At 71.3% G+C, this 56092-nt stretch carries 54 protein-coding genes (1 of these 54 cut by a window edge); 30 read left to right on the top strand and 24 right to left on the bottom strand.

Annotation, left to right across the window (positions count from 1 at the left end; genetic code table 11):
* A protein-coding gene (locus HNQ07_RS09345; protein ID WP_184111042.1) for a sensor histidine kinase crosses the window boundary here: on the top strand, nucleotides 1-320 show its 3' end. Its footprint begins 889 nt before the window's first position; 320 of the gene's 1209 nt are visible here — the last part of the coding sequence; the start codon falls outside the window, past its left edge; it ends in the stop codon at nucleotides 318-320.
* Here HNQ07_RS09345 and HNQ07_RS09340 read toward each other — a convergent pair.
* Nucleotides 305-754, bottom strand: coding sequence for a response regulator (locus tag HNQ07_RS09340; RefSeq protein WP_184111039.1), 450 nt, complete (start codon nucleotides 752-754; stop codon nucleotides 305-307). The genes HNQ07_RS09345 and HNQ07_RS09340 overlap by 16 nt on opposite strands.
* A gap of 98 nt (nucleotides 755-852) precedes the next feature.
* The gene (locus tag HNQ07_RS09335) at nucleotides 853-1740 is read right to left on the bottom strand and encodes a VOC family protein (protein WP_184111037.1); all 888 of its coding nucleotides are present in this window, start codon (nucleotides 1738-1740) and stop codon (nucleotides 853-855) included.
* A 140-nt stretch (nucleotides 1741-1880) separates the two neighbouring features.
* On the opposite strand from HNQ07_RS09335, the gene HNQ07_RS09330 reads away from it, so the two are divergent.
* Nucleotides 1881-3737 (top strand): GAF domain-containing protein, encoded by a 1857-nt coding sequence (locus tag HNQ07_RS09330; protein WP_184111035.1) that lies wholly within the window; start codon nucleotides 1881-1883, stop codon nucleotides 3735-3737.
* 14 nt (nucleotides 3738-3751) lie between these two features.
* Here HNQ07_RS09330 and HNQ07_RS09325 read toward each other — a convergent pair whose 3' ends face one another.
* A complete protein-coding gene (locus HNQ07_RS09325; RefSeq protein WP_184111033.1) occupies nucleotides 3752-5269 on the bottom strand; it encodes a tetratricopeptide repeat-containing diguanylate cyclase in 1518 nt (505 codons plus the stop codon).
* A gap of 120 nt (nucleotides 5270-5389) precedes the next feature.
* On the opposite strand from HNQ07_RS09325, the gene HNQ07_RS09320 reads away from it, so the two are divergent.
* Nucleotides 5390-6427 (top strand): aldo/keto reductase, encoded by a 1038-nt coding sequence (locus HNQ07_RS09320; RefSeq protein ID WP_308430872.1) that lies wholly within the window; start codon nucleotides 5390-5392, stop codon nucleotides 6425-6427.
* A 25-nt stretch (nucleotides 6428-6452) separates the two neighbouring features.
* On the opposite strand, the gene HNQ07_RS09315 is transcribed toward HNQ07_RS09320, so the two are convergent.
* A complete protein-coding gene (locus HNQ07_RS09315; protein ID WP_221274904.1) occupies nucleotides 6453-7094 on the bottom strand; it encodes a uridine kinase family protein in 642 nt (213 codons plus the stop codon).
* 220 nt (nucleotides 7095-7314) lie between these two features.
* Between HNQ07_RS09315 and HNQ07_RS09310 the strand changes: the two genes are divergently transcribed.
* The 6 genes from HNQ07_RS09310 to HNQ07_RS09285 all read left to right on the top strand — a co-directional run bounded on the left by HNQ07_RS09310 (nucleotide 7315) and on the right by HNQ07_RS09285 (nucleotide 14210).
* The gene (locus tag HNQ07_RS09310; RefSeq protein WP_184111025.1) at nucleotides 7315-7506 is read left to right on the top strand and encodes a hypothetical protein; all 192 of its coding nucleotides are present in this window, start codon (nucleotides 7315-7317) and stop codon (nucleotides 7504-7506) included.
* Nucleotides 7507-8048: 542 nt separating this feature from the next.
* Nucleotides 8049-8642 carry a TetR/AcrR family transcriptional regulator gene (locus tag HNQ07_RS09305; RefSeq protein WP_229831934.1) on the top strand — a complete coding sequence of 198 codons (594 nt, stop codon included), beginning with the start codon at nucleotides 8049-8051 and terminating at the stop codon, nucleotides 8640-8642.
* On the top strand, nucleotides 8642-9427 hold the full coding sequence (locus HNQ07_RS09300; protein ID WP_184111021.1) for an isocitrate lyase/PEP mutase family protein: 786 nt from the start codon (nucleotides 8642-8644) through the stop codon (nucleotides 9425-9427). The genes HNQ07_RS09305 and HNQ07_RS09300 overlap by 1 nt, the downstream gene beginning before the upstream one ends.
* A 171-nt stretch (nucleotides 9428-9598) precedes the next feature.
* A complete protein-coding gene (gene zwf, locus HNQ07_RS09295; protein WP_221274903.1) occupies nucleotides 9599-11071 on the top strand; it encodes a glucose-6-phosphate dehydrogenase in 1473 nt (490 codons plus the stop codon).
* Nucleotides 11068-11844, top strand: a complete 777-nt coding sequence (locus HNQ07_RS09290) for an ROK family protein (RefSeq protein ID WP_229831935.1) — start codon at nucleotides 11068-11070, stop codon at nucleotides 11842-11844. Before zwf ends, HNQ07_RS09290 begins: the two co-directional genes overlap by 4 nt.
* Nucleotides 11844-14210, top strand: coding sequence for a glycoside hydrolase family 15 protein (locus HNQ07_RS09285; RefSeq protein WP_221274902.1), 2367 nt, complete (start codon nucleotides 11844-11846; stop codon nucleotides 14208-14210). Before HNQ07_RS09290 ends, HNQ07_RS09285 begins: the two co-directional genes overlap by 1 nt.
* A gap of 320 nt (nucleotides 14211-14530) precedes the next feature.
* Here the strand turns inward: HNQ07_RS09285 and HNQ07_RS09280 are convergent, their stop codons facing one another.
* Complete coding sequence (locus HNQ07_RS09280; RefSeq protein ID WP_184111019.1) at nucleotides 14531-14731, bottom strand: hypervirulence associated TUDOR domain-containing protein; 201 nt, start codon at nucleotides 14729-14731, stop codon at nucleotides 14531-14533.
* A 218-nt stretch (nucleotides 14732-14949) separates the two neighbouring features.
* Here HNQ07_RS09280 and HNQ07_RS09275 point away from each other — a divergent pair, with 218 nt between their 5' ends.
* Complete coding sequence (locus HNQ07_RS09275) at nucleotides 14950-15396, top strand: hypothetical protein (RefSeq protein WP_184111017.1); 447 nt, start codon at nucleotides 14950-14952, stop codon at nucleotides 15394-15396.
* A 91-nt stretch (nucleotides 15397-15487) separates the two neighbouring features.
* Here HNQ07_RS09275 and HNQ07_RS09270 read toward each other — a convergent pair whose 3' ends face one another.
* The 10 genes from HNQ07_RS09270 to HNQ07_RS09225 form a co-directional block, all read right to left on the bottom strand.
* Nucleotides 15488-15949, bottom strand: a complete 462-nt coding sequence (locus tag HNQ07_RS09270; RefSeq protein WP_184111015.1) for an arsenate reductase ArsC — start codon at nucleotides 15947-15949, stop codon at nucleotides 15488-15490.
* Nucleotides 15950-16250: 301 nt separating this feature from the next.
* Nucleotides 16251-17219 carry a serine hydrolase domain-containing protein gene (locus tag HNQ07_RS09265; protein ID WP_184111013.1) on the bottom strand — a complete coding sequence of 323 codons (969 nt, stop codon included), beginning with the start codon at nucleotides 17217-17219 and terminating at the stop codon, nucleotides 16251-16253.
* 42 nt (nucleotides 17220-17261) lie between these two features.
* Complete coding sequence (locus HNQ07_RS09260; protein WP_184111011.1) at nucleotides 17262-18167, bottom strand: carbon-nitrogen hydrolase family protein; 906 nt, start codon at nucleotides 18165-18167, stop codon at nucleotides 17262-17264.
* Between the two features lie 3 nt (nucleotides 18168-18170).
* Nucleotides 18171-19439: a histidinol dehydrogenase gene (gene hisD, locus HNQ07_RS09255; protein ID WP_184111009.1), complete on the bottom strand. Its 1269-nt coding sequence runs from the start codon at nucleotides 19437-19439 to the stop codon at nucleotides 18171-18173.
* Nucleotides 19440-19458: 19 nt separating this feature from the next.
* Nucleotides 19459-20481 carry an ester cyclase gene (locus tag HNQ07_RS09250; RefSeq protein WP_229831936.1) on the bottom strand — a complete coding sequence of 341 codons (1023 nt, stop codon included), beginning with the start codon at nucleotides 20479-20481 and terminating at the stop codon, nucleotides 19459-19461.
* Complete coding sequence (locus HNQ07_RS09245) at nucleotides 20444-21556, bottom strand: nuclear transport factor 2 family protein (protein WP_184111005.1); 1113 nt, start codon at nucleotides 21554-21556, stop codon at nucleotides 20444-20446. The genes HNQ07_RS09250 and HNQ07_RS09245 overlap by 38 nt, the downstream gene beginning before the upstream one ends.
* On the bottom strand, nucleotides 21556-22635 hold the full coding sequence (locus HNQ07_RS09240) for a nuclear transport factor 2 family protein (RefSeq protein ID WP_184111003.1): 1080 nt from the start codon (nucleotides 22633-22635) through the stop codon (nucleotides 21556-21558). The genes HNQ07_RS09245 and HNQ07_RS09240 overlap by 1 nt, the downstream gene beginning before the upstream one ends.
* A gap of 76 nt (nucleotides 22636-22711) precedes the next feature.
* Nucleotides 22712-23557 (bottom strand): carbohydrate ABC transporter permease, encoded by an 846-nt coding sequence (locus HNQ07_RS09235; protein ID WP_229831937.1) that lies wholly within the window; start codon nucleotides 23555-23557, stop codon nucleotides 22712-22714.
* A gap of 11 nt (nucleotides 23558-23568) precedes the next feature.
* Nucleotides 23569-24522 carry a carbohydrate ABC transporter permease gene (locus tag HNQ07_RS09230; protein WP_184111001.1) on the bottom strand — a complete coding sequence of 318 codons (954 nt, stop codon included), beginning with the start codon at nucleotides 24520-24522 and terminating at the stop codon, nucleotides 23569-23571.
* A gap of 81 nt (nucleotides 24523-24603) precedes the next feature.
* The gene (locus HNQ07_RS09225) at nucleotides 24604-25968 is read right to left on the bottom strand and encodes an ABC transporter substrate-binding protein (protein WP_184110999.1); all 1365 of its coding nucleotides are present in this window, start codon (nucleotides 25966-25968) and stop codon (nucleotides 24604-24606) included.
* 373 nt (nucleotides 25969-26341) lie between these two features.
* On the opposite strand from HNQ07_RS09225, the gene HNQ07_RS09220 reads away from it, so the two are divergent.
* Genes HNQ07_RS09220 through HNQ07_RS09165 form a run of 12 tightly spaced genes read left to right on the top strand, consistent with a single transcriptional unit; the run spans nucleotide 26342 to nucleotide 37208 of the window.
* Complete coding sequence (locus tag HNQ07_RS09220) at nucleotides 26342-26962, top strand: cupin domain-containing protein (protein WP_184110997.1); 621 nt, start codon at nucleotides 26342-26344, stop codon at nucleotides 26960-26962.
* Nucleotides 26963-26966: 4 nt separating this feature from the next.
* Entirely contained in the window at nucleotides 26967-27620 is a 654-nt protein-coding gene (locus HNQ07_RS09215; protein WP_184110995.1) for an alpha/beta fold hydrolase, read from the top strand.
* Entirely contained in the window at nucleotides 27613-28407 is a 795-nt protein-coding gene (locus tag HNQ07_RS09210) for an HpcH/HpaI aldolase family protein (RefSeq protein ID WP_221274901.1), read from the top strand. Before HNQ07_RS09215 ends, HNQ07_RS09210 begins: the two co-directional genes overlap by 8 nt.
* A 37-nt stretch (nucleotides 28408-28444) precedes the next feature.
* Nucleotides 28445-29740: a histidinol dehydrogenase gene (hisD, locus tag HNQ07_RS09205; RefSeq protein ID WP_184110993.1), complete on the top strand. Its 1296-nt coding sequence runs from the start codon at nucleotides 28445-28447 to the stop codon at nucleotides 29738-29740.
* Nucleotides 29741-29771: 31 nt separating this feature from the next.
* A complete protein-coding gene (locus tag HNQ07_RS09200) occupies nucleotides 29772-30800 on the top strand; it encodes a LacI family DNA-binding transcriptional regulator (RefSeq protein ID WP_184110991.1) in 1029 nt (342 codons plus the stop codon).
* Nucleotides 30797-31552 (top strand): SDR family NAD(P)-dependent oxidoreductase, encoded by a 756-nt coding sequence (locus HNQ07_RS09195; protein WP_184110989.1) that lies wholly within the window; start codon nucleotides 30797-30799, stop codon nucleotides 31550-31552. Before HNQ07_RS09200 ends, HNQ07_RS09195 begins: the two co-directional genes overlap by 4 nt.
* Before the next feature lie 51 nt (nucleotides 31553-31603).
* Nucleotides 31604-32458, top strand: coding sequence for an STAS domain-containing protein (locus tag HNQ07_RS09190; protein WP_184110986.1), 855 nt, complete (start codon nucleotides 31604-31606; stop codon nucleotides 32456-32458).
* 4 nt (nucleotides 32459-32462) lie between these two features.
* Nucleotides 32463-32858, top strand: a complete 396-nt coding sequence (locus HNQ07_RS09185) for an STAS domain-containing protein (RefSeq protein ID WP_184110984.1) — start codon at nucleotides 32463-32465, stop codon at nucleotides 32856-32858.
* Nucleotides 32833-33240: an ATP-binding protein gene (locus HNQ07_RS09180; protein WP_229831938.1), complete on the top strand. Its 408-nt coding sequence runs from the start codon at nucleotides 32833-32835 to the stop codon at nucleotides 33238-33240. The genes HNQ07_RS09185 and HNQ07_RS09180 overlap by 26 nt, the downstream gene beginning before the upstream one ends.
* Before the next feature lie 31 nt (nucleotides 33241-33271).
* Nucleotides 33272-34264, top strand: a complete 993-nt coding sequence (locus HNQ07_RS09175) for an ATP-binding SpoIIE family protein phosphatase (protein ID WP_184110982.1) — start codon at nucleotides 33272-33274, stop codon at nucleotides 34262-34264.
* Complete coding sequence (locus tag HNQ07_RS09170; RefSeq protein WP_184110980.1) at nucleotides 34261-36036, top strand: ATP-binding protein; 1776 nt, start codon at nucleotides 34261-34263, stop codon at nucleotides 36034-36036. Before HNQ07_RS09175 ends, HNQ07_RS09170 begins: the two co-directional genes overlap by 4 nt.
* The gene (locus tag HNQ07_RS09165) at nucleotides 36033-37208 is read left to right on the top strand and encodes a sensor histidine kinase (protein WP_229831939.1); all 1176 of its coding nucleotides are present in this window, start codon (nucleotides 36033-36035) and stop codon (nucleotides 37206-37208) included. The genes HNQ07_RS09170 and HNQ07_RS09165 overlap by 4 nt, the downstream gene beginning before the upstream one ends.
* Nucleotides 37209-37228: 20 nt before the next feature.
* On the opposite strand, the gene HNQ07_RS09160 is transcribed toward HNQ07_RS09165, so the two are convergent.
* A complete protein-coding gene (locus HNQ07_RS09160) occupies nucleotides 37229-37768 on the bottom strand; it encodes a hypothetical protein (protein WP_184110978.1) in 540 nt (179 codons plus the stop codon).
* Nucleotides 37769-38036: 268 nt separating this feature from the next.
* A complete protein-coding gene (locus tag HNQ07_RS09155; RefSeq protein ID WP_184110976.1) occupies nucleotides 38037-38816 on the bottom strand; it encodes a hypothetical protein in 780 nt (259 codons plus the stop codon).
* On the opposite strand from HNQ07_RS09155, the gene HNQ07_RS09150 reads away from it, so the two are divergent.
* The 6 genes from HNQ07_RS09150 (at nucleotide 38815) to HNQ07_RS09125 (ending at nucleotide 47614) form a co-directional block, all read left to right on the top strand.
* Complete coding sequence (locus tag HNQ07_RS09150) at nucleotides 38815-39225, top strand: DUF4142 domain-containing protein (RefSeq protein WP_184110974.1); 411 nt, start codon at nucleotides 38815-38817, stop codon at nucleotides 39223-39225. The two genes, HNQ07_RS09155 and HNQ07_RS09150, sit on opposite strands and share 2 nt — an antisense overlap.
* 292 nt (nucleotides 39226-39517) lie before the next feature.
* Nucleotides 39518-39973: a response regulator gene (locus tag HNQ07_RS09145; RefSeq protein WP_184110972.1), complete on the top strand. Its 456-nt coding sequence runs from the start codon at nucleotides 39518-39520 to the stop codon at nucleotides 39971-39973.
* A gap of 51 nt (nucleotides 39974-40024) precedes the next feature.
* On the top strand, nucleotides 40025-42790 hold the full coding sequence (locus HNQ07_RS09140) for an ATP-binding protein (protein ID WP_184110970.1): 2766 nt from the start codon (nucleotides 40025-40027) through the stop codon (nucleotides 42788-42790).
* Nucleotides 42791-43082: 292 nt separating this feature from the next.
* Entirely contained in the window at nucleotides 43083-45896 is a 2814-nt protein-coding gene (cphA, locus tag HNQ07_RS09135; RefSeq protein ID WP_184110968.1) for a cyanophycin synthetase, read from the top strand.
* On the top strand, nucleotides 45889-46788 hold the full coding sequence (locus HNQ07_RS09130) for an isoaspartyl peptidase/L-asparaginase family protein (RefSeq protein WP_184110966.1): 900 nt from the start codon (nucleotides 45889-45891) through the stop codon (nucleotides 46786-46788). The genes cphA and HNQ07_RS09130 overlap by 8 nt, the downstream gene beginning before the upstream one ends.
* Nucleotides 46769-47614, top strand: a complete 846-nt coding sequence (locus tag HNQ07_RS09125; protein WP_184110964.1) for a cyanophycinase — start codon at nucleotides 46769-46771, stop codon at nucleotides 47612-47614. Before HNQ07_RS09130 ends, HNQ07_RS09125 begins: the two co-directional genes overlap by 20 nt.
* A 57-nt stretch (nucleotides 47615-47671) precedes the next feature.
* Here the strand turns inward: HNQ07_RS09125 and HNQ07_RS09120 are convergent, their stop codons facing one another.
* The 3 genes from HNQ07_RS09120 to treZ are packed head-to-tail and all read right to left on the bottom strand — an operon-like array spanning nucleotide 47672 to nucleotide 50721.
* The gene (locus tag HNQ07_RS09120) at nucleotides 47672-48556 is read right to left on the bottom strand and encodes an FRG domain-containing protein (RefSeq protein ID WP_184110962.1); all 885 of its coding nucleotides are present in this window, start codon (nucleotides 48554-48556) and stop codon (nucleotides 47672-47674) included.
* Nucleotides 48557-48607: 51 nt separating this feature from the next.
* Entirely contained in the window at nucleotides 48608-48856 is a 249-nt protein-coding gene (locus HNQ07_RS09115) for a DUF2171 domain-containing protein (RefSeq protein WP_184110961.1), read from the bottom strand.
* A complete protein-coding gene (treZ, locus tag HNQ07_RS09110; protein ID WP_184110960.1) occupies nucleotides 48853-50721 on the bottom strand; it encodes a malto-oligosyltrehalose trehalohydrolase in 1869 nt (622 codons plus the stop codon). The genes HNQ07_RS09115 and treZ overlap by 4 nt, the downstream gene beginning before the upstream one ends.
* A 364-nt stretch (nucleotides 50722-51085) precedes the next feature.
* Between treZ and HNQ07_RS09105 the strand changes: the two genes are divergently transcribed.
* Nucleotides 51086-51598: a hypothetical protein gene (locus tag HNQ07_RS09105; RefSeq protein ID WP_229831940.1), complete on the top strand. Its 513-nt coding sequence runs from the start codon at nucleotides 51086-51088 to the stop codon at nucleotides 51596-51598.
* A 222-nt stretch (nucleotides 51599-51820) separates the two neighbouring features.
* Here HNQ07_RS09105 and HNQ07_RS09100 read toward each other — a convergent pair whose 3' ends face one another.
* The 4 genes from HNQ07_RS09100 to HNQ07_RS09085 all read right to left on the bottom strand — a co-directional run bounded on the left by HNQ07_RS09100 (nucleotide 51821) and on the right by HNQ07_RS09085 (nucleotide 54671).
* Complete coding sequence (locus tag HNQ07_RS09100; protein WP_184110959.1) at nucleotides 51821-52012, bottom strand: hypothetical protein; 192 nt, start codon at nucleotides 52010-52012, stop codon at nucleotides 51821-51823.
* A gap of 215 nt (nucleotides 52013-52227) precedes the next feature.
* A complete protein-coding gene (locus tag HNQ07_RS09095; RefSeq protein ID WP_184110958.1) occupies nucleotides 52228-52584 on the bottom strand; it encodes a WGxxGxxG family protein in 357 nt (118 codons plus the stop codon).
* Between the two features lie 151 nt (nucleotides 52585-52735).
* Nucleotides 52736-52963, bottom strand: coding sequence for a KGG domain-containing protein (locus HNQ07_RS09090; RefSeq protein WP_184110957.1), 228 nt, complete (start codon nucleotides 52961-52963; stop codon nucleotides 52736-52738).
* A 292-nt stretch (nucleotides 52964-53255) separates the two neighbouring features.
* Nucleotides 53256-54671 (bottom strand): phytoene desaturase family protein, encoded by a 1416-nt coding sequence (locus tag HNQ07_RS09085; protein ID WP_184110956.1) that lies wholly within the window; start codon nucleotides 54669-54671, stop codon nucleotides 53256-53258.
* Between the two features lie 146 nt (nucleotides 54672-54817).
* On the opposite strand from HNQ07_RS09085, the gene HNQ07_RS09080 reads away from it, so the two are divergent.
* Nucleotides 54818-55807: an SDR family NAD(P)-dependent oxidoreductase gene (locus HNQ07_RS09080; protein WP_184110954.1), complete on the top strand. Its 990-nt coding sequence runs from the start codon at nucleotides 54818-54820 to the stop codon at nucleotides 55805-55807.
* The last annotated feature ends 285 nt before the right edge of the window (nucleotides 55808-56092 follow it).

The following is a 56092-nucleotide window of genomic DNA, read 5'->3' as shown; positions in this document are numbered from 1 at the left end:
TGAAGTTCAGCGAGGGCCGCGACCTCGACGTGACCGTCACGGGCCACGCGTCGGCGGGCACGGTGACGGTCGAGGTGGCCGACGCGGGGATCGGGATCGCCGAGGAACACCGCGAGAAGGTCTTCGAGATGTTCCGCCGCCTGCACAACCGCACGCCCACCAGCGGCAACGGCATCGGCCTCGCGGTGTGCCGCAAGATCATCGAGCGGCACGGCGGGCACATCTGGATCACGGACAGCGACCGGGGCGGCACCAGCGTCAAGTTCACGCTGCCCGCCGCGGTCCCGGCCACCGCGACGCCGCGTCACTCCATGAGCTGATCGATGCGCGGCAGCACCACCGCGCCGCGCCAGTAATCGCTGACCCGCTGGATCAGCGCCTTCAGATCGGCGTACGACGCGGGCTTCACGGCGTACCCGCTGGCAAAATTATGGTACGACCGCTGCACGTCCCGGACCCCCGCGGACGTCGAGAGGACCAGCACGGGAATGCTGCGGTACCCGTCGTGCGCCTTGGCCCGCTGCAAGAAATCGTGCCCGTTCATGACGGGCATGTTCAGGTCCAGCACGATCAGCTGCGGCCGCGGCACGGCCGGATCGACCGCGCTGCGCGCCAGGTGGTCGAGCGCTTCCTGGCCGTTCAGGGCACGGGTGATCACCACCTCGGGGAAATCCTCGCGGAAGACCTCTTCGAACAGTTCGGCGTCTGCAACCTCGTCATCGACCAGCAGCAGATGGAAGGGCCGTTGCGGCATCGTCCTCAAGATAGCAGGCCCGTGCCACTCCTCCCATGCTGGATGTGGGCACCATTGCTCGGGACGCCCCGCCGGGTGCGCGGAGCACTCGGCCTTGGCTAGCCCACGGCGGAGCGGGGCGGGGTCAGGAACTCGAAGACGTGGCCGTCCGGGTCACGCACCGCGAGCCGTCCGGGCGCCGTGACCCGGCTCAGCCCCTCGGCGCTCACCCGCCGCTCGACGTCGTCCACGTGGGCGTAGAACTGCACCAGCGCGTGGTCGCCGCCCAGCATGTCGGCCAGACCCACCTGCGGGTCCCACGCGTACAGCCAGCGCACCGGCGTGCCGTTGCCGTCCGCCTGCGCGTGCGGGCCGAGCGTGAACTGGGCGAAGTTCCGGTCGCCCTGCTCCTTGGCCAGCGCGAAGCCGTAGGCCCGCGGCAGCCGCGCCTTCATGTCGTCGTAATCCCCGAAGATCAGCGCGACCTCCCGCAGGCCCAGCACCGGCAGGCTGTGGGGGCCGGGCGTCAGCGGCTGCGTAGGCGGCGGAAACGCGGGCTGGCGCGGATCGGTGGTGTTCACGCCGCGCAGCTCCAGGCCGTGCCCGAAGGGATCGAAGAAGTACGTGGTGACGTCCGGCACCTCCGGGGTGCCCAGGTCGATCTCCTGCCACGGCAGCCCGTGGGCGTCCAGCAGCGACTGGGCACGGCGCATGTCGTCCGGCTGGATCTGAAAGGCCATGTGCAGGTGGCTGGCACCCCGGGCCCGCAGCGGCGCCAGCGCGGGGTCGTTGGCCTGCCGGGTGGTGGGCTGCCACAGCGTGAGCGTCTGCTCAGTGTTCACGCGGAGGGTGGCGACGTGCCGGTCCGGGTCGTGGTGTTGCAGGCTCAGGCCAATCACCTGCGTGTAGAACCGGATGCCGCGGGCCAGGTGGTTGACTTCCAGGGTCACGCCGGCCAGATCGAGGATGGGCGATCCGGCCCCGGCGGGCAGGGAGGGTGTGGTCATGGGCCACTGTACCCGCGTGCGGAGGCTTCCAGCGGCGTGCGTCCTGACCCCGTGTCAAGGTACCTCCGCATGGGCTGACCACAAGCTCAACAGTGGCCTGGCGCGGCTCCAACCCACCTCACCCCCGCTATGCTGCGGGAATGGCTGTCACCTCGTCCAACGATTCGACCGGTGCCGAGACGGACGGGCACCGCGCGGAGTCTCGGGCCGCCGCCTTCGTGCATACCTGGGGACGGGTTACCGACGCGCTGGGCAGCGCCACCACGCCCGAGGGTGTGATCGACGTCGTGGTGCAGGAAGCCATCCGCGAACTCGGCGCCGACGCCGGCTCGGTCTTCCTGCCCGCCGAGGACGGACTCAGCCTGGAGATCCGCGGCAGCACCGGCTACGACGAGCGGCGGCTCGACGGCTGGCAGCGCCTGCCGCTGTCGCGCCACACCCCCACGACCGACGCGTTCCTGCACCGCCGCCCGGTGTTCCTGGAGACGGTCGAGGACGCCGTCCGGGCGTACCCGTGTCTCGGGACGGTGCTGTCGGGCGTGACCGGCAGCCTCGTGTCGTTGCCGCTGACGGTGCGGGACGACATTCTGGGCACGCTGGCGCTGACGTTCTCGCAGGAGCGCACCTTCGACGACCTAGACCGGACGTTCCTGACGTCTCTGGCGGGCGGCTGCGCCCAGGCGCTCCAGCGCAGCGCGGCGCTGGCCGCGTCCGAGCAGCTCAATGACCGCCTGACGTTCCTGGCAGACGTCAGCGGCGTCCTCAGTACGTCGCTGGACCTCGACCGCACGCTTGCGAGCGTCGCGCGCCTGACCGTGCCGCGGCTCGCCGACTGGTGCGTGATCTACCTGCCGGTCGAGGGCGGCCCCCTCGAACCGGTCACGGTCATGCACCAGGACCCGGCCATGGTGGAATTCCTGCTGGACTTCACGCGGCGCTACCCCACCCACACCACGCCGGACTCCGGGATCGGCCGCGTGTACCTGACGGGCGAGCCGGAGCTGGTGCCCACCATTCCCGACGAGGCCTACGACCAGCTGCCCACCGAGAACGGTTACCGCGACGACGTCCGGCGGCTCCAGCTGCGCACCGTCCTGACCGTGCCCATGAAGGCGGCGGGCCACGTCGTGGGCGTGCTGGGCATGGCGCGCTCCAGCCTCGACCGGGCGTACACCGAGGACGACCTGGCCTTCGCGCTGCAGGTGGCCGGCCGGGCCGGCAAGGCCGTCGAGAATGCCCGGCTGCACCGCAGTCTGGACGCCCTGAATGCGCACCTCGAGGAGCGCGTGCAGCAGCGCACCGAGGCCCTGGTGGCCGCCAACCGCGACCTGCAGGCCTTCGCGCACTCCGCGTCGCACGACCTGCGCACCCCGATCCGCCACATCGCGTCCTTCGCGGAACTGCTCGCGCGGCGCCTGCCGGTCGAGGACGAGCGCAGCCGCAGCGCGCTGACTCAGATCGAGACGGCAGCCCGTCGCCTGAGCGATACCGTGGACGGCCTGCTGATGCTCTCCACCAGCGGCCAGCAGCCCCTGAGCGTGGTGGCTGTGGACCTGGACGCCCTGACGCACACGATCACGGCGGAACTGAGCGCGGACCACCCCGGGCGGGTGATCGAGTGGGTGGTGCGGCCGCTGCCGACCGTGCTGGGCGACGCGAGCCTGCTGACCCTGGTGTTGCAGAACCTGCTCGGGAACGCCGTGAAGTACACCCGGGAATGCACGCCGGCCGTGATCACCGTCGAGGCGGCGACGTCGGCGGACGAGGTGGCGGTGACCGTCCGGGACAACGGCGTGGGCTTCGACCCGGACTACGCCCACAAGCTGTTCGTGCCCTTCGCGCGGCTGCATTCGCCGGACTCGTTTGCCGGGACGGGCCTGGGGCTCGCGAACGTGCGGCGGATGGTCGAGCGGCACGGCGGGCGGGTCTGGGCCCACAGCGGAGGCGGCACGGGGGCGCTGTTCGGCTTCACGCTGCCCGTCGTTGCCCAGCGCTGAGCACCGCCCCGGAGTCAGGGGGCCGGGAGGACGACGACGCGGTTGCGGCCCGCCTGTTTGGCCTCGTACATTGCCTCGTCGGCCCGGCGCAGCGAGGTGGACACGTCCGCGTGCGCCATCGCCACGCCCACACTCAGGGTGACCGGGATGCCCGGCAGCCACTCGGCCCACGCCCGCTGCTCGCAGCGCTGCCGGATCACCTCCAGACGGGCGGCGAGGTCGTCGGGCGACCCGGCGACGCTGGCCACCACGAACTCGTCCCCGCCCAGGCGCGCCACCACGCAGCCGTCGTTCTCCAGCGTGTGCAGGAGCGCCGCGACCTCGCGCATCACACGGTCGCCGGCGGCGTGCCCGGCCCGGTCGTTCACCACCTTGAAGTGATCGACGTCCACGAAGGCCAGCGCCAGTGGCAACTGCTCTGCCAGGCGCCGCGCACACCACTGCAGGAAATGCCGGCGATTGCGCAGTCCGGTCAGCTCGTCGGTCAGGCTGAGGTGGTGGAGTTCGTCGTGCAGGCTCCGGAGCACCTCGGTCTGGTCCCGCAGGCGCTGCGCGGAGCGCCGGGCCTCCTCGGTGCGGTGCACGGTCTCCAGCGCCTTGAGCTGCACCTCCCGCTCCAGCCGGTGCCGGGCCTGGACGGTGTCCAGCAGCTCGCGCATGGTGGCGTACGCGGCGGCCAGGTCTCCCAGCGCTGCGTGCGCGTGGGCCCGCACGTCCAGGACGTCGTCCAGCATGTCGCGGCGGGTGATCAGCCAGACGTGCAGGTCGTCCAGGATGGCCAGCGCGCCCGCCGGGTCGCCTGCCATGACCAGCACCTTGGCGTGGAAGAACCGCAGGTACCGGGCGCTCTCCAATGGCAGATCCGGGTGCTGCTCCAGCGCCGCCGTGAAGGACGCCAGGGCCTCGGCAGTCCGGCCGCTCTCGGCCAGCCGCAGCGCCCGCTGGCTGACGATCCCCACCCAGTACGGCCACGCCCGCGCCCGCCGCACGAGGTCCTCGGCGTGGAGCAGCAGCGCCTCGCTCTGCACCGCGTCACCCTGTTCGCGGTACGCCACACTGAGGTTGAAGGCGCTCAGGCCGAGGTGGGCGCCGTGGTCCGGCCCCGCCGCCCGGAAGACGTCGTACGCCGCGCGGTAGCGTTCGGCGGCGCGCTGCGGGTCGTCCCAGACCAGCAGCACGCCGATGTCGTTGTGGGCCAGGCCCTCCATCTCGGGATCGGCCGCCCACTGGGCGAGGTGGAGCTGCTGCTGGAAATACGCCAGGGCCGCGGCCGGCTGGCCGGTGTGCAGCATCACCACGCCCCTGAGGTTCAGCATCCGCGCCAGCCAGCGGGGGTGGAAGGGCACCAGCGTGGCCGCGGCGCGGCCCAGGGCGGCCAGCGCCTCCGCGTACGCACCGTCGCGCCACTCCACGTAGGCCGAGAGCACCGCGACCCGCCCGTCGGTGTCGCTGCCCAGCCGCTCGCGCAGCGCGTGGGGAGTTCGCAGCCGCTCGTGCCACAGCGTCTCGGAATCGCTCTTGCAGCGTGCCACACGCGCAGTGTGCCCGAAAACCGCGACCTGTCAGCTCCGACGGCCCAGAGGTCTGGGCCTGGACCGACGACCGGACCACACGGCTGCGGCCGCAGGGCCCAGAATGGACCGAGCTGGGCCGTGGCGACGACCCGCCGCACCGACATCCACGAGCACGGCCAGGAGGACGGTCACATGGAGTACACGAAGCTCGGCACCACCGGCCTGGACGTCTCGCGGATCTGCCTGGGATGCATGGGCTTCGGGGACCCCGAACGCTGGATTCACAAGTGGGTGCTCGACGAGGAGCGCAGCCGCCCGGTCATCCGCCACGCCCTCGAACTGGGCGTCACCTTCTTCGACACTGCCAACGTGTATTCCCTCGGCCGCAGCGAGGAGATCGTGGGACGCGCGCTGCGCGACTACGCCCGGCGGGACGAGGTCGTGATCGCCACGAAGGTCCACGGCACCATGCGCGACGGTCCCAACGGCGGCGGGCTGTCGCGCAAGGCGATCCTCAGCGAGATCGACCACAGCCTCGCGCGGCTGGGCACCGAGTACGTCGACCTGTACCAGATCCACCGCTGGGACCCGCTCACGCCCATCGAGGAGACCATGGAGGCCCTGCACGATGTGGTGCGGGCCGGGAAGGCGCGGTACATCGGGGCGTCGGCCATGTGGGCGTGGCAGTTTCAGCGGGCGCTGCATGTGGCCGAGCGGCGCGGCTGGACACGGTTCGTGTCGATGCAGGATCACCTGAACCTGCTGTACCGCGAGGAGGAGCGCGAGATGCTGCCGCTGTGCCGTGCGGAGGGCATCGGCGTCATCCCGTACAGCCCGCTGGCGTCCGGCCGACTCACGCGCGAGTGGTCGGCGGACCGCACGCTGCGCTCCGAGACCGACCAGATCGCCCGCAGCAAGTACGACGCGACGGCCGACACCGATCAGCAGGTGGTGGAGCGTGTGGCAGACCTGGCCCGGAGGCGCGACGTGCCGCGGGTGCACATCGCCCTGGCGTGGCTGCTCCAGAAGTCGCCGGTGACCGCGCCGATCATCGGGGCGACGAAGATCAGCCACCTGGACGATGCCGTCGGCGCTCTGTCGGTGACGTTGACAGCGGACGAGGTCGCGTATCTGGAGGAACCGTACGTGCCGCACCCCGTGGTGGGCCACCAGTAACGGCGGACCTGGCGGCTGCCGCGGGTCAGCGCCGGGCGGCCACCACGACCTGCGTGACCGGGTCGTGGTCGAGGTCCGGCATACCCGAGACGATCACGGCCGCCCGGTCCCACGGCCGTTCCCGCGCAACGAAGGGCTGCTCCTCGGCCATCCACTCATCCCAGAAGGCGGCCGCCTCCGCAGTGCCACCGTCCCGCAGCAGGCCGCGCGTTCTGGCCTTCTCGACGTCCGACTGTACCCACACCACGACGTCGATCCACGGCATCAGGTCCCGGCGGGCTGCGCCCACGCCCTCCAGGATGACCAGCGGACATCCGGCCGGCACGACGATGGCGCCCTCGCGGCCACGGTTAGACCACGCGGGCGGGCGGTAGTGCACGGCCTGACCGGCATGGACGGGAACAAGCACGCCGTCGCGGGCCAGGTCAGCCCAGTCGAAGAAGGCGTGGTGCCACGCGAGGTCGTCCGTGTGGACCACGGCGGCGCCGGGAACCGCCCGCCACAGCACGTCTGCCAGGGTTGATTTGCCGCCCGCGCTGCGCCCATCGACCGCGATCACGGCGGGCCGGTCGTCCGGGAACGTCGGCTGCCACGACGCCAGCAGGGCGTCCACGGCCACGGCGGTCCACGGTCCGAAGGCGGGTTCTTCCGGTGGCAGCTTCATCATGGGTGTCCTCTGTGGGCCTCGAGACAGGAAAGCCGGTCAGGAGCCGTGGGTAAAACCGTGTACCTCTCTGAACGCTACTGCACTGGCACCGTTCATACCGCGCCGACAACGTTGACCCGCACTTCATAGGGTGGGCGCGCGTACCGTCGCGCCGCGCGATCCGACGTGTGATGGCCGCACCGCTCCTCCACCTCTCGTGGAGCGCTGCACAGGAGTCGCCATGAAAATCCACAACGTGTTCTACCTTCTCGGCTTCGGTTCCATCCTTCTCAGCGCCAGCCAGTACTTCAAGGGCGACACCTCCGACAACGAGCGCGACGGCCTGTTCGTCGGCCACTGGGCGCCGACCTTCTTCATTCTCGGCAAGATCCTTGAGGACAAGGAGCAGGCCGGGCGCAAGCTCACCGAATAAGGACACGCGGGCGCGCACAGCGTGCCCGGTCTATCACGCGCCCGGCTGCAACGCCGGGCGCGTCGTCATTGTGCGTGAGGTGCGGTAAAAGCCTTTGACGTGGCGGCGACGCTCACCTGCGACGGGACCGGGAGCGGTGTGAGAGGCGCCGGGTGGGGCGGGCGCGGTGCCGGCCCCGAGAAGGACCCGCTACCGGCACGGGCGCCCGGGACGCCACGTGACCCACCACCCGCGCCATCACGGCCGAGATCGCGGCAGGCCACACCCACCACGGCAGCTCTTCCGCCAGCCGGAGGGCGTCCAGTCCAGCCGCATGCAGGGCGTGGTGCCCGGCAGCGACCAGGATTATCTCCAGTCCCTCCATGCCGCGAGTATCGTCGCCGCGACTGACAGGGGCATGACCGGCGAGCTGCATGAACGCGGTCTGGCACGGCGTTCACCGTCTGGACGGTCACACCGCCATTCGCCCGGCAGGACCCGACGACCCTCCACATCAACAGGCCGGTTGACATCTACCTACATGTAGGTAGACAATGCGCGGCGTGACCGGTCACCTCACCACCCGCGACCGCATCCTGGACGTGGCGCAGCACCTCGTCCAGCAGCGCGGCTTCTCCTCCGTCGCGTACCGCGACATCAGCACCGCCCTGGGCATCCGCAACGCCAGCATCCACCACCACTTCCCCAGCAAGACCGACCTGGGCACCGCGCTGGTGCAGCGCTACCGTGCCCGGACCGAGGCCCTGCTCGCCCACCTGAGCGCCGCCGAGCCGTCTCCCTACCAGCGCCTGTTGCAGTACCTCACGGCGTATCAGGACGTCGTCCGCGATGACGGCCGCATCTGCCTGTGCGCCCAGCTCGTCGCGGAGGACTGCGTGCTGCCGTCTGCCGTCCAGCACGAGGTCGGCGCGTTCTTCGCGCTCAGCGAGGACTGGTTGACCCGCACCCTTGACGAGGGGCAGCGGCTCGGGGAAGTGCAGTGCCCGGATTCGCCCGCCGACACCGCCGTGGGCCTCCTCGCCACCATCGAGGGCGCGATGCTTCTGGCCCGCGCCGCCCGCTCTCCCCAGCGCTTCGAGCACCTCACCCAGCGTGCCCTCGCGGCCCTGCGCGCCCCCACCCCCCGGAGTCCGTGATGTCCCACCCCACCGCCGACCGCGCCCGCCAGCTCCTCGACCTTCACACCCAGCCGGAGATCCTGGTGCTGCCCAACGTCTGGGACGTCGTGTCCGCCCAGGTCGTCGCCGCCACCCCCGGCGTGCACGCGCTCGCCACGGCCAGCCACTCCATCGCCTCGACCTTCGGCTACCCCGACGGCGAGCGCATTCCACTGGACCTGCACCTCGACATGGTCCGCCGCATCGTTCAGGCCGTGAGCCTCCCGGTGTCGATGGACATGGAGTCCGGCTACGGCCACCCGGGCGACACCGCGCGCCGCGCCATCGAGATCGGCGTGGTGGGCGGCAACCTGGAAGACGGCATGCGGCCCCTCGGAGAAGCGGTGGCCGCGGTGCAGGCCGTCATGGACGCGGGGCGCGCCGCCGGCGTGGACTTCGTGCTGAACGCCCGCACGGACGCGGCGCTGCGCGCTGATCCACAGGCGCCGCGCTCCAGCGTGATCGAGGAGGTCATCACGCGTGGCCGCGCGTTCCTGGACGCGGGCGCGCCCGTCGTGTTCGTGCCGGGCCTGGTGGCGCGCGACGAGATCCAGGAGGTCAGCGACGCCTTCGGCCCGCGGAAACTGACCCTGATCAGCGTGCCCGGCGCCAGCCTGCCGGCCCGCGAGTTGCAGGCGCTGGGCGTGTCCCGCCTGTCGACCGGCCCGTTCACGCAGCGCGTCGCCCTGACCGCGCTTCAGGACGCGGCCGCTGAGATCGTCGCGGGCGGCACGCTGCCCGCCGGTACCCGTCCCCTGAACTGAACACGGCCACTGTGCCGGCTCCGGCGTGCCCTCCCCCGTTCCAGGTCCGCCTGTGGAACGTGGCGGGAACGCCGGAGCCGCAGTGTCATGGCACGCTCCACCGGCCGCGCTTCAAGGGACGGCTGGAGGCGTTTCACGTGAACGGTGTGGTGCGGGGCCTAGCCTGCGCGCATGGTGACGGCGCCCCGGGCGGACGCGCTGGTGTTCTTCGGAGCAACCGGCGATCTGGCGTACAAGCAGATCTTTCCCGCATTGCAGGGTCTGGTGCGGCGCGGCACGCTGACCGTGCCCGTGATCGGCGTGGCGAAAAGCGGGTGGACGCTGGACGACCTCCGGGCCCGCGCGCGCGACAGCCTCGCCTCGCACGGCGGGGTGGACGAGGCCGCGTTCGCCACCCTGAGCGGCCTGCTGCGCTACATCGACGGCGATTACGCGGACCCAGAGACCTTCACGCGGCTGCGCGCCGAGCTGGGTGCGGCAGAGCACCCCATGCACTACCTGGCGATTCCGCCCAGCCTGTTCGGGACGGTCACGCAGCACCTCGCCGCGAGCGGCTGCGCGCAGGGCGCGCGGATCGTGGTGGAGAAGCCCTTCGGTCACGATCTGGCGAGCGCACGCGCGCTGAACGAGACCATCCACCAGGTGTTCCCGGAGAGCAGTGTGTACCGCATCGACCACTATCTGGGCAAGGAGGCGGTGCAGAACATGCTGTATCTGCGCTTTGCCAACCGGCTGTTCGAACCGCTCCTGAACCGCGAGCACGTGCAGGGCATCCAGATCACCATGGCCGAGGCCTTCGGCGTGGCGGGCCGCGGGCACTTCTACGAGGAGACCGGCGCGATCCGCGACGTGGTGCAGAACCACATGCTTCAGGTGGTGGCGCTGCTGATGATGGAGGCGCCGTCGCACCCGGGCCAGGAGGCGATCCGCGACAGCGCGGCGCAGCTCCTGAAATCCGTGCGCAGCCTCACGCCGCAGGACGTGGTGCGCGGCCAGATGACCGACTACCACGCCGAGCCGGGGGTGGCGCCGGGCTCGACCGTCGAGACCTACGCCGCGGCGCGCTTCCACGTCGACTCCTGGCGCTGGGCGGGCGTGCCGGTGGACGTCCGGGTGGGCAAGGAGCTGCCGGTGACATGCACGGCCGTGACCGTAACGTTTCGCGCGCCGCCGCTCACGCCGTTCGGACCGGCGCCGGCCGCCAACGCGCTGCACCTGCAACTCACGCCGGGCGTGCAGGTCACGCTGGACGTGAACACCAAGCGCCCCGGCGCGGGCCTGAGCGGCGAGGCCGCGCAGCTCGTGCTGCACCAGCAGGCGTGGGACGGCATGGCGCCGTACGAGCGCCTGCTGGGCGACGCGCTGGCCGGCGACGCCACGCTGTTCGCGCGGGAGGACGAGGTGGAGGAAGCGTGGCGGATCGTGGACGCGGTCCTGACGCCCACGCCGCCCCTGCCGTACGCGCCGGGCACGTGGGGTCCAGCGGCGGCCGACGCCCTGCTCGGCGCGGATGGCCCGTGGATCAATCCCGTGCCGGACGGGGGCGGCCCGCCGCCGGACCCGGCCACTCCGGCGGCGCACGGCAGCGCCGCGAACCCTGCGCCGCGCGTCACGCAGGCGCTGGCGGGCGGGGTGGGCGAATGAGCGGGCCGCGTCCCCGCCGCGCGGCGGCAGGAGCCGAGCCGCCCACAACGCGTGCGCGGTCGTCCCGCAAGCGCCCGGCCTCCCCTGCCCTGGCCATCCTGAGCGTGGACATCGGCGGCACGCACGTGAAGTTCCGCGTGAACACCGGTCCCGAGGTGCGCCGCTTCGATTCCGGCCCGGACCTCACCCCGGCGGCCATGTGCGCGCAGCTCCTGGCGCAGACGGGCGACTGGACCTTCGACGTGATCAGCCTCGGGTATCCCGGGCCGGTGCTGCACGGCAAGCCGGTGCTGGAGCCGCACAACCTCGCGCCCGGCTGGGTGGGCTTCGGGTACGCCGCCGCGCTGCGCCACCCCGTCAAGCTGGTGAACGACGCGGCCATGCAGGCGCTGGGGTCGTACCGGGGCGGGCGCCTGCTGTTCCTGGGCCTGGGCACCGGGCTGGGCAGCGCCATGATCGTGGACGGCATTCTGGAGCCCATGGAACTGGCGCACCTGCCATACCGCAAGCACACCTACGAGGACTACGTGGGTCTGCGCGGCCTGAAGAAGCACGGTAAGAAGAAATGGCGGGGGTACGTGCTGGAAGTTGTGGAACTGCTGCGCGCCGCGCTGGAACCCGACGAGGTGGTGCTGGGCGGCGGCAACGCGCCCCTGATGCACGACCTGCCGCCCGGCGTGCGTCTGGGCGACAACGCGAACGCCTTTCCCGGCGGGTTCCGCCTGTGGGACGACGACGTGAACGCCCGCCCGCACGTGCCGGAGGGCCGCTGATGATGCCCACCTTCACGCTCGTCGGGGACGAGCACGCGGCGCCCGGCGGAGCGGGCCTGCCGCCCACGTGGAGCAGCAGCGACAAGGACTCCGTGACGACCAGCCTGGGGCCGGCGCGCGTGTGGGCCACGCTGGGCCACGGCATGCTGAACGAGGTGTACTGGCCGTCCACCGGGCAGCCGCAGCTGCGCGACCTGGGCCTGTACCTGGTGGGCGAGGGGGGCCGCTGGGTGGACCTGCGCCGCGAACGACACTACGAACTGAGCACCCCCGCGCCGCACCTGCCGCTGCCGACCGTGGTCCACCGCCCGTCGCCGGGCTTCGATGGACCGGATTACGAGCTGAGCCTGGAGGTGATCCCGGACCCGCTGCGCGACGCGCTGCTGCTGCGCTACGCGCTGCGCGGGCCGTACCGCGTGGTGATGATCGTGTCGCCGCACCTGGACGCCAGTACGCCCGAGAACGTGGCGTGGGTGGACGGCGCGCTGTTCGCCCACCAGCACCGGCACGTGCTGTGCGTCGCGGCGGACGTGCCGTTCACGCACGCGTCGGCCGGGGTGGTGGGCACCTCGGACGGCTGGCAGGACCTGCACGCGCACGGCGAACTCACGTGGGCGTACACCCGGGCCGGGCCGGGCAACGTGGCCCTCAGCGCGGAACTGGGCGCGGCGCACGGCACGGTCGCGCTGGGCTTTTCCAACACCGCGCGCGGCGCGTGGACGCTGGCGCGCTCCAGCCTGGCCGAGGGGCCCGACGCGGCCCGCACGGCGTGCGTGCAGGCGTGGAGCACGTGGGCGCAACCGCTGCGTATTCCCGCGCCGGACGCCACGCTGGGCCACCTGGCGCAGTTCAGCGCGGCGGTGCTGCGCATGCACGAGGACCGCACGTATCCGGGCGCCGTCGTCGCCAGCCTCAGCACCCCATGGGGCAACCACACGGATGCGCTGGGCGGCTACCACCTGGTGTGGCCGCGCGACGCGACCCTCGCGGCCTTCGCCCTGATCGCCGCGGACCAGATCGAGGACGCGCGGCGCATCCTGGCGCGCTTCATCGCCACACAGCAGGCGGACGGGCACTGGCCGCAGAACAACTACCCCAGCGGCGATCCGTACTGGACCGGCCTGCAACTGGACGAGACGGCCTTCCCCGTACTGCTGGCCGCGAAACTGCGTGAACTGGGCAGCGCCGAGGTGAGCGGCACCACCGACATGGTGCGCCGCGCGCTGGGCTTCGTGGCCCGCACCGGGCCCACCAGCGACCAGGACCGCTGGGAGGAGAACCCCGGCGTGAATCCCTTCACGGTGGCGGTGGCCGTGGCCGCGCTGGTGGCGGGGGCCACGTGGCTGACCGGCGAGGAGCGCGACGACGCCCTGCGCCTCGCGGACGAGTGGAACGAGCGGCTGGACAGCTGGTGCTACGTGACCGGCACGCCGCTGGCGCAGGAGCTGGGGGTGTCCGGCTACTACGTGCGTCTCGCCCCGCCGCAGCAGGAGGGCGGCGTGACCGGGCAGGTGCTGCTGCGCAACCGCATGGGAGAAACGGTGCCAGCGTCTGCGCTGGTCAGCCTGGATTTCTCGTACCTGCCGCGCCTGGGCCTGCGCGCCGCCACCGACGAGCGCGTGCGCGACACCGTGCGCGTGGTGGACCACCTGCTTCGCGAGGACACGCCCAGCGGCCCCCTCTACCACCGCTACAACGGCGACGGCTACGGTGAGTACGACGACGGCCGGCCCTACGACGGCAGCGGCCGGGGCCGCCTGTGGCCGCTGCTGAGCGGCGAGCGCGGCCACCTCGCCCTGCAGGCTGGCGAGGACCCCCTGCCGTACCTGGAGGTCATCGCGCGCTGCGCGAGTCCGGGCGGTCTGCTGCCCGAGCAGGTCTGGAACGGCCCGGCCCTGCCGGAGTGGGGCCTGCAACCCGGCCGGCCGTCGGGGAGCGCCATGCCGCTCGTGTGGGCGCACGCGGAGTTCCTGAAACTGCTGATCGCGCGGCACAGTGGCCGCCCGGCAGAGCTGCTCGCCAGCGTGGAGGAACGCTACGCCACGCCGCGCCCGGCCGCCGAGTGGCGCTGGCGCAACGAGACGCCCTTCACCGTCCTCCCGGCGGGCCGCGCCCTGACCGTCGAAAGCCCTGTGCCATTCACGCTGCACGTGGGCTGGGACGGCTGGCAGGACGTGCAGGACGTCGAGGCCGCGCCGGGATCCTTCGGGGTGTGGCTGGTGCGCCTGGGACGGGACGCGCTGACCGGCCGCGGCTCGGTGCAGTTCACCCGCCGCTTCGAGAGCGGCTGGGAGGGCACCGACCACCACGTCAGCGTGCAGGGCACAACGTCTGCGGCACAGCCGGGCCAACTCCGGACACACTGACGCCGCCATTGCCGATCATCGAGGCGGGGTTCGCGGTGCTATGGGCCGCGCAGTAGTCGTACGATTCTGCGATGAACGTCCACTCCAGATACGGCCGGAAGAACTCCTGACGGCCCCGTGAACCAGCCCTTGTTCAGCCGGGTGCCGTCAGGGTCTACGCAGGGCCGCGGGTGCCACGTGAAGCCGTCGCACAGCCTGGGCGAGCGGATCAGTTTGTCCAGCCGGAAGATCATCAGGGGGGCAACTGTCTCTCCGGGCGGGGCACGGATAGAAGATGACGCTCGCTCAAGCAAGTTGCGCGCCGTGGAGCGGACGTGGACCTACACCCGTTTCAGGGCGTGTTCTGTGTGCGCGGCGTGACGGCCGTCCTCGAGTTCGACGATGTACCGCGGATCATCCCGGCTCGCCCGGTATTGGAAGCCCGCGATCTCGCCGTCCTCGTGGGCCACCCGCACCACCTTCCCGTGCGCCTCTGCCCCGTGGCTACTCCACCGCACCTTGTCCCCAACTTTGAAGGTCATACCGGCACAGTGGCATACAGAGCGGCCCGGACCTGTCGTCAACCGCACACAGAATCGAGAAACGCTCTCAATATCCTAGGCCCGGCGCGGATCAAGCCCGCTACACACCTGGCTTTCAATATCGGCGCCTCACATCTTAAAAGATCGATGAAAGTACCGGGCAACAGTGGAGCTGGTAGATAAGTGCACGCCACCATTTTTCACGTATTCTCCTCGATATGGCCTATGTCACGCTCAGCACTGAAATCAAGAAACTCGTCAATGCGCAGCGCAGCGATACCTTCGTCAAGGAACTCCGCGCGGCCGTGCGCGACGGGACGGTGGAGGCGGCCGATCTGCCGGCCCGCTTCACGCTGCCGAAAGAGTTCAGCCGCCGCGGCGAGGAAGACACCTACCGGCGCGATGTCCGGGACATGATCATTGAGGTCACGCCCGCGTACGAGGCGTGGTTTGCCGACATGAACAAGGAGCTGGCGGTCAGCCGCCGGGGCGGCACCGTCAAGCCCACGCTGGAGAACATCGAGGCGGGCCTGGTGGACTTCAAGGCGCTGGCCGAAGCCACCCGTCAGAAGATGCAGTCGAGCTTTACCAAGGGACAGACCCTCGGGAAATCCCGCAAGGGCAGTGCGTCCACCCGCAAACCCGCTCCGCGCAAGGGGAAGTGAGGCGCTGAGCGTCCCCCGTCCGCTCTGAATCTCCCTGGCTCGACCGGGAGTGCAGCGGACCACCGCCCCGCCAACAGATCGGCGGGGCGGTTTACGTCACGGTCACCGCGGGGCTGTCGTCGTAACTGGGGGGCACCGACCGTCCGGCCTTCAGCGCCTCCACGAAGGCCGTGAACTGGCGCTGGAGCTGGTCCCGCACTGCCCGCCAGCGGTCGAGGCTGCCGCCGCTGGGGTCCACGGCGGGGTAGTGAAGGCGAGTCGTGCGCGCCGGGTATGCGGGGCACGCCTCGGCCGCGCTGTCGCACACCGTGACGACGTAATCGAAGGCCCAGGGATCGGGAACGGCGTCCAGCGTCTTGCTGGTGTGGGCATCCAGACTCAGGCCGAGTTCGGCCATCACGGCGGTCGCGTCCGGCTTGACCCGCGTGGCCTCGGTGCCGGCCGAGTGGACGTCCAGATCGAGTCCGGCCCGGCGCGCCGCGTCTCGGGTGAGTGCCTCGGCCATCTGGCTGCGGGCGGAGTTGTGCGTGCACAGGATCAAGACGCGGACCATGCCGCGATCCTAACAGGCCGGTCTGCTTCGGTGGACCACGGCGGGATCGGGCGTCAGCAGCTCACGGAGCAGGTCGCCGCCGACCGGGTCGAGCCGCTCACGCTCCAGCCGGCCGGAGCTGTTCCTGTCGCGCTGCTCACCAGGCCAACGGCCTTCAGGGCGGCCGTGCTGCTTCGACACCCTATGAACTGCGGCAGCGGCAGGACCAAATAAGGGACCGGCGCCGGGATGCACCGGGTCTGGTCGATGGGCGCGGGGCCGGCCAGTCAGCGCTTCAGGCGAGCACTCGGGACAACCCGGCTCAGCGCTTGAAGGCCTCCAGCACGTGCGCGATCAGGTGGCGGTGGTTTGGATGGGCCGTGACTCGGCCCGTCATCACCACGACGAGTTCCAGGGCTGGGAACACGGCCACGTACTGGCCGCCGTACCCGGTGGCGTACCACGCCTCGGCGCCGTGCTCGCGCGCCGACCACCACAGCCACCCGTAGCCGGGCAGGCACTCCATCCACCGCGCGCCCTCAACGTGAGGCCGCGTGGCGCCGTCGATCCACGCGCGGGGAATGAGCTGGGTGCCGGCCCAGACGCCGCGGTTTGCCATGAGCAACCCCACGCGCAGCAGGTCGCGCGGCGGCAGGAGCAGGCCGCCGTAGGCCAGCGGGCGCCCCTGGGCGTCCCTCGGCCACACCGGGGCCGCGATGCCCAGCGGCGTAAACAGCGTGTCCTGAGCGAAGGCGGCCAGATCGCGCCCGGTCGCGTGCGTCAGCGCGGCGCCGAGAACGTGAACGCCCCCGTTGGAGTAGTGGAAGGCCTGCCCCGGCGCGCAGACCAGCGGCTGCGCCAGGGTGAAGCGGACCGGGTCGTCGCTGGCCATGAAGGCCTCGTCGTAGGCGGGGTCCCCCAGTTCGGAGGGCACGCCGCCGGTCATGGTCAACAGGTGACGGAGGGTGACGTCGTGCCAGCGCGCGTCCTCCGCCGCGCCCAGCTCGGGCGGCAGGAGGGACAAGACGGGCTGGTCGAGGTGGCGGAAGTGGCCCCGGTCCAGCGCCGCGCCCACCAGCAGCGACACGGCGCTCTTGGTGACCGACTGGACGTCCTGCGCGGCACCCGGCGTGATGCCGAAGTACCGCTCCGTCACTACCCGGCCGTGCCGGGCCACCAGCACGCTCGTGACATCCGGCCACGCCGTGGCGACGTGATCGTTCAGGGCGTCCAGACGCCGGGCGTCAGCGTTCACGGCCTCGGGCGGAGCAGCAAGGTGTTCGTGGGCCATGCCAGTCATCCTGCCGCACGGGGTGCTCCTGGGCCCACGGGACTAACTCTGGGAAGGATCGCCGGACCGGCCGCCGTCCTTCGGCCCGGAATCCCCGTCGCCCGGCGCCCAGCGGCCCGGATCGATCTGTCCGCCGTACAGCGGCAGCGCCAGCGGCGGATCGCCCGGCACGAACTGCGACCACGGCCGGGTCAGACCGACGGTGCCGTAGCGGCGCACCCGCGACACATGGTCAAGGTCGACGACGTCGGTCAGCACCGTGGCGCCGTCCGCGCTGTGCACCCGCACCAGACCCTCGGGATCGACGATCACGCTCTGGCCGGTGCCGACTGGCCCGGCAGCATTGATGCTCACCACGAACACCTGGTTCACGATGGCGTTCGCGCGGGCCAGCACCACCTCCTGCGGGCGGTCGCAGGTCGTCGTCTTGACGACGTTGAACACGACCTCCGCGCCCATCCACGCCAGGTGCCGGGTGACCTCCGGGAACCACGCGTCGTAGCAGACGTTCAGCCCCGCCCGGCCCACCCCCGGCAGGTCGAAGACCACGAAACGGTCGCCGGCATCGAAGGGTTCATAGGGCCGCCATGGGAACACCTTGCGGTACGACGCGGCGAGCTGACCCTCCGGCGACAGGACGACCGCCGTGTCGAAGACCTCGTTCCCTTCGCCCAGCTCGCAGACCGTTCCGGGAATCAGCCACACGCCCAGGTCGCCCGCCAGCTCGGCCAGCGCGCGAACGCGGGGGCCGGACAGCGGCTCGGCCAGCGCGCGGTACTCCCCGGCGGTGGCCGCGTCTCCGTGCAGGTGCAGTTCGGGATAGACGATCAGCTGCGACTGGGGAAAACTCCGCGCCACGCGCTGCACGTCCTCCGCGAAACGGGCCTCCGGCTGCGGGCCGGTGAGGGGCATTGCCTGCACGGCCGCGAGGGGCAGCGCGCGGGACATGGCCTACCGCACCCGCAGGCGCATGGAGTCGGCGTGCCCGACCATGCCCTCGGTGTCGGCCATGGTGATGAATGGGGGCGCGACCGTGTGGTTCGCCGCGTCGCTGACGCGCTGCCACGTCACGGTCTTGATGAATTTGCCGACCCACAGGCCGCCGGTGTAGCGCGCCGCGCGGCCCGTGGGCAGCACGTGGTTCGTGCCGATGCCCTTGTCGCCGTACGCGACGGTGGCGTTGCGTCCCAGGAACAGCGAGCCGTAGTTCTTCAGCCGCGCCAGGTACCACTCGGGGTCGCGCGTCTGCACTTCCAGGTGCTCGGACGCCACCTGATCGGAGACGCGCACCATCTCCTCGTCGTCCTCGACCAGCAGGATCTCGCCGTAGTCGCGCCACGACGCCCCGGCCGCGTCGGCGGTGGGCAGCGCCGCGAGCTGGCAGTCGATCTCGCGCGTGACGGCCTCGGCCAGCGCGCGTGAGGTGGTGATCAGCACCGACTGCGAGTTCGTGCCGTGTTCCGCCTGGGCCAGCAGGTCCGCCGCCACGAACTCCGGGTCGGCCGAGTCGTCGGCCAGGATGCAGATCTCGGTGGGGCCGGCCAGCAGGTCGATGCCCACCACGCCGAAGAGCTGACGCTTGGCCTCGGCCACGTAGGCGTTGCCGGCACCGACGATCATGTCCACGGCCGCCAGGGGCGGCGCGCCGTCCAGCCCGAAGGCCATGGCCGCCAGCGCCTGCGCGCCGCCGATGGCGTAGATCTCGTCCGCGCCGCTGTGCACCATGCCGTACAGCTGCAGGGCGTTCACCCGGCCGGTGCCGCGCTGGATGGGCGCACACGCCACGATGCGCTCCACGCCCGCCACCTTCGGCACGCCGATGGTCATGACCGCCGACGCCAGAATGGGGTAACGCCCGCCCGGAATGTACGAGCCCACCGCCTGCACCGGAATCTGCTTCTGGCCGATGGTGACGCCGGGCAGCGTCTCCTCCTCGAAGTCGATCAGGGTGCGGCGCTGCGCCTCGGCAAAGTGCTTGACCTGCGCGATGCTGAAGTCGATGGCCCGCGTCACCGACTCGTCGAGCGTGCCGAGCTGCGTGCGGATGTCGGCCTCCGAGAGCCGGAACTCGGCCGGAGCAAAGCCGTCGAACCTCTCGCTGTAGCGCCGCACGGCGTCCACGCCCTCTCGCTCGACGTCCCGGATGATCTGCGAGACCGTGTCCTGGATTTCCTGGGTGACGGCGGCGGGTTGCGGCGGGGCTTTCTTGAAGTATTCCATGTGAACTCCTGTGGTGGGTTCAGGGCGTGGAGGGAACGCACAGCTGCCGGAGCAGCGCGAGTTCGTTCCAGACCATGTCCTCGCGCCGGATGCGCCCGGCCACGACGTCGTAGTGGCTGATGCCGGCGATGCGTACGCGCCGGCCGGTGGGGGGGCCGTAGAGGCCAGCCCCCGTGTGGGTGCCCAGGAACGTCCAGCGCGCGGCGACGAGGACACCGCGGCCGTGCTCGGCGCTGGAGACATGCTCGACGTGCATGGCGCCGTCGGGGAAGGCGGCGAGCCACTCCAGCACGTAGCGGGCCAGCCCCTCCGGGCCGGTCAGCCGGCGGTAACCCGGCACCCGGACGGTGGCGTCCGGCGCGTAGCACGCGTGGGCGAGGTCGAGCCGGCGGGCGTTCCACACCACGGCGGCGATCCAGCCCGGCAGCGCGTCGGGCAGCCGGGGTGCGCTGTCCGTGGGATTGGGCGGGGCGTCCTGCCCAGTGCCCCGCACGACCTCGCCCACGCCAGCATCGAGCGGCCGCGTGCCGGCCTCGGCATCGGCCTGCACGTGGGCGCGGGCCACTGCCCACTCATCCAGGCCGAGCTGCCGCACGACGGCGAGTTCGTTGTGCACACTCCATTCCTCGACGACCCGCCCCCCCTGCACGCGGCGCTGGGTAATGCTGCGCCAGTGCACCCGCCGGCCGGTCGGCGCCCCGTACAGCGCGTGCCCGAGGTGGTGCCCGCTGACCGTGAGCCGGTGCGACGTGTGCAGGCCCTCCGCGTCGCTGCCGGCGATCACCTCGTCACTGTGTAGCCGCACGTCAGGAAAGGTGGCGAGCGTCCGCAGGGTGCGCGCCACGAGCGCTTCACGGCCGTACAGCTCGGCGTCCGGCAGATGCACAGGCGTGTTGTGCGCGTAGTGGCCGGAGATCAGGCCGATGGCCTTGTCCTCCCAGACGCGGCGCACCAGCCGCACGAGGTCGCCGGCGTCCTCGACCCGCTGTGGAACGGACGTCCGGTCAGAGTCCGGCGTCGCTGGGCGTCGGTTCGACGTCACCGCGGCCTCCCGGCTGACCGTAGAGCTGCTTGAGCAGGGCGAATTCATCGAACAGCGTCCACTCCTGCATGACCTTGCCGGCCTTGATGATGTGGTGGCTGATCACGATCAGGAAGACCCTGCGTCCGGTGGGCGCTCCGTACGGTCCGTAGCCCTCGTGCGTCCCCTGGAGCGTGCAGCGCGTGGCGACCCGGAAGCCGCGGTCAGCGTCGCCCAACACGCTCTGATGATCCACGGTGATGGCAAGGTCTGGGAAGGACGCCATGAGCGTGATCACGAAATTCTCGTAGTCGCCGTAGCCGAACAGCTTGCGGGAATCCGGCACGAAGGCCACATGGTTCGGCACGTAATGCTCGCGGACCATATTGACCAGCCGCGCGTTCCACATGTTCAACAGGATGGCCCGGATGAAACCCTGCGGATCGTCCTGCCCGTCCGGCACGGTCAGGAATTCCGGGTACTGCTGGCCGGTGGGCAGGCGGTCGATCTCGCCGTGGGTGTGCGGCGTCGCCGGCAGCACCGCCCGCTTCGCCAGCGCCACCGGGTCGTACCCCATCTGGCGGACGACCGCAATCCCGTCGTGCGTCAGCCACTCCTCCACGATGCGGTTCTGCACGATAAAACAGTCCGCGATGCCCCAGTACGCGATCTTGCGGCCGGTCGGCGGGCCGAACTCGGTGTAGCCGCTCTGGGTGGCGGTGTTGGAGTGGCGGTGCGAGGTATAGAAGCCCTGCTGGTCGTCGCCGCTCCAGATCACGTCGTCGGCATACGCGCGCAGGTCGCCCCACATGGCGATGTTCTGGGCGGTGTTCCGCACGACCGTCTCGCGCCCGTAGATGATGCCGCTGGAGGTGTGCACGATCGCATTGTGCGAGTAGTGGGTGTAGATCAGGCCGATGGCCTTTTCCTCCCAGATCTTGTGGGTGCACCGCACGATGTAATCGACGATGTCGGTGTAGTCCTCGTCAAAGCCGGCCAGGGGCTGACGGCGGCCCGTGTTGGCGGCCAGCACGAAATCCGAGTAGTCCGGCCGGTCGGCAAAGTCGAAGACGGGGAGGGTGGGCTTGTCGGCCATCACAGCGCCTGCTGCGCGTGCAGCTGCTTGAGGAGGGCGAACTCGTCGAAGACTGTCCATTCCTGCACGACCCTGCCGGCCTTGATGATGTGATGGCTGATCACAATCAGGTAGATGCGGCGTCCAGTGGGCGCGCCGTACGGCCCGTACCCCTCGTGCGTGCCCTGGAAGGTGCAGCGGGAGGCAACGCGATAGCCCCGCGCGTCGCTGCCCTGCACACACTGGTGGTCGATGGTGATCGCCAGGTCGGGGAAGCACGCGAGCATGGTGATCACGAAGTTCTCGTAGTCGCCGTAGCCGACGAGTTTGCGGGAATCCGGCACGAAGGCCACATGGTTCGGCACGTAATGCTCGCGCACCATGTTCACGAGCCGGGCGTTCCACATGTTCAACAGGATGGCCCGGATGAAACCCTGCGGATCGTCCTGCCCGTCCGGCACGGCCAGGAATTCCGGGTATTGCTGACCGGTGGGCAGGCGGTCGATCTCGCCGTGGGTGTGCGGCGTCGCCGGCAGCACGGCGCGCTTCGCCAACGCCACCGGGTCATAGCCCATCTGACGCAGCTCGGTCAGCGTGTCGGAGGCCAGCCATTCTTCCACGATACGGTTCTGTACCACGAAGCAGTCCGCGATGCCCCAGCGGTGCACCTTCCGGCCGCTGGGCGGGCCGTATTCGCTGTGGCCGGTGTTCACGCCGACGCTGCTGACGCGGTGCGAAGAATAGAAGCCGTCACGCTCGTTCCCGCTCCAGATCACGTCGTCGGCGTAGGCACGGCGCTCGGCGTACACCGCGATGCGCTGCAGGGTGTTGACGACCATCGCCTCGCGCCCGTACATGATGCCGCTGGAGTAATGCACCAGGACGTTGTGGGCGTAGTGGGTGTAGATCAGACCGACGGCCTTTTCCTCCCAGATCTTGTGGGTGCAGCGCACGATGTAATCGACGATGTCGGTGTAGTCCTCGTCAAAGCCCGCCAGCGGTTGACGGCGCCCGGTGTTGGCGGCCAGCACGAAGTCCGAGTAGTCCGGCCGGTCGGCAAAGTCGAAGACGGGGAGGGGGGCGGTCTGCGGGTCGTCCATGGCGTTCCTTTCTGATGGGGGCGTGGCCCCGGCTCGACGTTTTCTGGCTTCTCGGGTGGCGGTGGTCACACGTCGCTCACTTCACGGCCCCCACAGTGATGCCCTCGACGAAGTACTTGCGGATGAACAGGGACATGATCAGGATCGGCACCATCACCAGCATGCCCGCCGCCGCCACCTGTTCCCACATCGGGCCGCGCGGCCCGGAGATGGTCTGGATGGCCACCGGCAGGGTCAGCGAGTTCGAGCGCGTCAGGATCAGCGCGAAGAAGAACTCGTTCCACGCCGAGATGAACGCGAACACGGCCGCCACCAGCAGGCCCGGCATCACCAGCGGCAGCGTCACGTGCCGGAGGGTCTGGAGCTCGTTGCAGCCGTCGATGAAGGACGCCTCCTCGATCTCGACCGGCAGCGCGTCGAAAAAGCCGCGCAGCATCCAGATCGCGTAGGGCAGGGTGAACGACAGGTACACGATGATCAGCGCCCACGGCGTGTCGATCAGGTTCAGCGTGCGGAACAGCGTGAAGAAGGGAATGGCGACCACGACCGCCGGCACGAACTGCGTGATCAGGATCAGCAGGAACAGCGTGTCGCGGCCCCGGAAGCGGTGACGGGCCAGCACGTACGACGCCGCCGCGGCCAGCGGAATGGTGATCGCCACGGTCAGGAACGACACGAGCGCGCTGACCCACACGTGCGAGCCGAGCAGGATCGGATCGGCGAAGATGGCCCGGAAGTTGCTCAGGATCGGCGTGAACAGCAGCCGCGTGGAATACACGTCGATCTGGTTCTTGAAGGCCGCCAGGATCATCCACACCAGCGGGAACGCCACGAAGAAGATCACGGCCAGCGTGGCGATCACCTCACCGGTCTGGGCCAGGCGGCGGCGGAGAACCACGCCGGGTTCGGGCGGTCGGCGCATGGAGCCCTGCATCAGTCCCCCCTCATCAGCGTGCGGACATAGAACGTGGCGATCACGGCCATGATGGCCACCAGCAGGTACGACACCGCCGAGGCGTAGCCCAGGTCGAGGTTGCGGAACGCGACCTGATACACGAAGTAGTACAGCGTCTGGGTCGAGTCGCCGGGGCCGCCGCCGGTCATGATCGCCACCTGGTCGAACATCTTGAACGCGGAGATGATCTTGAGCAGCGCCACGATGTAGATCACCGGCGCGAGCAGCGGCAGCGTGATGCGCCGGAAGATCTGGAAGCTGGTGGCGCCGTCCATCTTGGCCGCCTCGGTCGTCTCGGCGGGAATGGCGCCCAGCGCCCCGATGAACATCAGCGCGAACAGCGGCGCCCAGCCCCAGATCTCCGACATGGCGATGGACACGAGCGCGCTGAATTCGTGCCCCAGCCACACGTAGCCCTTGAGGGGCGGGAAGACCTCGCCGATCATCTTGGCGTACACGCCGTACTCGGGATTCAGCATGAAGCGCCACGAGTAGCCCTTGAGGATCGGCGCGACCGCGAAGGGAAAGATCAGCAGCGTGCGGGCGAAGACATTCAGCGGCGTCGGCTTGGCCAGGATCAGGGCGATGGCCAGGCCTGTGAGCAGCGTCAGCGTGACCGAGATCAGGGTGTACAGGCCGCTCACGCCCAGGCTGTTCAGGAACCCGGCGTCGGTAAACGCGCGCGTGTAGTTCGACACGCCCACGTAGGGGCCGGGCGTGGGCGAGTTGATCAGCCGCCAGTCGCGGAACGACGTGATGAACGACGTCACCAGCGGGTAGATCACGGTGGCGAGGATCACCAGCAGGGCCGGCCCGAGCATCAGCCAGCGCAGGCCGCTGCTCTGGGGTCGCCAGGGCCGGTGGGCGGCGGCCGGGGCCGCGCGGGGCACGGGCTCGGCCACGAGTTCAGGCGTCGTGCGGGGAACTTCCATGGATCCTCACCTCAGCCGGGCCACCTGTGAACGGTGGCCCGGCATGCCCTGCAACAGGAAGCGGCGGGGGCCAGCGCCCGATTACTTGTAGTAGCCGGCCCGCTTCTGGATGGCGTCCACGTCCTTGGCCATGCGGTCAAGGGTGGCCTTCACGTCGGCGCCGGTGGCCATCTGGTTGATTCCGACCTCCAGCACGCTCTGGATCTCGGCCCAGGTCTTGACCTGCGGCAGGGTGCGGGCGGTGGTCAGGGCCTGCGCGCCCACCTTGGGAATGCCGCCGTTGGCCGCGTTGACCCGGGCGTCGTTCATGCCCGAGAAGGTGACGATGGTGTTGTCGGCCTCGGCGGGAATGCTGCGGTTGGCGGCGACCTTCTTCTGCACCTCGGTGCTGGTCACGTACTTGATGAACTCCCACGACGCGTCGGGGTTCTTGGAGTTCTTGAAGATGCCCAGCGGCCAGATCAGCGCGTAGTTCTGGGTCTTGCCGCCGGCCCAGCCGGGCGCGGGCGCGAAGCCGACGTTGTTCAGCACGGCGGGAGCGACCCCTTTGGGATCGGAGAAGCGCGCCCAGTACCACCACCAGCCGACCCACATGGCCGCGCGGCCCTGCAGCAGTTCGGACGACGACTCGGGTTCCGCGAAGGTCGTGGCGGCCGGGTTCGTGACCTTGTCCTTGCGCAGGATGTCGATGTAGAACTGCGTGGCCTGCACACCCTTGGCGCTGTTGAAGACCGGCTTGCCGTCCTTGTCGAGGATGTCGCCGCCGTTGCCCCACAGCATGCTGACCCAGTTGAACAGGTTCTGCCCGGCGCTCACGCCGTACATGGTGGACAGACCGGTCATGCCGGGCTTCTTCTGCTGGATGGTGGCGGCGGTCTTGACGACGTCCTGCCACGTGGTGGGCACCTTCAGGCCCAGATCCTTGAACACGTCCTTGCGGTAGAACAGCACCAGCGGGTGCCCGCGGAAGGGCAGGCCCACGATGTTGCCCGAGGCGTCGGTGGAGGCCTCGATGTACGCGTTCGGGTAATCCTTCATGTTGATCTTGTCGGCGGCGATGCGGCTCTGCAGCGGCAGCATCTGCGACTTGAAGGCCTCGCCCCACGCGTCCACCCACGCGACCACGTCGTAGGTGTTGCCGGTGGTGGCCTCGACCAGGATCTTCTGCTGGAGGGCCTCGTAGGGCGTGTTCTCCCACTTCACGGTGATGCCCGTGAGCTTCTGGAACTCGCTGCCCTCGCCCGTCAGCTTGATCATCTGGGCGAACTGTCCGGCCGTGGCGCAGCAGATCAGGAACTTGAGCTGCGTGCCGTTGTACGGCTTGCCGGCTTTCAGGCCGTAGGTGGCGGCGGTCTGGGCGGTGCCGGACGCGGTCAACGCCAGCGCGCCCAGCAGGCTCACGGTCACTCCGAGGCGCCGGTAAACTCCGTTCTCTGCCTTGATCATGTGGGTTCCTCCTGACAGCGGGATCGTGCAACGGTCATGGGTGTGCGGGTGGGGCGGGCGGCGGGGGCGTCACCGGGGCGCCGTGACGCGGGCGAGGCGGGGTAGGCGAAGCGGCGGCCGTCCGGAGCCGATCTCGGCCCCCGGCAGCACCCGGCTTGCATACGTATTCATACCTTAGGTGTGAATTGTGGCATTTGTCAAGTCGTGCTCGCGCCCCGTCAGATCGCTACTCCGGGTCATCTAATTTGATTTTGGCCTTGACTCGCCCGGCCGAGTGGGGTACGGTTTGCATACGTATTCACATCGATTCGCCCCGCCGTGCGGGCTCCACCGCGTCTGCCCACCGCGCCCCCTGCCGCTTTCCGGAGGAACCATGACCGCCCAGCCCACGCCCCCCGCCGATCACCCGCAGGAAGACCTCGGCGTCATGACCGGCAACGTCGTCCGCTTCCGCGACCTGACCTCCCGGCCGATCCCGCTGATGTTCATCGACTCGATCCTGCCCGGCCACCAGCGCCACAACTACGCGGTGATCGGGGACACGGCCGCCGAGAACGATGCCTACGCGCCCTTCATCACGTCGCCGCACGGCTTCCAGATCGGCATGGTGCGGGCCCGCCAGGGCAACGGCCCGGCGTACCACACGCACGATTACATCGAGTCGTTCCTGCCGCTCCGGGGCCGCTGGCGCTTCTACTGGGGCCAGGGGCCTGACCAGATCGACGGCGAGACCATCCTGGAGGAGTTCGACTACATCACGCTGCCCGCCCAGCTGTGGCGCGGCTTCGAGTGCATCGACGAGGGCGAGAGCTGGATCTTCGCGGTGCTGGAAAAGCACCAGGTCTTCGAGGGCAAGGACCCGTACTGGGCGCCGGACGTGATCCGCCGGGCGCGCGAGTACGGCTTCGAGGCCAGCGAGAACGGCAAGATGGTCAAGCCGGACAACTTCGCGGAGCTCGAACAGCAGATGCTCCGGCAGTTCGGGGACGACTGAGGCCGTGACCACCCTGCTGCTGCCCGGCACGCTGTGCGACGCCTCGCTGTGGGCGGGCGTGGCGCTGCCCCCGCGCAGCCACGCGCTCCCGGTGGTGCGGGGCGACACGCTCGCGGACGCGGCCGGACGGGCGGTTGCTGCCATGGACGGCCCGCTGCACGTGGTGGGGTTCTCGCTGGGCGCGCTGGTGGCCTTCGAGATCCTGCGCCGCTCCCCGCAGCGGGTCGCGCGCGTCACGCTGATCAGCGCCAATCCGCACACGCCGACCCCGGCGCAGCTGGATGCGTGGGCCGGGCAGCAGCGGGCAACCGAGGCCGGGGAGTTCGAGCAGGTCGCCCGGCAGCTGTCCGGGGGGGCCGGTGCCCACGCGCCCACGGTGCTCGACATGGCCCGCCGGGTGGGCGCGGCCACCTTTCTGGAGCAGCTCGCGCTGCTGCGCTCGCGGCCGGACAGCCGGGCCGTCCTGGCCGCGTACGGTGGCCCGCTGACGCTGCTGGTGGGCGCGGACGACACGGTCACGCCGCCCGCGCTGACCGTGGAGATGGCGGCGCTGACCCCGCACGCCGACGTCCGGGTGATTCCGGGAGCCGGGCATTACCTGCCGCTGGACGCCCCGCGGGCCGTGTCGGACGCCCTGCGCGCGGAGACGTATGCGTGACGTGCTGGAGAGCCTGTACGCCCGCCTGAGCCGCAGCGAGATGGTGCTGAACGGCTGGCTGCACCTGCCGGGCGGCGTGAGCGCCGAGGTGATGGGCCGCGCCGGCTACGACGCCCTCACCATCGACCTGCAACACGGCCTGATCGGAGACGGTGGCCTGGTGCCCACGCTCCAGGCCATCGCCGGCACGCCCGCCGCGCCGGTGGTCCGGGTGCCAGGCCTGCACGCGCCGGATCTGATGCGCGCGCTGGACGCCGGGGCGGTGGGCGTGATCTGCCCGATGATCGACACGCCCGAGCAGGCGGCGGCGCTGGTGCAGGCGTGCCGCTACGCCCCGCACGGCACGCGCTCTTTTGGCCCCACCCGGGCGCGGCTGGTGCACGGCGACGACTACGCTGCGCGGGCCGACACTCAGACGCTGGTCTTCGCCATGATCGAGACCGCCCGCGCGCTGACGAACCTGGACGCGATCCTCGCCACGCCGGGTCTCAGCGGCGTGTACGTCGGCCCCGGGGACCTCAGCCTCAGCATGACGGGCCGCGCCACGCTCGACTTCCGCGGCGGCGAGGTGGAAGTCGCCGTGGCGCACATCGCCCGGTCGGCGGCGGAGCGCGGGTTGATTCCCGGCATCTTCACGCAGGGCGGCGACCTGGCCCGCGCGGCCATGGCGCTGGGCTACCGCTTCGTGACCGCCGGCTCCGACCTCGCGCTGCTCGCCGGCGCCGCGCGCGGCGTGCTGGACGACCTGCGCGCCGCCTCGCCCGCCCCCTCGACGGCCCTGTACTGACTCCGTTTCCCGCCCGCGACCCGCAAGGAGGCGCCCGATGGCCCGCATTCTGAAATCCGGTGTGAACGCCCAGACCCAGCTCAGCATCAACGAGACCGTGCAGACCACGGTGCGCGGCCTCATCGCGGACATCCGGGAGCGCGGGGACGACGCCCTGCGCGCGCACTCGCAGGCCTTCGACGGCTGGAATCCGCCGCAGTTCCGCCTGAGCGCCGAGCAGATCGCGCACGCCGTGGCCCAGGTGCCCGAGGAACAGCTCGACTCCATCCGCTTCGCGCTGGAGCAGGTGCGCACCTTTGCGCGGGCGCAGCGGGCGTCCATCCACGAGGTGGAGATCGAGACCATTCCCGGCGTCACGCTGGGCCACAAGGTGCTGCCCATGAACTCGGTGGCGTGCTACGTGCCGGGCGGGCGCTACCCCATGATCGCGTCGGCCATCATGAGCGTGGCGACCGCCAAGGTCGCGGGCGTGCCCCGGGTGGTGGCCGTGACGCCACCCAAGGACGGGGAGCCGTACCCGGCCACCGTCGCCACCATGCACCTCGCGGGGGCCGACGAGATCTACATCATGGGCGGCGTGCAGGCGCTGGCCGCGCTCGCGCTGGGCACCCAGAGCGTCGCAGCGGTGGACATGCTGGTCGGCCCCGGCAACGCCTACGTCGCGGAGGCCAAGCGTCAGCTCTTCGGCCAGGTCGGCATCGACCTGCTGGCCGGCCCCACCGAGACCCTGGTGATCGCCGACGACTCGGTGGACGCCGAGATGGTCGCGACCGACCTGCTGGGCCAGGCCGAGCACGGCACGAACTCGCCCGCGGTGCTGCTCACCACCTCCGAGACGCTGGCCCGCGCGGTCGAGACCGAGATCACCCGTCAGCTGGGCGTGCTGTCCACGGCCGCGGTGGCCGGGCAGGCGTGGCGCGACTACGGACAGATCATCGTGGCCGACGACGAGGGCGAGATGATCCGCATTGCCGACGACATCGCGTCCGAGCACGTGCAGGTGCTGACCCGCGACCCGGACGTGTTCCTGAACGGCATGACCAACTACGGCTCGCTGTTCCTGGGGCCGGAGACCAACGTGGCGTACGGCGACAAGGCCATCGGCACGAACCACATCCTGCCCACCGGCCGCGCCGCGCGCTACACCGGGGGCCTGTGGGTGGGCAAGTTCCTGAAGACCGTGACGTACCAGCGCGCCACCCGCGAGGCCTCGGTGGTGGTGGGCCGGCACTGCTCGGTGATCTGCGGTATCGAGGGCTTCGCGGGCCACCAGCGGCAGGCGGACCTGCGCGTCGAGCGCTACGGCGAGGCGGTCACGGTGGGCGCCGACTGACGGAGCGGCCGTTTATGCTGGGGGCACGTCCATGACCCGCCCGACCACGAGTTCACCGCCCCCCACCCAGCGGGTCACGTCCCTCGACGTGTCGCGCGCGGCGGGCGTGTCGCAGTCGGCGGTGTCGCGGGCCTTCACGCCGGGCGCGTCCATCAGCCCCGAGACGCGGAGACGGGTGCTGGAGACCGCCGAGAGATTGGGCTACCAGCCCAACGCGATCGCCCGCTCGCTGGTCACGCAGCGCAGCGGCATCGTGGCGCTGATCGTGGGCGAACTGCACAACCCCTTCTATCCGCAGGCGCTGTCGCTGTTCGCCAAGGCGCTCGAGGCGCGCGGCAAGCGGGCGCTGCTGCTCACGCACGACGCCCGGCGCGACGTGCAGGAGACGCTGGACGCTGCACGGTCATACCAGATCGAGGCGGCCATCGTCTTCCCTACCCGCCTGAACGCCCGTCCGCCCAGCCTGGGCGACGTGCAGGAGGGCGGCATTCCGGTGCTGCTGTTCAACCGGCACCTGCCGGGGCACCAGCTCCTCTCGGTCGCGTGCGACAACTACAGCGGCGGTCGGCTGGCGGCGCAGGTGCTGTTGGACGCCGGTGCGCGCCGCCTGGCCTTCATCGGCGGCGACCCCGACACCTCCACGCACCAGGACCGCCTGCGCGGCTTCACGGACCGCCTCGCACAGGCGGGCGTGCGGCCGGTTGCCACCCCCGCCCGCGCCTTCCAGTACGACTGGGGCGTGCAGGCCACCCTTCACCTCGACGCCGCCGGCGAGCGGCCCGACGGTTTTTTCGGCGCGAACGACATCGTGACGATCGGCGTGCTCGACGCCCTGCGCACGCTGGGCCGGCGCGTGCCGGACGAGGTCAGTGTGATCGGATTCGACAACATCGACGAGTCGGCCCGCCTCGCGTACCGGCTGACCACCATCGGCCAGCCGCTCGAGGCGATGGTCGAGGACGCCCTGCGCGCCCTGGACGACCCGCAGCCGGGCAATGGTCCCCGACTGCACGCCCCCGAACTGATCTGGCGCGACACCGTCGCCGGGAACCGCTCGTGAGCGGGACCGACCCCCTCGCGGGCCGCGTCGCCCTGGTCACCGGCGGGGCCGGCGGGATCGGCAGCGCAATCTGCGAGACGCTCGCAGGTGCGGGCGCGGCCGTCATCGTGTGCTACGCCGGCAGCGAGGAGCGCGCCGCCGCCCTGGCCGCCGAGTTGCCGGGCCACGGCCACCGCGCCCTGCGCGTGGCGGTCGACGACTCCGCCGTGCTGGCCGCCGCCGCTGCCAGCATCCACGCCACCGAGGGCCGGCTCGACGTGCTGGTGAACAACGCCGGGGTCACCACGCCGGTGCCGCACGCGGATCTGGACGGCCTGAGCGACGAGTGGATCGACACCATCCTGCGCGTGAACGTGCGCGGCCCCTTCGCGAGCGTGCGCGCCCTCGCGCCGCTGCTGCGCGCCGGCGGGGACGGTCTGGTCGTGAACATCTCGTCGGTGGCGGCCGTCACGGGCCTGGGTTCGAACGTGGCCTACTGCGCGTCCAAGGCGGCCCTGGACTCCATGACCCGCTCGCTGGCGCGCGCCCTGGCGCCGGACATCCGGGTGCTCAGCGTGTCGCCCGGGTGGGTGGACGGCGAGTACGCGGCGCGTATGCCGCCGGACCTGATCGCCGCGCAGGCGGACCGCACGCCGCTGGGCCGCATCGCCCGGCCGCAGGAGGTCGGCCGCGCCGTGCTGGCCGCGGCGACGCACCTGACCTTCACGACCGGCACGGTCATTCCGGTGGACGGCGGCCGGCCGCTGGGGTGACCGTGCGGCCGCTCCCTGATTCTCCAGATCACGTGAGTATAGTGTCCGCTGATGACCGCCACCACAGACCGCATCGCCCGCCTCCTGTCAGAGGATGACTCCTTCCTCGACTACTGGGTGCTGGAGCAGCTCAACGCGGTCACCATGCGCCGCGACCTCATCAGCGAGGTCGAACTGCGGCGGGAGTCCGGGACCTTCCTGACGCTGTTCCGCCAGGGCGTGCGAACCGGGGGGGACATCGGCAGCGCGGCGTGGGGAGACGTCAGGGCGTTCCTGGAGCAGCTGGCGCGCTCCCGCGCGGGCCAGGGCTTCACGCCGTCGGAGGTGGCGACCTTCGTGTTTTCCCTCAAGCAGCCGCTGTTCGGGCGTCTGCGCCAGGAGCTGACCGCGCAGCCCGAGGTACTCGCGGACGCCGTGTGGGACGTCACGGTGCTGATTGACCAGCTGGGGCTGTACACGCTGGACGTGTACCAGAAGTCGCGCGAGCAGATCATCGAGCGCCAGCGGCAGGAGATGCTGGAACTGTCCACCCCGGTCGTGAAACTGTGGGACGGCGTGGTGGCGCTGCCGCTGATCGGCACGCTGGACAGCCAGCGCACCCAGATCGTGATGGAGACGCTGCTGCAGCGCATCGTGGACACCGGGTCCACCATCGCCATCATCGACATCACGGGCGTGCCCACGGTGGACACCCTGGTGGCCCAGCACCTGCTCCAGACCGTCGCGGCCGCCAAGCTGATGGGTGCGGACTGCATCATCAGCGGCATCCGGCCGCAGATCGCGCAGACCATCGTGCATCTGGGCATCGACCTGTCCGGCGTGTCCACCCGCGCCAGCCTGGCCGACGCGCTGCAACTGGCGCTCGGCCGGGGCGGCTTCCAGATCGTGTCCGGCGCGGACGCGTAGCGCCGTGGACCGCGTTCCCATCCTGAACCTGGGCTCGTGCCTGCTGGTCAGCGTCCAGGTGGACCTGCACGACCGCCTGGCGCTGGCGCTGCAGGAAGACCTGGCGAGCGAGATCGTCCGGCACCACGCGCGCGGCGTCCTGATCGACATCTCGAGCCTGGACATGGTGGACTCCTTCATCGGGCGGGTGCTGGGGAACATCGCGGCCGTCAGCCGGGTGCTGGCCGCCGAGACGGTGATCGTGGGCATGCGGCCTGCCGTCGCCATCACTCTGGTCGAACTGGGCGTGCGCTGGGAGGGCGTGCGCACCGCGATCTCCGTCGAGCGCGGCATGGCCCTGCTCCAGGGTCAGGGGACGCCCGGAGGGAAGGCACGTGACGTCGTCCGTCGTGACCGGTGAGACCCTGGCGGTCCGCATGGAGGACGACGTCGTGCGCGTGCGGCAGGTGACGCGCCGGCGGGCCGAGGAGCTGGGTTTCCGGCTGGTGGACCAGACGAAGATCGTGACCGCCGCGTCGGAACTCGCGCGCAACACCCTGGTGCACGGCGGCGGCGGGCACGTGCACCTGAGCGTGGTGCAGGCCGCCCGCCCTGGCCTCAAGCTGGTGTTCGAGGACCACGGGCCGGGCATCCCGGACGTGCCGCGCGCCCTGCAGGACGGCTTCACCACCGGCAACGGCCTGGGCCTGGGCCTCAGCGGCTCGCGGCGCCTGATGGACGAGTTCAGTATCGACACCCAGCCCGGCGCGTACACGCGCATCACGGTCGTGAAGTGGCTGTGACCGGCGCGCGGCACGTCTGGGCAGGAGCGCCATGCCGCTGAGCGTGCGGGTGCCCGTGACCGACGCGAGCGGCGTGGGCGAGGCGCGGCGGGTGGCGGCCGACATCGCCGGCCGGCTGGGGTTCGCGGAGGCGCGGCGTTCGGACGTGGCCATCGTGGCCACCGAACTCGCCACCAACGTGCTCAAGCACGCGCCCGAGGGCGAGCTGGTGGTGTCGCCGGCCGCGTTCGGCCGCCTGGACCTGCTCGCGCTGGACCGCGGGCCGGGCATCGCACGCATCGGGGAGGTGCTGCGCGACGGCTACTCGACGGCCGGCACGCCCGGCACCGGGCTGGGCGCGGTGATCCGGCTGGCGAACGCCTTCGACGTGTACTCGGCCGAGCGCAGGGGCAGCGTGGTGTACGCACAGCTGGCCGAGCGCCGCGACGTGCCGCCGCCCGGCGCCTTCGACATCGGAGCGGTGCAGCTCCCGCACCCGGACGAGGTGCAGAGCGGGGACGACTGGGCCGCGCTGCCCGGCGAGACCCAGCTGCGGCTGCTGGTGATCGACGGCCTGGGGCACGGGCCGGGCGCGCACGCCGCGGCGCAGGCGGGCGTGGACGCCTTCACCGGCGCGCCGCACCTGACGCCGCCGGACGTGCTGCAGCGCCTGCACGGCGCGCTGCGGTCCACCCGGGGCGCCGTGGCCGCCGTGGCCGAACTCGATCTGGACGCCCGCGAACTGCGCTACGCCGGGGCCGGCAACATCGCGGGCGCGGTGCTGGACGCCGAGCACCGCCGCGGCCTGCTGTCGCACAGCGGCACGCTCGGGCAGGCGGTGCGCCGCGCCATGCCCGTCACGCTGCCGTGGTCGGCAGACGCGGCGCTGGTGGTGCACAGCGACGGCCTGAGCAGCAGCTGGAACCTGGACGTGTGGCCCGGCCTGCGGCGCCGGCGCGCGGCGGTCATCGCCGGCGTCCTGACGCGCGAGTACCGCCGCGCACACGACGACGTGACGGTCGTGGTGGTCAAGGAGACCGCGTGACCGTCGCGCTGCTGTCGGTGCGGCTCCACACGGACCAGGACGTGGTGGTGGCGCGGCGCTGGACGCGCATGATTGCCGGCCATCTGGGCGTGCCGGGGCAGGACCAGACCCGGCTGGCCACCGCCGTGTCCGAGCTGTCGCGCAACGCCGTCCAGTACGCAGGCGGCGGGCAGGTGGACGTCCAGGTGCAGCCGGCCCAGCGCCTCCTGCTGATCACCGTGAGCGACCACGGGCCGGGGATCGCGGCGCTGGACGACATCCTTGCGGGACGCCACGTCTCCAGCACCGGCATGGGCCTCGGCCTCGCGGGCGCCCGCCGGATGTCCGACACCTTCGACGTGGATTCACGGCCCGGCCACACCGTGATCCGGCTGGGCAAGCGGCTGCCGGCGGCGACCCCGGTCACGCCGCCGGACCTCGACCGCGTGATCCGCGCGGTGGCCGCCGCGCAGCCGGTCTCTCCCCTGCAGGAACTGCGGGTGCAGAACCGGGAACTGCTGGACGCGCTGGCCGCCCTCGGGCACCGCGAGGAGCAGCTCGCGGCGCTCAATCAGGAGCTGGAGAACACCAACCGCGGCGTGGTCGCGCTGTACGGCGAGCTGGAGGAGCAGGCCGCGCAGCTGCGCGAGGCGAACCGCGTGCAGGCGATGTTCCTGTCGTACATGAGCCACGAGTTCCGCACGCCGCTGAGTTCGATCCTGGGCCTCACGCGGCTGCTGGTGGAGCGGCAGGACGGCGACCTGAGCTCCGAGCAGGAGCGGCAGGTGCAGCTCGTGCAGCGCTCGGCCGGCGAACTGCTGACGATGGTGGACGACCTGCTGGACCAGGCGCGGCTGCGGGCGGGCCGGTCCGAGCCGCACCTCGACGATTTCGAGGTCGCGGGCATGTTCGCCGGGCTGCGCGCGCTGTTCCAGCCGCTGGTGTCGGCGCCGCAGGTGCGGCTGGTGTTCGGGCCGGTCGCCGGGCTGCCCACCCTGCACGGGGACGAGGCGCGGACCACGCGCATCCTGCGCAACTTCATCTCCAACGCCCTGAAGTTCACGGCGGCCGGCGAGGTGAACGTGTGGGCCATCGTGGACGGCCGCAGCGAGTGGATCACGCTGGGCGTGACGGACACGGGAACGGGCATCACCGCCGGCGACCAGGCGCGGCTCTTTCAGGACTTCTCGCAGGTGGGTCCGCCCGGCGCGGGGCGCGGCAGCGGCAGCGGCCTGGGCCTGTCGCTGGCCCGGCAGTTCGCCGAGCAGCTCGGCGGGCACGTGCAGGTGAGCAGCGCGGTGGGCGAGGGCTCGTGCTTCACGGTGACCCTGCCGGTCCACGTGCGCCGGCCCGGTGCCCCCGCCGGCCCTGGCCCGGACGCGGCGGCCCCACTGGCCGGACCCCGCGTTCTGCTGGTGGACGACACGCCCGGCGACCGTGAGCGGCTGCGGGCGCTGCTGGCCCCGTGGCGCGCTCAGACCGTCGAGGCGGCGTCCGGGGCCGAGGGTCTCACGCTGGTGGCGGAGGCGGCGCCCGCGCTGGTGCTGCTTGACCTCAGCATGCCGGGCATGGACGGCCTCGCGTTCCTGGACGCGCTGCGCGCTCAGCCCCGCGGCGGCTCCGTTCCGGTTCTGGTCGTGACGGCCCAGGTCATCACGCCGGACCTGGGCGCCCGCCTGAAGGCGCTGGACGCCGCGGTGCTGTCCAAGGCGCAGGTGTTCGCCGGCAACCCCGACGCGCTGACGCGGGCCGTGAGCGCGCGGCTCGGGACCCCCACGTCGGAGGCGCCGTGAGCGCGGACCTCCCCCGCATCCTGGTGGTGGACGACAGCGACGCCGGCCGCTACGTCACGGGCCGCACGCTGCGTCTGGGCGGACACGAGGTGCTGGAGGCGAGCGACGGGGCCGGCGCCCTGGCGGCCCTGCACCACGGCCCGGAGCTGGTGGTGCTGGACATCAATCTGCCGGACGTGGACGGCTTCACGCTGTGCCGCACCATCCGCGCCGACCCGGACGTGCAGCACGTGGCGATCCTGATGGTCTCGGCGTCGTACCTCAGCGCGCCGGACATGGCCCGCGGACTGGACGCCGGCGCGGACGCGTACCTTGTGCACCCCGTCGATCCGCAGGTGCTGCTCGCCAGCGTGCGCGCGCTGCTGCGGATGCGGGCAGCCGAGGCGACCGTCCGGACCCTCAACGCGACCCTGGAGCAGCGCATCGAGACGCGGACGCGCCAGCTCGTCGAGCAGCAGACCGAGCTGACCCGCAGCAACGAGGCGCTGCGGCTGGCCAACGAGGAACTCGAGGCCTTCACGTACTCCGCGTCGCACGACCTGCGCACCCCGGTGCGGCACATCACGGGCTTCGCCGACCTGGCCCTGCGGGAACTGAGCCGCACCCCGAACGCGAAGGTGGAGCGGCAGGTGGCCATCATCCGGGACGCGGCCGAGCGCATGAACGCGCTGATCGACGCCATGCTGCTGCTGTCCCGCACGTCCCGGCAGGAACTGCGGGCCGTGACGGTCGATCTGGCCGCACTGGTGCGCCAGGCGCAGCGCGACGCGGACCTGGAGTTCCCCGGCCGGCCGGTCGCGTGGGAGGTCGCGCCGCTCCCGCACGTGACGGGCGACGTCGCCACGCTCCAGCAGGTGATGACGAACCTGATCAGCAACGCCGTGAAGTTCTCGAAGAACCGCGAGCACGCGAGTGTCCGCATCTGGGCGGAGACGCGGCCCGACGAGTGGGCCGTGTTCGTGCGCGACAACGGCGAGGGCTTCGATGCCGCGTACACCGGCAAGCTGTTCGGGGTCTTCCAGCGCCTGCACCGCTACGAGGCCTTCGAGGGCACCGGCGTGGGGCTGGCGACCGTGCGGCGGATCGTGGCCCGCCACGGCGGCCAGGTATTTGCCGAGTCGCACGGCGGGCAGGGCGCGACCTTCGGCTTCACGCTGCCCCGGCCGCGCTGAGCCCGCCCGCTGCGTGCCCGCTACTTGGGCGTCAGGGCCGCGAGCTGCTGTTGCAGGGCGGCCACCTGCGCCTGCAGCTGCCGGATCAGCGCGGCCATCTGCTGGGCACTCATGTCCCCGCCCACGACGGTCGTCTTGGCGTCCAGGTTCACCTCGACACTGACGGCGTTGGCACGGTCGGACCGCAGGATCACGTCCCGCAGGATGAAGGTCTTCAGCTCGCTGCCGCTGCGCACGGCGAACCGGACCTCGTACGTGCCGAGAGGCAGCGCCCGCACGTCCCGCTGGCTGGGCGACAGTTGCGAGGTCGCCACCGGTGCCGACGCGCCGGCCGGCACGATGGTCACGTACACCAGGCCCTTGTACAGCGCGGACCCGGCCGCCCCGGAGGGCACGCCCGGATTGGGATAGTTGATCACCAGCGTCTGCGTGGGGGCGTCCGCACCCTGGGCCGACGCGCCGTGTGGGGGACCGCCGAGGCTGGCCGTGACCAGCAGGGCCAGGGCCACCACGGCCGGACGGAGGGCTGAGCGCAGCGGGAACACGGGCAGGGTCGGCATGACTCGCTCCACTGGGCCCGCCGGACTGGAGCGGGCGCACACACGCCTGGCGGGCGGACGGCCTCGGTACCGGGCCATGGGGCCGCTGCGCGGTCGGGCGCAGGGGGCCACGTGACTGCCGCAGTGTGACCGGGCGGCGGTGCCCACGTCAATGCCGCGCCGGGGGCGGGTTCCACGCTGGGCGCCGTGGTATGAATGCCGGCCCAATGCGCCTTGAGCAGAACCGGGGCTCACGTCCGAACCTGCTGGGGGCCGGCAGACGACTTCTTCACCCCGCGCGCGGACCCGGCGCCGAAGCTGACCGGCAGGCCCCCGCCCGGGCGTCACCGCGGAACGACACCACTGCCCGGGGCTCCCCGGTCGTCCGCACAGGAGAGATGATGAAGCACACCGCCCTCTGGATGGCCACCGCCCTGATCTGCACCGCCGTGGCCCAGCAGAACACGGGAACCCAGAATTCAGGAACACAGAACTCTGGAACGCAGAACTCGACTCCCCAGAATTCAGGAACGCAGAACGCGGCGCCGGGCGCTCCGGCCAACGGCGCGCCGGGTGGCGCTCCCGGGTCCGGCGCGCCGGCCGGCAATCCGGCCCCGGCACCCTCGCCGAGCGTGCAGTGCGGGCTGGCCCAGGCGCCACAGGGTGCGGCCGGCGCGGCTGGGTCCACCACTGGCGCGGCCGGCAGCAACGGCGCGGCCGCCACCGGGTCGACCGGAGGCAAAGCGTCTGCCGGGAGTGGCGCAGGAAACGCCGCCGGGTCGGACACCACGTCCACCGGAAACGGCAACGGCTCTGCGTCCAGCGGCGGCGCGTCCGCGGGCAGCGGCCCGGTGACCACGCCGGGCGCCACTCCACCGCCCAGCGGCGGGGCCGGCTCGGGCACCCCCGCGGCGGGGTCGGGCTCCGGGACCGGTGCGGGGAGCAACGCGGGGTCCGGATCGGCCGGCGGGTCGGCGTCCGGGTCGGCGGGGAGCGGGTCGAGCACGCCTGCGGGCAAGGCGCCGGCAGCCGGCACGGCGTCCTCGACCACCGACTCGTGCTTCGCCATGCAGGCCGCCCTGAGCGACATGTTCGAGATCCGGTCCTCGCAGCTGGCCGCCACGCGCAGCGGCAACGCCAAGGTCAAGGCGCTGGCGCAACAGCTGATCAAGGACCACACCGACGCGAGCCGCAAGCTCGCGGCCCTGGCGCCCCGGCTGAACATCCGCCTGCCCACCGCGCCCGATCCCCTCAAGGCGGCCGAACTGACCGCGCTGGGCCTGCAGCAGGGCGAGGGATTCGACCGTGCGTACCTGGCCGCGCAGGTCACCGCGCACGAACAGGCCGTCAACCTGTTCACGGCGTACGGCAAGTCCGGCGCCCAGGCGCAGCTGAAGGCCCACGCCACCAGCACCCTGCCGGCGCTCCAGAAGCACCTGCAGACGGCGCGCGACCTGTTCAAGGGCATCGCCCAGTAGGCGGCCGCCCGGCCGGACAGGAGAGCCGTCTGGCCGGACAGTAGGCAAGTGTCGACAGGCCGTGTCGGTCCCGGGAAGTCCGGGGCCGTCGGCTTGTTCGTGTGGCAGCACGGTCCGGCCCCACAGCCGGTGCTTCCGCAGCGGTGACCCGCGGTCCGGTCATCATCTGCCTGTCATGTGCGCGTCATCCGGGCAGCGGCGGGACCGGTGACATCCCGGGCAGCGCCGTGGAACACACTCAAAAAGTGATGAAGGTGAAGATGTGATGAAGGCGCTCGGCTATGCTGCGGACATGACGCTCGGTGCGCCACCTTCCATTCCGTCCTCGCGGGGTCAACCGCTGAGGGTGCTCATCGTCGACGACAACCCGATGGACCGGCTGCTGGCCCGCGAGGCGTTCGGCGGCCATGAGAACGGCGTGGTGGTGGACACCTGCGCGTCGGGCGAGCGCGCCCTGAACTTCCTGCGCGAACTCGACACGGCGCTGCCGGACGTCATGCTGCTGGACCTGAACATGCCGGGGCTGCACGGATTCGACGTGCTGGCGCAGATGAAGGACGACCCCCGCCTCGCGCTGATCCCGGTCGTGATCCTCAGCACGTCCGGCAACGCCGGCGACGTGCAGCAGGCCTACACCCTGCACGCCAGCTCATACCTCGTCAAGGACCACGATTTCGCCAGCTTCGCGCGGCAGATCGACGCCTTCGTGAACTTCTGGATGCAGGCCCGCACCTCACACACCCCCTGAGCGGCGCACCGGCCGCGTAGCGCGGCGACGGAGCACGCTATCCTGCCCGCCATGTCCCGGCCGCCCCCGCCCGCCCTGAGCGAGCACCTGCACGACGTCATCGAGCGGCTGGCTGCCGCCAGGACGCCCCAGGACGCAGTCGAGACGATCCTGCACGCCGCCGTGGACACGCTGGGCGCGAGCGGCGGCGCGGTGTTCCGCGTGGCCGGCGACGCCCTGAGCGTGATGGCGATGAGGGGCGCGGTGCGTCCAGAAGCGTGGCACGCCCCGACCCTGCACGGTTCCGCTCCCGTCAACGACGCGCTGCGGGACCGTCAGGCGCGCTACTACGGTCCCGGCGGCGACGTGCTGGCCGCCTCACTGGACCTGGCCGGCGCGACGGGCGCCGTTCTCCCGGTGACGTCCCCGGACGGACCGCAGGGCGCGCTGGTGGTCGCCTTCGATGCCGGACGTGTCCTGAGCGGCGAGGACCGCCGCCTGCTGCGCACGCTGGCCGTGCAGGGCGCTGTCGCGCTGCGGGACGCCCGCGCCGCGCAGCAGCTCGAGGCCGAGGTGCGGACACGTACCGCCGAACTCGAGGCGCGCAACGCTGCCCTCGACGAGGAACGGGCGGCGCTGGACGCCTTCGTGGTCTACAAGGAGTCCATCGGCACGGAGAGCGACGTGCTGCGGCTCGCGCGGCAGGCGGTGGACGTCGTGCGGGCGAGTCTGGAAGACGTCAGCGTCGGCTACTACGAGCGCGACGGGCAGGTGTGGCGCGCTCGGGTGTGGTCCGAGGACGTGCCCCCAGCCGTGGCCGAGCAGATCCGGGCCGGCGTGCCGCTCGACGCACCCCACTTCGCGGAGGCCGCCCGCACGATGGCGCCGGTGTTCGTGGACGACTGGACCGCGCAGGCGGACGGCCTGTCCAGCGACGTGCCGTTCGGCACGGCCGCGTTCATTCCGCTGGTGATCCACGACGAGGCGCGCAGCCTCTTCGCGGTGGGCTCGCGCGGCGCGCACGTGTGGAGTGAGCGCGAGCGGGCCATCGTCCGGGCGGTCGCGCGTGGGCTGCGGCTCACGCTGGAACGCAGCGAGCAGCAGCGGCAGCTGGAAGTCGAGCGGGCCGCCCTGGCCGCCTTCGCGCGCCTGACGGAGATGTCGGCCGAGACCACGGACGTCCACGCCCTGGCGCGGCAGGCCACCGACGTGCTGCGCGGCACCCTGGGCGACGTGAGCGTGACGTTCTCCGAGCTGGAGGCCGGGCGCTGGAAGGCGCGCGTGTGGTCCGAGGACCACAGCCCCGAGGTGGTCGCCGTGATCGAGGAGGGCGTGCCGGCAGACGCCCCGCACCACGCCGAGGCGGTCCGCAGCGGCGCGGTGCTGTTCGTGCCCGGCAGTGGAGCGGAGCGCCCAGGTATGACGCCCACGCAGGCATCCGGCGCCGCCGCCCTGTTCCCGTACGTGGTGGCGGGCGCCCCGCAGGGCCTGCTGACGATGGGCACGCACCAGGCCGCGGACTGGACCGACCGCGAGCGGCAGGTCTTCCGGGCGGTGGGCCGCAGCCTGGGGGTGGCGCTGGAGCGGGCGGCGCTGTCGCACCACCTCACGGCGCAGAACGAGGAACTCGCGGCGCGCACCCGCGCCCTGGAGGGCTTCGCGGAGCTGACGCGCGGGCTGTCGCTGCGCAGCGATCCGTACGCCCTGGTCAAACGCGCGCAGGAGGTGGTGATGTCCCTCCTGCCGCCGGGCTACGCCGTGTACTACGAGCCCGAGCGGCCGGTGTGGCGCCTGCGGGCTCAGACCGGCAGCCTGCGCAACGACGAGCTGCAGCGCCTGGTGGACGCCGGGTTGCCCTACGACGACGTGCGCAACGTCCTGATTCCCTTCGAGACCGGCCAGCCGTTCTACCAGGACCTCTACGAGCGGGACATCGACAACCTGGCGGAATACGTAGAGCATCTCGGGGCCTCCGCGACCCTGCCGGTGCTGGTCGAGGGCCAGCCGCGCGGGGTGTTCGCCGTGGTGCTGTTCGACGAGGTGCGCCAGTGGACGCGGGCCGACAAGGCCGTGATGGAAACGGTGGTGCGCAGCCTGGGCCTGGCCATCGAGGGCTCGCAGGGCCTGCTGCACCTGCACCGCGCCATGGACGAGCTGGAACGCAGCAACCGCGAGCTGGAGCAGTTCGCGTACGTGGCCAGCCATGACCTGCAAGAACCCCTGCGCAGCGTGACCAGTTTCGTGGACCTGCTGCTGCGCCGCCTGCCCGACGACGACGAGCGCGCCGCGACCTACGCGCAGTACATCCGGGACGGCACCACCCGCATGAGCCAGCTGATCCGCGACGTGCTGGCCTTCTCGCGGGTGTCGGCGCAGGGCCGGGCGCCGCGGCCGGTGGACGTGCAGCGCGTGGCGGCGCAGGTGCTGCACGACCTCGCGGACCAGATCCAGCGGGTGGGCGCCGCGGTCACGGTGGGCGAGTTGCCGGGCGTCACGGCCGATGAGACGCAGGTACGCCAGCTCATCCAGAACCTGCTCGGCAACGCCCTGAAGTTCGTGCCGCCGGAGCGCGCGCCCGAGGTGCAGGTGCGCGGCGTCGCGGACGGCGCGTGGGTGCGCTTCTCCGTCGCGGACAACGGCATCGGCATCGACCCGGCGTACCACGAGAAGGTCTTCGCGATCTTCCAGCGCCTCAATCCGCGCGAGGCCTACGAGGGCACCGGCATCGGGCTGTCCATCGCCCGGCGGATCGTGGAGCGGCACGGCGGCACCATCGGGATCACGAGCACGCCGGGGCAGGGCACCACGATCACGTTCACGCTGCCGGCCCGGCCCTGAGTCCGGCCACGACGTAGCCGCGTTCCACACGCGCTCTTTCTCGAGATCTCCGCTGGAGCAGCCGGACGGGTTGGGCGGTCGGCCGCCGCGTTCCAGTGTCCTGGGCCGGTAACCGGCGCGGTCCGGTCGCGGTGCCACGTGAAGGCGTCTTTAGGCGCTCCTCGCAGAGCGTCCCAACTGGCTCAACTTCGGTAGGGCAAAGGCATAAGTGGCGTTTGGCGCCGCGGACTAGCGTGCAGTTGATCCGTCCAGCGCCCATCGCCACCGTCAGTCCCCACGAGGAGACCCGTCCATGACCATCCACTTCCACCCGTCCAGCGAGCCGCGTGAGCCGGCGACCACCCACGTTCGCGCCCGGGTCCTCGAATACCAGGTGTACCGTGGCCCCAACGTCTACGGTTACGAACCGATGATCCGCTTCCAGCTCGATCTGGGCACGCTGGAACAGCACAACTCGAGCACGCTGCCTGGGTTCACGGACCGGCTGCTGGCCCTGGTGCCGTCCCTGCAGGACCACGGCTGCTCCACCGGCCGGCCAGGCGGCTTCGTGAGCCGCCTGCGCGAGGGCACGTGGCTGGGGCACATCACCGAACACGTCGCGCTGGAGCTGCAGAACCTGGCGGGGCGGCGCGTCACGTACGGCAAGACCCGCTCGGTCAAGGGCCAGCCCGGCGTGTACAACGTCCTGTACACCTACCGCGAGGAGCGCGTGGGGCTGATCGCGGGCGCCATCGCCCTGCGGCTGGTCAACAGCCTGCTGCCCCCGGAGCTGCAGGGTGTGGACGGCCTGGAGCTGCTGCTGCCCGAGGGCGTCAGCACGCTCGATCCGCGCGTGCCCTTCGATTTCGCGTCGGAACTCGTGGAGCTGCGCCGCGTGAGCCGGCGCTTCATCCTGGGGCCGACCACCCAGTCGCTCGTGACCGAAGCCGAGCGCCGCGGCATTCCCTACCTGCGGCTGGACGACGACAGCCTGGTGCAGCTCGGCTACGGCCGCCATCAGCAGCGCATCCGCGCCAGCATCACCAGCCGCACGCCGCACATCGCCACCATGACGGCCAGCGACAAGAACCTGACCAAGCAGCTGCTGGACCGGGCCGGTCTGCCGGTGCCGAAGGGCGTGGTGGTCCACGACGCGGAGGACGCCGTGCGCGCCGCCCGCCGCCTGACGGGACCGGTGGTGACCAAACCGCTCGACGGCAACCACGGGCGCGGCGTGTCCATGAACCTCACGGAGGAAGAGGACGTGCGACGGGGCTTCGAGGAGGCTCGGCAGCACAGCCCGGACGTGGTGGTCGAGCAGCACTACCCCGGGCACGACCACCGCGTGCTGGTGGTGAACGGCGAGGTGGTCGCGGTGGCCGAGCGCGTGCCCGCGCACGTGGTGGGCGACGGCCGGCACACCGTCACGGAACTCGTGGCGGAGGTGAACCGCGATCCGCGCCGCGGCGACGGCCACGAGAACATCATGACGCGCATCCCGCTGGGCGCGCACCAGCGCGACGTGCTGGCCCGCTCGGGCCACTCGCCGGACAGCGTGCCCGCGCCGGGCGAGGTGCTGTTCCTGTGCGACACGGCGAACATGTCCACCGGGGGCAGCGCCATCGACCGCACGGACGTGATCCATCCCGACAACGCCACTATCGCCCGGCGGGCCGCGCAGGTGATCGGGCTGGACGTGGCGGGCATCGACCTGCTCTCGCCGGACATCACCCGTTCGGTCCACGAGACGGGAGGCGGCATCGTGGAGGTCAACGCGGCGCCGGGGTTCCGCATGCACCTGCATCCCTCCGAGGGCCAGCCGCGTAACGTCGCCGTGCCGGTGCTGAACATGCTGTTTCCGCGCGCCGCGCCCACGCGCATGCCGATCATCTCGATCACCGGCACGAACGGCAAGAGCACGACCTCACGCATGGTCGCGCACATCCTCAAGCACGCCGGGCGGCTGGTGGGCCTCACGACGTCCAACGGCATCTACATCGACGGCGAGCTGATCTTGAGCGGCGACACGACCGGTCCGAAGAGCGCCAAGGTGGTGCTGAGCGACCCGGGCGTCGAGGTCGCGGTGCTGGAGACCGCGCGCGGCGGCATCCTGCGCGAGGGCCTGGCCTTCGAGCGCTGCGACGTGGGCGCCGTCCTGAACATCCAGCCGGACCACCTGGGGCTCAAGGGCATCGAGACCGTGGAGGACCTCGCGTGGGTCAAGTCGCTGGTGGTCGAGATGGTCGCCGACGACGGCACCAGCGTCCTGAACGCCGACGATCCCCTGACGCTCCGGATGCGCAAGCGCGCCGGCGGAACGGTCACGCTGTTCTCGATGCGCGGCGCGGCCGACTGCGCGCCCGAACTCCAGGAGCACATCGCGGGCGGCGGCACGGCAGTCGTGCGTGAACCGACCGTGCTGGGCGACGAGATCGTGCTGTACGCCGGCGGCCAGCGCACCCCGATCATGCGGGCGCGCGACATTCCCGCCACCCTGGGCGGCCTGGCGCAGGTGAACGTGCAGAACGCGCTGGCGGCGGCGGCCATCGCGGCGGCGCAGCACGTCGAGCTGACCGTGATCCGCTCGGCGCTGAGCAGCTTCACGACCTCCTTCGAGCAGAGCCCCGGGCGCCTGAACTTCTACGACGGCCATCCCTTCCGGGTGCTGCTCGATTACGCGCACAACCCTCCGGGCATGACGTACCTGCGCGACCTGATCCGGCACGTGCGCCCGGCGCGGGGCCGCGTGATCGGGGTGCTGGGCGTGGCGGGCGACCGCCGCGACGACGACATCCGCCAGATGGGCGCGCTGGTCGCCGAGACCTTCGACGAGCTGATCGTGCGCGAGGACGAGTACCGCCGGGGCCGCCCGGCCGGGGAGGGCGCACGCCTGGTCAGCGAGGGCGCACTGGCCGCCGGCCTGCCGCCGGAGCACGTGACGACGGTGCTGCTGGAGGCCGAGGCGGTGGACCACGCCCTGCGGATGGCGCGGCCCGGCGACCTGGTGGTTCTGCTCGCCACCGAGGTCGAGGCCACGTGGCGGCAGATCCGCGACTTCGACAGTTCCGGCCTGCCGCCCAACCTGACGGCCGACGAGCCGGGCCACCACGGGGCCTACCATGACTGAGGCGCCGCGCTGGGCCATCATCGTCCACGGCGGCGCACACACCGTTCCGCCGGACAAGGCCGAGGCGAGCCGCGCGGGTGTACGGGCGGCCGTGGAGGCGGGGTGCCGCGTGCTGGAGGGCGGCGGCGCGGCCACCGACGCGGTCGAGGCCGCGATCCGCGTGATGGAGGACGACCCCACCTTCAATGCCGGGTACGGCAGCGACGTGGACGAGGAAGGGCACGTCCGGATGGACGCCGCCATGATGGACGGCCGGTTCCTGGAGGTGGGCGCGGTGGCCGGCCTCAGGGGCGTGTGGCATCCCATCAGCGTGGCGCGCCGCATGCTGCCCGAAAAGGAGGTGCTGCTGATCGGCGGCGGCGCCCGGCGCTTTGCCGACGAACACGGCGCCGAGCTGTGCGATCCGGCGGCGCTGCTGTCGCCCGAGCAGGCTGCCGCCCGCAGCGACACCGTGGGCTGCGTCGCGCTGGACGGGCACGGGCACGTGGCGGCCGGCGTGTCCACGGGCGGCCTGTCGGGGCAGCGTGTGGGCCGGGTGGGAGACTCGCCGCAGGTCGGCTGCGGCTTCTACGCCGACGACGGGGTGGGCGGCGTGGTGCTGAGCGGCGAGGGCGAGAGCATCGCGCGCATGATGGTCGCCGCCCGCTTCATCCACCGCGTGCCGGGCCGCCACCCCGAGGACGTGCTGCGCGACGTGCTGACCGAGCAGCGTGGCCGCGTGGGCGGCGAGGCGGGCGCCGTGGCCCTGACGCCGGACGGCACGCCCGGGTGGTGGCACACCAGTGCCCACCTGCCGGTCGCGTTCCTGGCGGCCGGGCAGACGGAGGCGCAGGTGTACCTCAGCAAGGACGAGCAGCACCAGGAGGCGGGTCATGTCCAAGCACCAGCGTAAGAAGGGCACGCTGATCGTCATCGGGGGCCACGAGGACAAGACAGACGGGAAGACCATCCTGAAGGAGGTGGCGCGGATGGTGGGAGACGGCCGCCTGGTGGTGACCACCGTCGCGTCGCACCAGCCGGAGGGGTACTTCGAGGAGTACCAGCGGACCTTCCAAGACCTGGGCGTGAAGGACGTGGTGGAACTTGCCATCGCCGAGCGCGCCGAGGCCCGCCAGGAGTCCCGGCTCGACCTGCTCGACGGCGCGCGGGGCATCTTCTTCACCGGCGGCGACCAGCTGCGCATCACCAGCCAGCTGGGCGACACGCCGATCTACAGCCGCGTGCAGCAGCTGTACGAGGAGGGCGGCGTGGTCGCCGGCACCTCGGCGGGCGCGTCCGTGATGAGCGACGTCATGCTGGTGTCCGGTGAGAGTGACGAGTCCCACCGCATCGGCGAGTTGCAGATGGCGCCCGGCCTGGGCCTGATCCACGGCGTGGTGATCGACCAGCACTTCGCCGAGCGCGGGCGGATGGGCCGGCTGCTGGGCGCCGTGGCGAAGAATCCGCGCTATGTCGGCATCGGGATCGACGAGAACACCGCGGTCGTGGTGGAGGGCGGCGAGCTGCTGCGGGTGCTGGGGAGCGGCGCCGTGTACGTGATCGACGGCGCGACCGTGACCAGCTCGAACATCGCGGACGCCAAACAGGACTGCACGCTGTCCATCTACGACGTGCGCCTGCACGTGCTCAGCCAGGGCGACGGCTTCGACCTGGGTCGGCGCGAACCCATGGACGCCGATCAGCTCGGCAAGGACCCGGTCGCGCAGGACGGGCGGTAGGTCGGCCGCCGGTCGGGTCGTCGGCCTTGTCCACGCCCACGTGGGCGGCCGGGAACCTCACCGGTGCCGGTTGCGGTCCTCGTCCAGGGTGCGGCCCTGCGGGGCGTCCAACTGGGGCGGCCGGTCGCGGTAATAGCGGCTGAGCCACTGACTCAGGCCGCCCAGGTCCGGGAACAGCGTGCGTTCGGTGATGTTCGCGCCGTCGAGTCGGTCACGCACCTCGGCCTTGAGGTCGCGCGGCACCACCACGCAACGCGCCAGGTCCGCGCGGGACGACAGCCAGTCGTCCAGCGTCACCTCGGGGTTCGAGAGCATGGAGAACAGCGCCGACTGCTGCACGATGCGCTGGTCCAGGGACGGCGGCTCGAGGAACAGCAGGTACGGCCCGCCCTGCTCGTGCTCGACGCGGTCGAGCCAGCTCATCTCGGCGTCGAAGGGCAGGTCGCCGGAGGTGCCCGCGCTGAACACGTCCAGCATCTCGGTGGTGAACACCGCGCCGCCCTCCTGTGCCAGCACGCGGCGCAGCTGCTCCGGCAGGCCCTGCGTGGTCGCGGCCACGTCGATCATCCACACCACACCGTCGTGATCGGCGTGCGCCTCGCTGGCGGTGGCGAAGTGCAGGGCGACCAGCGGCGAGTACGACCAGTCCAGCAGCCGGGTGGGCAGGCCGTGGTGCTGGCCCAGCGTCAGCCACGCCCACAGCGAGCGGCGCGCCTCGGTCGTGGCGGGCGCGTACTTGCGGAAGGCCCGGATCAGGTGGCGCTCGATGGAACGCGGGTCGCTCGACAGCCGCTGGAGGGATGTACTCAGCGGCGCGGCGTGGGCCTGCCCACGGAACACGAAGGGCGACCGGAAGCGCCCGAGCTGCGGATTCCACGAGCCGCTCTGCAGCGTTTCCAGCAGCTGCGGCCACGTGCTCGGCGTGAGGATCTGGACGCCCACGGCGCCCTGATCACGCCGCCGCGGCCGGCAGACGCCGCGGCGCGGGCGAGGTCACAGGATCTCCAGCAGCTGGCGGTGGTCCAGCCGCAGGTACACCGCGTCCTCCACCCGCGCCACCTCTGACAGCGGGATGAAGTGACGCCGGTTGTCCACGGTGGGCGCCGTTCGCAGGTACTCGCGTTCGGTGCCGTCCGCGAGGCCGTACACCGTGCCATCCGAGCAGATGATCGCCATACCGGGCTGGATTCGCGGGTCGGTGGGCACCGGATCGCCGGCGTTCGGGGTGTTCGGGCTGGTCATGGCTCCTCCCTGTGGGCCGCGGGAACGGCATCAAGCGGTTCGGGCGCGGGCGCCGGCGTCGCCACGACCTGCGGCGTCCACGCGCTGGACAGGGCGATCAGCGTGGCCGAGCGGGGCGGCAGCCGCGTCCGGGCGGTGGTGTCCTGCGTGCGCAGCAGCCAGTACACGCCCGCATCCGGCAGGCCGCCGAGGTCGAGCGGCTGGTCCGAGACGTTCAGCAGCAGCGTCCGGCTGTCGTGGTCGGGGCCGCGCCGGACCCACAGCAGTGGGCCGCTGCTTCCGGCCTCGAGGTCGGCACGGCCGGTGGAGCGCAGCACGCGGTCCTCGCGCCGCAGCGTCAGCATTCGGCGGTACAGCGTGAGCGCCCGGGCGTGCGCGGGTTGGTCCCGCTCCGCCCAGTTCAGGGCGCTGGCTTGGAAGGTGCACTCGTCCTGCGGGTCCGGCACGGCCTGTGCGCCGTCCCCCTGCGCGAAGGCCTCGAAGTGACCGAACTCCTGGCAGCGGCCCTGCGTGATCTGCTCGCCCAGTTCGCCCGCGTGGTCCGAGAAGTACAGGAAGGGAGTGGAGGCCATCCACTCCTGCCCCTGGAAGAGCAGCGGCGTCATCGGCAGGAACAGCAGCAGGGCGCTCGCGGCCAGGAAGGCGTCCGGCCCGGCCACCACGTCCAGCCGGTCCCCGAAGGCGCGGTTGCCGATCTGGTCGTGGTTCTGGATGCAATACACGAAGCTCGGAGCGGGCAGGTCATCGGCCGGGGCGCCGCGGGCGGGCTGCTCGCCGAGCGGCCAGCGCTGACCCTGGTACACCCATCCGGCCGTGATGCAGCGGGCCAGGGCCGCCACGTCCGGCGAGTACGCGCGGTAATAGCCGTCCTGCTCCCCGGTGAGCACCACGCGCAACTGGTGGTGAAAGTCGTCGGCCCACACGCCGTCCATTCCGGTGCGCGTGACCAGCCGCGGATCGTTGCGGTCGTCCTCGCAGAACAGGAAGTGGCGGGTGCCCAGTTCGCGGCCCAGCCGGTGCACGTGCGCGGCGATCTCGTGCAGGATGTGGGTGGGGCGGTCGTCGAAGATCTCGTGCGTGGCGTCCAGCCGCAGGCCGTCGAAGCGGTACGTGCGCAGCCAGTGCTCGGCGCAGTCGACCGCCAGGCGCCGCATGTGCGGCTCGTCGTAGTTCAGGGCGTCGCCCCACGGCGTCTTGTGGCGCTCCGTGAAGTACTCCGGGCTGAAGCTGCCCAGGTAATTGCCGTCCGGCCCGAAGTGGTTGAGCACCACGTCGAGCAGCACCAGCAGGCCCAGCCGGTGCGCCTCGTCGACCAGGGCCATCAGGTCCTCAGGCGGGCCGTACCCGGCGTACGGCGCGAAGGGCGCCACGCCGTCGTACCCCCAGCCCCAGCGGCCGGGGAAGCTGCTCAGCGGCATCAGTTCCACGCACGTGACGCCCAGCGCCGCCAGGTCCGGCAGTTTCTCCAGGGCCGCGCGGTAGGTGCCCTGCGGCGTGAAGGTCCCGACGTGCAGCTCATAGATCACGAGGTCGCTCGCGCGGCGGTCCGGGGCGGCGTGCTGAAACGAGTAGTCCGGGCGCCACACCATGGCAGGACCGTGCACGCCGTCGGGCAGGCAGCGGGCGTAGGGATCGGGCAACACCTGACCGTCCACCTCGAAGCGGTAGCGGGTGCCGGGACCGGCCTCCTCCACGACATCCGCGTACATGCCGTCTCCCAGGTGGGTCAGCGGGCGGATCGTCGTGTGGTCTCCGGCGTAGAGCACGACCGAGACGCTCCTGGCCCGAGACGCCCACACGCGGAACAGCGTGCCGCGTTCGGTGGGCAGGGCGCCCAGTGCGGGCGTGTAGGGAATCGTGGTCATGAAGGGCACCTGGAGCGATACGGAGGAGCGGCGGGCCTGCACGAGGCCCTGCCTGGAGCGGTGATCGGGGGAACACGGGCGCAAGCCGGACGTGCTCCGGGAGTGTGAAAACGGCGATGTGCTCGTGCATCACGCAGGCGAGCGACGACAAGTCTAGGAAGACCACGCCGGCCGGTCTCATGGGTCTCGTCAAGCGGAGTTGACGAAGTTCAGGAGAGCCATGAGGGATGGGCCAAGACTCCTTGAGTGCGGCGCCGCTTTTACCGCGCTGGAGGCCACCGACCGCCGCGCCAGTGGTTCAGTCCACCGGAACACCGTGGCTGACACGGTGGTGTTGTGCGGGCCGGCGTTTTATATCTGGGGCATGCCGTCCACGCCGAATCCCACGCCTGCAGCGGAAGTGCTGGAGCTGGAGGTCAAGGCCCGCGACCTGCGCACCACCTGGGCCGAACTGCAGGTCGTGCACGTGCCCCCCTCGGGCATCATCAGCTTCCCGAACCACAGCGGCTTCGAGGTCGCGCACACGCCCGGCAGTTCCGACGTGCTCGCCTCGATGCGCGGCCTGACCATCAACCTGGTCGCCCTGCGGCAACGCTACGGCGACCAGGTGGGCCACCTGTACGCCGTGACCATCCATAGTCAGCCCAAACCGCTGGAATTCCGCGAGATGAGCCTGGAGGTGCGTGGCCCCGGTACCAGCGCCGCGTGGCACGACCTGGACCTGGCGGACCACGCCGCCCTGCTGGGCGTGTGGTGGCAGCGGCGCGACGGCGGCTGGCTCTTCGAGTACAGCGGCCAGATCCTCGACACCCTCAACGCCACGTACCAGTCCGTGTTCCTCGCGGGCCGCTACGCCGAACGCTTCTCGGACCGGTGAGCGGGCCGGGCACCCGGTAACGCGGCCTACGAAAGCACAGGGGCATAGCGGCGCCGATTTCTGCCTCAGCCTCCTTCCTGCGGCTGACCAACTGACCCCAACCGAGTCGGCGGGCAGACAGCAATCGAGCGGCCGCTCCGCCGGGAGCCGCCGCCCTCACAGGGTGTACTGTTGCCGTCCAGCGCGCCGTCATGACCGCGAGCCACGGGACCGGAAGCGCAACTACTCGAGCAGACCTCGCCCCTGCACCTCCTTGTCTTCCAGGATCTTGCCCAGGATGAAGAACGTTGGGGCCCAGTGCCCGATGAACAGGCCGTTGCGCTCGCGGTCGCTGGACTCGGACGGAATGAACTGGCTGGCGCTGGCGAGGATCGACGCGAAACCGAGCAGGTACAGGACGTTGTGCAGTTTCATGGGAACTCCTGTGAATCGTCAGGTCTGGGGGCGGCGCGTGCGGGGAGACGCCACGGCGACCGGAACGCGGGCCGTCCGGCACCCCGGCCGTGCAGCCACCGTCCCGAGCGGTGCGGCCCCCGCGGGGCGACACCGACCCGGCCCTGAACCGGGGACCGGCGGGGGTGCCGGGTCCTCGAGGCAGGCCGGTGCATCCGCCGGGCCGGGAACCGGGGTCAGCGGGGCGGCGCGGTGGTGCTCGTCGGGCTGGCGGTGGTGACCACCCGGGTCGGCGCGGGGCGGCGCAGGCCCGCCAGGCCCAGTAGGCCGAGCAGCCCCAGCCAGCCCCAGTCGGTGCCCCGGCCGTCATTCGCGGCTGCGGTGCCGGTATCGGTCGTCGTGCCGGTGGTCGCGCCACTGGTGGTGTCGGTGGTTGCGCCGCTCGTGGTGTCGGTCGCGCCGCCGGTCGTGTCCGTGGGGGCCGTGGTGTCGGTGCTCTGTGGCGGCGTGGTCGTCGTGTCCTGCGCGTACGCAGAGACGGGCACGAGGGCCAGGGTCAACAGGAGAACGGCGTTCTTGAGTCTGAAGTTCATGGTCTACCTCCGGTCAGGCACTGGGGCGAACACCCCTGGGCCTGGGCGTGTGCGGGTGGCGTGCCGCCGTTCCGGTCACGGGAGGGCCGGGACTTCAGCTGCTGTCCACGGCGCTGCCGGCAGCCGCCCCCGCCGTGGGAGCGGCCACCGGTCAGCGGCCGGTTCCGCTCTTCTGACGACCGTTCTGGTTGTTGTCGCGCGTCGCTGCTCCGCCCTTGCGGCCGGCTTCACGCGCTTCCTCGGACGTGAACTCGTGCGCGTTGCCGCTCTGGTGGGCGGCCTTGCCGCCCTTGCTGGCGATCTCGCGCTGCTTGCTGGCGTCCATGGCGGCAAAACCGCGTCGCTCGCCGCTCCCACCACTGCTCTTTCCTTTCGTCATGGTCGAACCTCCGGTGAGTGATACATGCCGCGCGGCATGAGCAAATGCTCTCGTGTGCCGCGCGGCGGTCCGCATGACTTGCATGAAACTGGCCCGGGCGACCCTGAGCGTCTTCATCGAAATACCGTACGTTCCGGTTGAGCTGGGACTCATCAAAGCTGGACCGTAGGTGTAGTAGGGGAAGCCACATTCCAATGACCACGGCAGGACTTCAGCAGACGGCGCCGGCGGGTCTTCTGAGCGCTGCGGACTCTGTTGCGCGCGGTGATGGGTCCGGAGGCGGCAGCCTGCGCTAGCCGCCCAGGTCCTTCAGGGCGGTGAGCGCCGCGAGGTGGCCGGCCATGCCGTGCACGCCCCCGCCGGGCGGTGTGCTGGCGCTACACAGGTACACCCCGCGCGCCGGGGTGCGGTACGGCGAGGCCGACAGCACCGGGCGGATCAGGGTGCCCAGAAGGCTGTTGTCGCCGCCACCCACGTCTCCCCCGACCAGATTGCGGTTGTCGCGCTCCGCAGCGGCGGCAGTGGTGACGTGCCGCGCCAGCACCACGTCCCGGAAGCCCGGCGCGACCCGCTCGATCTGCGCCTCGATCCGCTCGATGTCCTGGGCGCTGGGCGCGTAGCCGGACGGCACGTGACCGTACAGCCACGCGGTGTGCTGGCCCGCCGGGGCGCGGCTGGGATCGAACAGGGTGTGCTGGGCCAGCAGGAGGTACGGCCGGTCCGGCATGCCGTGGAGGCTCTGCGCCTCGCTGCGCACCACGTCGTCCAGCGGGCCGCCCAGGTGCACGGTCGCGGCCAGGGCCGTCCGCGGGTCGCGCCAGGGAATAGGAGCGCTCAGGGCGTAATCGACCTTCACAGTGCCGGCGCCGTAGCGGAAGTGCTTGAGCTGCCGGGTGTAGCTGGCCGGCAGGTCCGGCACCAGCCGCAGGAATTCACGCGGCGAGACGTCCAGCAGGTGCAGGTCGGCGTCCAGCGCGCGCAGATCATTGACCGGCGTGTTCACGTGCACGCGGCCCCCCAGGTGGGCGAGGTGGGCGACCAGGGCGTCCGTGATCGCTCCGGCGCCGCCGCGCGGGAAGGGCCAGCCGGCCACATGTGCCGTGACCGCCAGCATCAGGCCGTAGGCGGAGGTCACCGGCCGCGAGAGCGGAATGGCCGAGTGGGCGCTCATGCCGGCGAACAGCGCGCGGGCCGCGGGCTCGCGGAAGAGGGTGCGCGCCACCGCCGTGGCCGGGGGCAGGCCGCGCAGGCCGAAGCGGGCCAGCGTGAGCGGATGCCGCGGGACGCGCAGCAGCGGCCGCAAGGTGTCGGCCAGGAGGCTGTCGGCGGCGTCCACCAGCGGTTTCATCAGGCGCCGGTACGCCGGGCCGTCGGGTCCGAGGGCCTGCGCCGTGTCGTCCAGGTCCTGATACAGCAGGGCCGTGCCGCCCGGCAGCGGATGCGCCACCACGGCCGGCGAGGACACGAAGTGCAGGCCGTGGCGTTCGAGTGGCAGGGTCCGGAAAAAGGGCGAAACGACCGTGAGCGGGTGGATCGCGGAGCCCACGTCGTGCACGAAGCCGGGCAGGGTCAGGGCGGCGCTGCGCACGGCGCCCCCGGCCGTGGCGTTCGCCTCGTATACGTCGACGTCCCAGCCGGCCCCCGCCAGGGTGAGGGCAGCGGCCAGCCCGTTGGGGCCGGACCCCACGATGGCGGCGCGGTATCGCATACCGCCCATTAAAGCCCCGCGAGCATGCACGCCGGTGAGGCGCAGACGAACCCGGGCGCAAGAAGGGCTCGGCCCGGTGAAGCCGGCCTCAGTGGGCCTTCACGCAAGCGGCAGTCTCCTTCACCCGCTCACGGCTAGCGTGATCCATGATCCGCCGCCTGCGACCGCTGACGCCCGTCCTCGCCCTCAGCCTGCTGGGCACCACGCTGCTGGCGGGCCGGCGCTCCAGGCCTCCGCAAGCCCGTCCGCTGCTGGGCCGCACCGTCGTGATCACCGGCGCGTCCAGCGGCATCGGACGGGCCACGGCGCTGGAGTGCGCGGCGCGCGGCGCCCAGGTCGTCGTCGCCGCCCGCGACGCCGCGGCCCTGGACGCCGTGGTGCGGGAGGGCGAGCGCTTGGGCGGCGTGCTGCTCGCGGTGCCGACCGACGTCACCGTCCGCGCGCAGGTCGAGGCGCTGGTCGCGGCGGCCGTGGCCCGGTTCGGGCGAATCGACGTGATGGTCAACCACGCCGGCGACATGTTCGTGGACCGCGTGGAGCACAGCGAGGAAGCGCGGGTTCGCGCCCTGATCGACGTGAACGTGATGGGTGTGCTGTACGGCATCCAGGCCGCCGTGCCGGTGATGCGCCGGCAGGGCGGTGGGCACGTCATCAACATGGCGTCGGTGGAGGGCCGGGTCGGGTTTCCGTATTCCGGCATCTACGGCGGCACGAAGGCCTTCGTGGAGGTCATGACCCAGACGCTCCGGCAGGAACTGATGCACGTGGAACGCACCGGCATCTCGGTCACAGCAGTGCTGCCGGCAGCGGTGCGGACGCCGCTGTGGGACCGCGCTGTCAACGTCGAGGCCGGCGGGCAGGGCGCGCATCTGGTGTGGCCGGTCGTGGAGGCGTCGCACGTGGCCCACGCCATCGCGGACGCCATCGTCCACCCCCGCCCGCTGGTGTACCCGCTGAGGGTCGCGCGGGGCGCGGCCGTGCTCTACGACGTGTTCCCAGGACTGGCCGGTCGCCTCCTGAGCCGGCTGCGCGTGGACCGACACGTCAACCTCCTGAGCGCTGCGCAGCGCGGTTCCGGGCAGGCGACGCGGCCGATCAGTCCGGTGGTGCGCGGCGGACGCCTGCACGACGTCTGACGGCGGCCCCGGTGGCAGCACGACCGGCAAGCATCCACCCACGGCGTTGGCCATTGCCGGCACGCTGGCCGCTCAGTACGTCTCCGACCATGGCCCGCCGCTCCGCTGGCACCGCTGGAGCGCGGGATCGTGACCTCTGTGCGAGAGGCCGTGCAGCACACCTGCAACCGCGCCTGTCGAGCCAGTACCTGACAGGCGCGGTCCAGAGGTATGGGTTCAGTGGTCGTAGGCGGCCCCGTACACCGGAATCGCCACCGTCGTCCGCACCGTCCCCCCCGACGTCAC

It is taken from the genome of Deinococcus metalli, assembly GCF_014201805.1.
Classification (GTDB): domain Bacteria; phylum Deinococcota; class Deinococci; order Deinococcales; family Deinococcaceae; genus Deinococcus; species Deinococcus metalli.
This window is presented reverse-complemented; position numbering and strand designations above follow the sequence as displayed.

Coding starts and splice junctions, on each gene's coding strand:
- HNQ07_RS09340 (WP_184111039.1), bottom strand. CDS start 754: ATGCCGCAACGGCCCTTCCATCTGCTGCTGGTCGATGACGAGGTTGCA.
- HNQ07_RS09335 (WP_184111037.1), bottom strand. CDS start 1,740: ATGACCACACCCTCCCTGCCCGCCGGGGCCGGATCGCCCATCCTCGAT.
- HNQ07_RS09330 (WP_184111035.1), top strand. CDS start 1,881: ATGGCTGTCACCTCGTCCAACGATTCGACCGGTGCCGAGACGGACGGG.
- HNQ07_RS09315 (WP_221274904.1), bottom strand. CDS start 7,094: ATGATGAAGCTGCCACCGGAAGAACCCGCCTTCGGACCGTGGACCGCC.
- HNQ07_RS09310 (WP_184111025.1), top strand. CDS start 7,315: ATGAAAATCCACAACGTGTTCTACCTTCTCGGCTTCGGTTCCATCCTT.
- HNQ07_RS09300 (WP_184111021.1), top strand. CDS start 8,642: ATGTCCCACCCCACCGCCGACCGCGCCCGCCAGCTCCTCGACCTTCAC.
- zwf (WP_221274903.1), top strand. CDS start 9,599: ATGGTGACGGCGCCCCGGGCGGACGCGCTGGTGTTCTTCGGAGCAACC.
- HNQ07_RS09290 (WP_229831935.1), top strand. CDS start 11,068: ATGAGCGGGCCGCGTCCCCGCCGCGCGGCGGCAGGAGCCGAGCCGCCC.
- HNQ07_RS09285 (WP_221274902.1), top strand. CDS start 11,844: ATGATGCCCACCTTCACGCTCGTCGGGGACGAGCACGCGGCGCCCGGC.
- HNQ07_RS09280 (WP_184111019.1), bottom strand. CDS start 14,731: ATGACCTTCAAAGTTGGGGACAAGGTGCGGTGGAGTAGCCACGGGGCA.
- HNQ07_RS09275 (WP_184111017.1), top strand. CDS start 14,950: ATGGCCTATGTCACGCTCAGCACTGAAATCAAGAAACTCGTCAATGCG.
- HNQ07_RS09270 (WP_184111015.1), bottom strand. CDS start 15,949: ATGGTCCGCGTCTTGATCCTGTGCACGCACAACTCCGCCCGCAGCCAG.
- HNQ07_RS09265 (WP_184111013.1), bottom strand. CDS start 17,219: ATGGCCCACGAACACCTTGCTGCTCCGCCCGAGGCCGTGAACGCTGAC.
- HNQ07_RS09260 (WP_184111011.1), bottom strand. CDS start 18,167: ATGTCCCGCGCGCTGCCCCTCGCGGCCGTGCAGGCAATGCCCCTCACC.
- hisD (WP_184111009.1), bottom strand. CDS start 19,439: ATGGAATACTTCAAGAAAGCCCCGCCGCAACCCGCCGCCGTCACCCAG.
- HNQ07_RS09245 (WP_184111005.1), bottom strand. CDS start 21,556: ATGGCCGACAAGCCCACCCTCCCCGTCTTCGACTTTGCCGACCGGCCG.
- HNQ07_RS09240 (WP_184111003.1), bottom strand. CDS start 22,635: ATGGACGACCCGCAGACCGCCCCCCTCCCCGTCTTCGACTTTGCCGAC.
- HNQ07_RS09235 (WP_229831937.1), bottom strand. CDS start 23,557: ATGCGCCGACCGCCCGAACCCGGCGTGGTTCTCCGCCGCCGCCTGGCC.
- HNQ07_RS09230 (WP_184111001.1), bottom strand. CDS start 24,522: ATGGAAGTTCCCCGCACGACGCCTGAACTCGTGGCCGAGCCCGTGCCC.
- HNQ07_RS09225 (WP_184110999.1), bottom strand. CDS start 25,968: ATGATCAAGGCAGAGAACGGAGTTTACCGGCGCCTCGGAGTGACCGTG.
- HNQ07_RS09220 (WP_184110997.1), top strand. CDS start 26,342: ATGACCGCCCAGCCCACGCCCCCCGCCGATCACCCGCAGGAAGACCTC.
- HNQ07_RS09210 (WP_221274901.1), top strand. CDS start 27,613: ATGCGTGACGTGCTGGAGAGCCTGTACGCCCGCCTGAGCCGCAGCGAG.
- hisD (WP_184110993.1), top strand. CDS start 28,445: ATGGCCCGCATTCTGAAATCCGGTGTGAACGCCCAGACCCAGCTCAGC.
- HNQ07_RS09200 (WP_184110991.1), top strand. CDS start 29,772: ATGACCCGCCCGACCACGAGTTCACCGCCCCCCACCCAGCGGGTCACG.
- HNQ07_RS09190 (WP_184110986.1), top strand. CDS start 31,604: ATGACCGCCACCACAGACCGCATCGCCCGCCTCCTGTCAGAGGATGAC.
- HNQ07_RS09175 (WP_184110982.1), top strand. CDS start 33,272: ATGCCGCTGAGCGTGCGGGTGCCCGTGACCGACGCGAGCGGCGTGGGC.
- HNQ07_RS09160 (WP_184110978.1), bottom strand. CDS start 37,768: ATGCCGACCCTGCCCGTGTTCCCGCTGCGCTCAGCCCTCCGTCCGGCC.
- HNQ07_RS09150 (WP_184110974.1), top strand. CDS start 38,815: ATGCAGGCCGCCCTGAGCGACATGTTCGAGATCCGGTCCTCGCAGCTG.
- HNQ07_RS09155 (WP_184110976.1), bottom strand. CDS start 38,816: ATGGCGAAGCACGAGTCGGTGGTCGAGGACGCCGTGCCGGCTGCCGGC.
- HNQ07_RS09145 (WP_184110972.1), top strand. CDS start 39,518: ATGACGCTCGGTGCGCCACCTTCCATTCCGTCCTCGCGGGGTCAACCG.
- HNQ07_RS09140 (WP_184110970.1), top strand. CDS start 40,025: ATGTCCCGGCCGCCCCCGCCCGCCCTGAGCGAGCACCTGCACGACGTC.
- cphA (WP_184110968.1), top strand. CDS start 43,083: ATGACCATCCACTTCCACCCGTCCAGCGAGCCGCGTGAGCCGGCGACC.
- HNQ07_RS09130 (WP_184110966.1), top strand. CDS start 45,889: ATGACTGAGGCGCCGCGCTGGGCCATCATCGTCCACGGCGGCGCACAC.
- HNQ07_RS09125 (WP_184110964.1), top strand. CDS start 46,769: ATGTCCAAGCACCAGCGTAAGAAGGGCACGCTGATCGTCATCGGGGGC.
- HNQ07_RS09115 (WP_184110961.1), bottom strand. CDS start 48,856: ATGACCAGCCCGAACACCCCGAACGCCGGCGATCCGGTGCCCACCGAC.
- treZ (WP_184110960.1), bottom strand. CDS start 50,721: ATGACCACGATTCCCTACACGCCCGCACTGGGCGCCCTGCCCACCGAA.
- HNQ07_RS09105 (WP_229831940.1), top strand. CDS start 51,086: ATGCCGTCCACGCCGAATCCCACGCCTGCAGCGGAAGTGCTGGAGCTG.
- HNQ07_RS09100 (WP_184110959.1), bottom strand. CDS start 52,012: ATGAAACTGCACAACGTCCTGTACCTGCTCGGTTTCGCGTCGATCCTC.
- HNQ07_RS09095 (WP_184110958.1), bottom strand. CDS start 52,584: ATGAACTTCAGACTCAAGAACGCCGTTCTCCTGTTGACCCTGGCCCTC.
- HNQ07_RS09090 (WP_184110957.1), bottom strand. CDS start 52,963: ATGACGAAAGGAAAGAGCAGTGGTGGGAGCGGCGAGCGACGCGGTTTT.
- HNQ07_RS09085 (WP_184110956.1), bottom strand. CDS start 54,671: ATGCGATACCGCGCCGCCATCGTGGGGTCCGGCCCCAACGGGCTGGCC.
- HNQ07_RS09080 (WP_184110954.1), top strand. CDS start 54,818: ATGATCCGCCGCCTGCGACCGCTGACGCCCGTCCTCGCCCTCAGCCTG.